This is a genomic window from Fibrobacterota bacterium (assembly GCA_019509785.1).
GTDB lineage: Bacteria > Fibrobacterota > Fibrobacteria > UBA11236 > UBA11236 > Chersky-265.
Genome location: JAEKLQ010000079.1, coordinates 1 through 41982, shown reverse-complemented (window position 1 = coordinate 41982; position 41982 = coordinate 1). Strand labels below are relative to the sequence as shown.

Below are 41982 nucleotides of genomic sequence, written 5' to 3'. Positions count from 1 at the left end.
CGGCCGGGCCCCGTCGATTTTGGGGACAAAAAAAAGGAACCGGGCTTACACCCGGTTCCTTATCGATAATCGATTTCCGCCGAAGCTTAGGCCATCGCCATTTCGCGCTTGGCCTTGGCTTTTACCGGCTTGGACGCGGCCTTCGGGGCGGACGCCTTCGCGGGCTTGGCGGCAACTTTCGCTTTTGGCGCGGGTTTAGCGGCCTTGGCTTTCGCTTTGGCGGGCGCTTTCGCAGCGGCCTTGGGAGCCGGCTTCGACGACTTGGCCTTCGGGGCGGCCGCCTTCGCGGGCTTGGCGCCGGCCTTCTTGTCGGCCACCGCGGCCTGCGCCGCCGCGAGGCGGGCGATCGGCACGCGGAACGGCGAACAGCTCACGTAGCTGAGGCCGATCTTATGGCAGAACTTCACCGAATCCGGGTCGCCGCCGTGCTCGCCGCAAATGCCGAGCTTGATGTCGGGACGGGTCTTGCGGCCCTTCTCGATGGCGATTTGCATGAGCTGTCCCACGCCGGTCTGATCGATGCTCGCGAAGGGGTTCTTCTTCACGATCTCGGATTCGATGTAGGGCTGGAGGAACGAGCCCGAATCGTCGCGGCTCATGCCCAAGGTGGTCTGGGTCAAGTCGTTGGTGCCGAAGCTGAAGAACTCGGCGGTCTCGGCGATCTCGTCGGCGGTGAGGGCGCCGCGCGGGATCTCGATCATGGTGCCGACGCTGTACTCGACCTTGATCTTCTTCTCGGCCTGCACGGCCTTGGCCACCGAGTGGACCACGGCGATCTGCAGATCGAATTCCTTCTTGAAGCCGACCAGCGGGATCATTATTTCGGGCTTGGCCTTGATGCCGGCGGCTTTGGCCTCGGCGGCGGCCTCGATGACGGCGCGGGCCTGCATCTCGGTGATCTCGGGATACTTGATGCCGAGGCGGCAGCCGCGGAAGCCGAGCATGGGGTTGAACTCGTGCAACTCGTGCACGCGGTTCATGATCTTTTCCACCGGGATGTTCAGCTTGCGGGCCAGATCCATCTGCTGTTCCTTGCTGTTGGGCAGGAACTCGTGCAGGGGCGGATCCAGGAAGCGGATGGTGGCCGGATAGCCGTTCAGGGCCTTGAAGATGCCCAGGAAGTCTTCGCGCTGGTAGGGGAGAAGCTTGGCCAGCGCCTCTTTGCGCGCGTCCACGTTGTCGGCCAGGATCATCTCGCGCATGGCGTCGATGCGGTCGCCTTCGAAGAACATGTGCTCGGTGCGGGTGAGGCCGATGCCTACGGCGCCGAACGCCACCGCGTTGCGGGTCTGCTCGGGATTGTCGGCGTTGGTGCGCACCTGGAGGCGGGCGGCCTGGCCGCACCACTTCATAAGGGTGGCGTAATTCTTATAGGTGCGGCTCTTGAGGGCCTCGGGATTGCCTTGCACCAGGGCCTGCACCACTTCCGAAGGAGCGGTCTTGACCTGGCCGGCGTACACGTTGCCCGAGGTGCCGTCGATGGAGAGGAAGTCGCCCTGGTTGTAGGTCTTGCCGCCCACCTTGAGGGTCTTCGAATCGTAGTCGATATGCAGGGCGGCCGCGCCGCAGACGCAGACCTTGCCCATCTGACGGGCCACGAGGGCCGCATGCGATGACACGCCGCCGCGGGCGGTGAGGATGCCTTCGGCCGCGATCATGCCGCGCAGATCCTCAGGGGAAGTCTCGACGCGGACGAGCAATACTTTCTCGCCCTTTTCGGCGGCTTCCACCGCGCGCTCGGCGTTGAAATAGATCTTGCCGGAAGCGGCGCCGGGGCCGGCCGGCAGGCCGGTGGCGATGACGGTGGTGGTCGAAAGCGCGGCGCGATCGAAGATGGGGGCCAGGACCTGATCGAGCTGATCGGCGGGAACGCGGGTGATCGCGGTTTCCCAATCGATGAATTTCTCTTCCACCATTTCGCAGGCGATGCGGACGGCGGCCACGCCGGTGCGCTTGCCGTTACGGGTCTGCAGCATGTACACCACCCCGTCCTCGATGGTGAACTCGAAGTCCTGCATGTCCTTGAAATGCTTCTCGAGCGCGGTGCGGATGCGATCCAGCTCCTTATACGCCGCGGGCATGCTCTGGATCATTTCGACGACGGGTTGCGGGGTGCGTACGCCGGCCACCACGTCTTCGCCTTGGGCGTTGATGAGGAACTCGCCGTAGAACACCTTTTCGCCGGTGGCGGGATCGCGCGTGAAGGCCACGCCGGAACCCGAGTTTTCGCCGGTGTTGCCGTAGACCATGGCCTGCACGTTGACCGCCGTGCCCCATTCATGGGGGATGTTGTACTTGCGGCGGTAGACCATGGCGCGGTCGTTCATCCAGGAGCCGAACACGGCGCCGATGGCGCCGGTGAGCTGTTCCCACGGATTGGTGGGGAAGGCCTTGCCGGTGCGTTCCTTGATGAGGATCTGGAAGCGGTGGACCAGTTCCTTGAGGTCGGCCACGGTGAGCTTGGTATCGTCCATGTCCTTGTCGCCATGGCGATCTTCCTTGATGCTCTCGATGACCATCTCGAAGGGCTCATGGTCCTCGCCGGGCATCTTCTGCACGCCGAGCACAACGTCGCCGTACATCTGCACGAAGCGGCGATAGCAATCCCAGGCGAAACGCTCGTTGTTGGTCTTGTTGGCCAGGGCCACTACGGTCTGGTCGTTGAGGCCGAGGTTGAGGATGGTGTCCATCATGCCGGGCATGGAGTCGCGGGCTCCGGAGCGGACCGAAACCAGCAGCGGGTTCTTCAGGTCGCCGAACTTGGCCTTGGTCTGGGCCTCGATGGTCTTGATGCCCTCTTCCATCTGCGCCCGGAGGACGGAGGGATAGGTGCGCTTGTTGTCGTAGTAGTAGGTGCAGACTTCGGTGGTGATGGTGAAGCCGGGAGGGACGGGGAGCCCGATGCGGCACATTTCGGCGAGGTTCGCGCCCTTGCCGCCCAACAATTCCTTCATGCCGGAATTGCCGTCGGTTTTGGTCTTGCCGAATAGATAGACGTACTTAGGCGCCTTCGCCATAATGAACTCCCTTCAGTGGATCTCTTGAGTCTCGGAAATCGTGTAAAAAGCCGTTTTTTTGGAGGACAGAATGTAGTTCCCGGGGGGCGGAAGCTCAAGACTGCGAATGCGGTTGGGCCCTTTGGAATCGGGCTTCAGGGACTGATCGGGGAGAGAAGGGCACAGGGTTAAGGGTACAGGGTAAAGGGTTGAAGAGGAGGGGTTTTCTCTACCCTGAACCCTTTACCCCGTACCCTAAAACGAAAGACCCGGGCCAGCGTTCACGGCCGGCCGGGGAAAACGAAGTCAGGGAACCGCGATAAGTGAAGTCGAGGATCCGGCCCTCGAATCGAAGCGGACCAGGAAAATCCCGTGGGCTTCCAAAGGCAGCCTCCGGCCCTCGGGCCCCTGCCCGTGCCAGGCGGCCACCCGGTTCCCGCGCGCATCGAGGACTTCCAAGGAATAGGCGCCGGGCCGCCGGATCTCCGCGGAAAGCGAAGCGCAGGACCCGAAAGCGCGGAACAAAGGCTCCGAGGCGATCCGGTCGCGCGCCGCCGCGGCCGCGCAAGTGCCATCATCGACCACGGCGCGGGGATCGTAGCGGGTATCGGCCCGGGCGGTGCAGCCGCGGCGGGCATGCAAGGGGATTCCCGTCGCGGAATCGAGTTCCATGATCTCGAAGTTGCGGTACCAGATCTGGTGCCCTTCCGATTGCAAAGCGATCGCTCCGCGTCCATACCGCACGCGGGGAGTCGGGTTGCTCGCATTGGCGCGGGCCTGGAAGTCCCACCCGGCGCAGCGCAGTTGCCCGTTCAGCCAGAAGGATCCGCTATCGCCGTGGATGGAGGCTTCGCCGTGGTTCCATTCGCCTTTGGGCTTGTCGGAGTTGGGCATGGCGCTGAAGATGGTGCGGGAGCCCCAAGGGTCGGCGGTAAAGGGGACGCCCCCCTGCGCGGCGGGCAGGTAAGCGGGGCTGGCCGATGTTTCCGTGCCCGATTTCACGGTGGTGGTGATATAAGGCCCAAGCTGCGCGGCGGCCCATAGGGTCCACTCCGAGTTGTCCCCCTTCTGGATGTCCACCTCGATGGAGCGCGGGCGGCTCACGTTCTTCAGGGTGGCGGCTTGCCCGAGATCGAAATGGATCAGCATTCCCGCATTCTCGGTGCCGTTTTCCGGGCTGAAGCGATAGTCCACGCGGACGCGGTAATAGCCATACTCCTTGGCCGTGACCACATGCCCTTTGGCTCCCGTGGGGGCATGGATCATGCCGCTATCGATGTCGAATTCGGTTCGCCCTGCGGGCGGGACCAGGCCCGTACCGTTGATGAACAGGTTGAAGCCATCCAGGTTCTTGCCATTGCAAAGGGGCGTCCAGCCGGAGTCCGCCGCCGTAGCCGCAGAGGGTTGGGCCTGCGCCGATCCCGCTGCGAGAATGCCCGCGAAGAGGGCGATGAAGGCCTTGCGAACGATTACGCGTCTTCCAGGCGCATGATCCCGGAATCCATCGGCCCCCGACGATGCATCACCACGGCCGGGTCGCCGTCGATGGACATGTTGTACAGGCTGCGCTCCAGTTCCCGGGCGGCTACGTAGAGGATTTTGGATTCGAGTTCGAAATGGGCGCTGAGTTTGGCGCTCAGGCGCGCGGCGGTTTCCGCAAGTTCACCGGCGGCGGGTGAGCCCGGATGGGCGGCGGAATGCGCTTCCAGGCGATGGGCGAAGGTCTCGCAAGTCTTGTAGAATTGCCGGCCCACTTGCGCTTCGCGGGTGGCCATGAAGGACTGGATGGAACCACGGTGGAATTCGGGATGGACGTTGCGATCACGCAGGCAAGCCTCGTAACGCAGAACCCGGGGGAAGAGGAAGCCCTCTTCCTGGTCGATATGGCCCTGGAAATCCCGCACCCAGGCCTGGAAGTCGCGGTGAAAGGGCCGCAGCTGCCTGGCCTCCGCATCGTCGGAGAGGGTATGCACGTCCAGTAGGTGGGAAATATCGGCGACTTCCTGGAGGAGAAGGCTGCGATGCTCGTGGGTCAGGTAATCAATGAGCATGTACAACGGCATGGCGCTCCAGTCCGTATCTGGCGCCGGAACGCGCGTATAGCTCACCTCGTCCAGAAAATCATCCATGCCCTCGCTTCGAGGGCCGCCCTCTCTTTGAGGGCCGCCTTCCGCAGGAAGGCCGTTGGCTGCGGACCGGAGCCCTTCCTTCCGGAACAAGTCCCCCAGCGGTTTGTCCAGAGCGTCCCAATAGCGCAGCTTGCGCTTATCCAAAAGCTCGATGGCCATGGGGCGAAGCTTAAGCAGGGAGCGCACCGGGGTCTGCTGGGAGAGCATGTTCTTCATGGCAGTCCTTTCTGGGCTGTCAGATGGGGTCACCGACCCCGTCCCCTAGGCATCGCCAGGGAACCGGATCCGCACCCCGGGATTTCGTTTTCCCGGTTTCGCCGCCCTTGCCGGCGGCTTGTCGCGAACGCGGCGTTCTGCTTCCCTCGCGAACCCCGGGTTCGCGGTGAAACAAAGGTTCGCCACAGTATGGCCTAAGGTACTGGATCCGGCGGCAAATCTCCACCGTTTTCCGAACTCAATCCGCTTCTGGAGGCCGTCCCGGCGCTATCGGCGTGAAGTTTGCCTTTTTTTATGCGGCTCCACGGCGGATCGGGGCATATCCGCCCGGAATCAGGGATGGTGGGCGGGCGGATCCCCGGAGCGTCGCGCGCCTGGGTTCAGCGGATGCGGAAACCCAGGGCTTGCAGCCGGGAACGCAACTCCCGCTTTTCCGCCGGTAACCCGATTACTTGGTATGATGCGAATTCGTGACGGATGGGATATTCGCGCCGCAAGCGATCGAATCCCTTGCCGGGATCGGCTTCGCGGAGGGCGGAACGCAAACGGGCATCGTCTTCCGCCACGTCGTAAACGGAGGCGATGCATCGCCTGAGGAAGGAGGCGTCGCTGCCCGGGACGTACGCCAGTTCGTCTTCGGAAGGATGGGGGTAGGCGGGCGCCCAGGCATCCGGGAATCCGAAGCAGGCACGGAAGGCGGCGGCCACCTGGGTGGTGCCGTTGAGCTTGCCGGGCAGGGAATACCCCGCGATATGCGGAGTCACGAGATCGGCGATCGCGCAGAGGGCCGGATCAGGCCTCGGTTCCCCCGCGAACACGTCGAGGACGAGATGGCGGATGCGCCCGGCGGCATGGGCCTGGCGCAGGGCGGTTTCGTCGATCACTTCGCCGCGGCAGGTATTGCATAGGACGATGGGGCGCTGGAGGCGCGCGAAGAAGTCCGGGCCCGCCAGTTCGAGGGTGGGGTGGGGGCCGGCCTTGATGAGAGGCACGTGCAGCGACAGGATATCGCACTCGTCCAGCAATCGCTCCAGCGATACGAAGGCGACTCCGGGCGCGCCGCCGGACTGCTCCAGGGGAGGATCGTTGCGCAATACCTTCAGTCCCAGGCCCGCGGCCTTGGCTTCCACGCGCTTCCCGACATGCCCCCATCCGATAATCCCCAGCGTCTTGCCTTCCAGCGCGAAACCCTTTTCGGCGGCCAGCCAGGTCAATGCGGAAGCCAGGTATTCGCCTACGGAGTTGGCGTTGCAACCGGGAGCCGATGCGAAGCCGATACCTTGCGATGCCAGCCAGGCCTGATCGATATGATCGGTGCCGATGGTGGCCGTGCCCACGAAGCGGACGGGCGTGCCTTCCAAAAGGCCGGCGTCCACGCGGGTGACGGAGCGGACCAGGAGAGCGTCGGCGGCGGACAAGTCGGCGCGCTTGAGGTTGCGGCCGGCGAAAAGGGTGACCTCGCCATGGGCGGCGAAGGCCTCGCGGCCCATGGGAATGTTTTCATCGACGAAAATGCGCATGCGGTTGTCCCCGGAACGTGAGCGCCAAAGCTAAGAATTTCCCGACCTTGGGGCTTTAAATCACGATGCCCGGGCACCGCGCCAGGAAGGCGGGATCGATATCCGCGGCGATCCCCGGCGCATCGGGAACTTCGAGAAAATACCCGCGATAGCGGGCCCCGCCCACCACGGGATCTTCCAACTGCCCCAGCAGGCAGGTGTCCAGGTCGTAGTACGCGAAATTCCTTTGGGCCATGGCGAGGTGCGCCATGGCGGTCAGGGCCAGGCGGCTTTCCAGCATGCCGCCCAGCATGCAGGGGATGCCGTAGCGGGCGGCGGTTTCCGCGATGCGCCGGGCTTCCAGGATGCCGCCCGATTTGGCGAGCTTAACGTTGATGGCATCCACCGCTTCCGCCTCGATGAGGCGGATGGCATCGTGGTGGTTGAAGACGCTTTCATCGGCCATGATGGGGATGGGGGATCGTTCGCGCAGCTCCGGCAGAAGGTAATCGTAATGGTGGTGGATGGGCTGTTCGCAGAACTGGACGTCGCAGGGCTCCAAGGCGCGGAGGCAGCGAAGGGCGGTATCGAAATCCCAACCTTGATTGGCGTCGATGCGCAGCCCGATGTCAGGGCCCACCGCCGCGCGGATGGAACGCACCCTCTCCACGTCTTCCTCGCCGTCCTTGCCCAGCTTGATCTTGATGATGCGCACGCCCTTGCGGACGAAATCGCGGGCCGTCTCCGCCATGCGGTCCGGCGCGTTGATGCCTATGGTGAGGTCGGTTTCGATTTCCTTACGCTCCCCGCCCAGGAAGCGGTACAGGGGCACGCCCGCGGCCTTGGCGGCGAGGTCGTGCAAGGCCATGTCGAAAGCGCTTTTGATGGTGGTATTGAAGGCGAGGGCGCGGTCCAGATCGGCCATGCGGCCCTCGATATCGAAGGGGTCCTTTCCCTTGAGGAGCCGGGCGAAGTCCTGGGCCACCGCGAAGCAGGTTTCCTGGGTCTCTCCCACCAGCATGGGGAAAGCGGAGCATTCCCCCATACCAACAAGCCCGTCCCCGTCGTGGATGCGGATGAAGGTGTTCTGCGCGACGGTGGAGAGTTCCGTCGCGATCCGGAACGGCTCCATGGGGAGCGCCAGCCGGAAGATCTCGATATGCGAAATCATGGGATTTCCCTCCCTGCCAATTGTACCGTAGATACCGCGGGCCCGCGCCAGGATACCGCTATCCCGCTCTATCCGGCGCCATGCCTTCGCCTTGGAGGTCGGTTACCCATGGGGTATATTTCGACTTGGATCGACATACTTCCGGCCAGGATCGAGTAACCCGTGAATAAGCCCTTGGATAAAGAAAGCCTAGCCGCCATCGCCGCCGATCTGGGGCGCGCGGTGGCGGGCGATCATCTGTGCAACATCAGCGCCGTGCATCGGCTGCCCGGCCGCGAGGCCGTCGCCCAATTGGTGGATCAGCTTCTATCCATCCTGTTCCCGGGCGTATTCGGCGATCAGGCTTTGCGCGAGGACGAGTTGGATGCGTTCCTGCGGGACAGCCTGGCTTCGGCGCGTTCGGCCTTGGCTTCGCATATCGTCAAGGCCTTGGACTACCGGGCCTCCCGCAACGGGCCCGAAACCGCGCCTGCGCCGGAAGGCGGGAATGGCCCGCGCGCCATGGAAATCACCGATCGCCTCCTATCGAACCTTCCCTCCATCCGGCGCGTATTGGGCGAGGATTTGTTGGCGGCCTACGAAGGCGATCCCGCCGCCGGTTCGGTGGTGGAAGTACTGATGAGCTATCCGTTCGTGCAAACCATCTCGACCCATCGCCTGGCCCACGAGTTGTACCGCGACGGCGTCCCATTGCTTCCGCGCATGCTGAGCGAAGTGGCCCATTCCCGGACCGGCTCGGACATCCATCCCGGCGCGACCATCGGCCCGGGCTTCTTCATCGATCATGGTACGGGCGTGGTGATCGGCGAGACCGCCGTGATCGGCCGCGGGGTGAAGCTGTACCAGGGCGTGACCTTGGGGGCCCTGAGCTTCAAGAAGGACGAGGACGGGAATCCCATCAAGGGAATCAAGCGCCATCCCAACCTCGAAGACGGGGTGACCATCTATGCGGGGGCGACCGTGCTGGGCGGGAAGACCACCATCGGGCGCAACAGCGTGATCGGCGGTAACTGCTGGATTACCTCTTCGGTGCCGCCGGATACCGTGGTGATGTCGGAACGGGCGCGTTCGCAGCACAAATAGTATCGCCTCGGCGGACCGGAATCGATAGGGCGGGCCCCCTTCCCGGCCCGACATACGCTATAATCCCCCCATGCCCCGTTCGCGCATCGGCCTCGTCGGCCCCGACGCATCCCAACCCTGCGGCATCGCCGATTACGTCGGAAGATTGGCCGCCGTCCTGGCGGCCGAATGCGATCTGGCCTTCGTACCCTTCCGGCACGCGCTGGCTTCGCCCCGATTGGAATCGTGCCAAGCCATCCTCGTGCATTACGAAAGGTCCTTGGTTCCCGATCCCGGTTTCCTGATCCGCTTGGGGGCGCGCTTTCCCGGCCGGATGTTCGTGGTTCCGCATGAAGTCTACGCGGAAGATCCCTTCGCCTTCCCTTACGCCGATCTGCGCGCGGGTTTCCCGCCCTTGCTCTGGTTGAAGCGCGCCATCTATCGATGGAAGCACCGGGAGTTCGCCCGTGAACGGCGGCTCCAAGCCGCGGGATATGCAGCCCATCGCGTGATTCCCCTATCGGGCCCCAACGCCGCCATCCTGGGCCCGCTGGCCCCCGGCAAGGTGCTTGAACCGGTCCCGCACGCCTTCTACGCGCCCTCCGTAGCCAGCCCGGTCGTGCGCAAGGAAGATTATTTCCCGCGTAGGCCTAAGTCCATCATAGGGATATTCGGATTCCTCAATCCGGCCTCGGATTATGCCCAGGTTTTCGATCTGCTGGCGACCCTCGATCCCGGGACGGCTTTATTGATCCTGGGCGGGGAACGATCCGCAAGCGGCATGCAGGAACGCCTCGAACACGAAGCGGCGGCGCGCGGCCTTTCCGATCGCGTTCGCGTCACGGGTTGGCTGCCTCCGGAACGGGTCGGGTCGCACTTAAGCTTATGCGATCTTTTCGTCAGCCCCATGCGCTTCAAGAGCAATAGCGGATCGTTGCTGCATCTGCTCCACTTGGGACGTCCCATCCTGGTTCCGGATTTGCCGCTTACGCGCTGGCTCCAAGCGGAAGGGGCTCCCGTGGATCTTTACCGCGATGGAACGGAACTCCGCGGACTAGCGCTGGGCTATCTGGAGGGAAAGGTTCAGCCGCCGGCCAATCGGTACCGTTGGGACTTCCCGACCGTGGCGCGGGCCTACCTCCGGGCCATGGGCGTTGGGTAGGGCCCTCAATAATTGAAGGACAATCGCAGGGACAGGTTGTGCGAGCTGGGGAAGCGGTTTTTGGTTATTGCGGTCTCTTCCTTGACCTGATACAGGTACCCAATCTCGATGTTCCGGGTGAGGAAGAAGCGGAAGTCGGCCGTGAGGTCCCGCAAGCGGATGCGCGCCGGGTCGGAATTGGGGGCGAAAAGCTCCAGGCGCAGATCCAAGGTCATGTCCGATCCCAGGCGGAGGGTTCCGTACAGGTTACCCTCGACGCCGATCTCGTAGGTCGATTTGGCGCGGAGATATTGACCCTCCCCATTGGTGACGTAGCTGTAGTCCACCAAGTTCTGGATGGCCGCTACCCCGAGCTGGGAATTGGCTTCCAGGTAGTACTTCGAGACCATCTCCACGTTGAATCCCGCCCCTTCCTGTAAGTTAAGGGGATCGAGGGATGGTTGGATGATGAAGTTCCCGCCTACGATCTTGGAGACCTGCGGCACCAGCGTTCCGGAAGAGTCCTTTTGGGTGACGATGGAGACGGAGTCCGTGACCGGCTTGTTGTCGAACAAATGGGTGGAGAGGATGGTGCGTACGTACGGGCCCAGCCAGGGCAGCAAGCGCCGAATCCAGGTGGTGCGTAGTTCGGCGATGTCGGAGGTGACGTTCAGGCGGCGGTTGCGCTCCTTGCTGAAATTATCTTGCAGGAACAGCTCGGTGGTTCCCAGGTAAAGGGCATCGTCGTATTGCAAGCGCATGCGTAGGTCGTCCGAAACCAAGGCGGCCTCCTTGCGCGTATCCGTATTGTCGGTCACACGGGATAGATCCACGTTGCCGCCGGCGCGGATGCCCAGGCTCCAATTGCTGCCCATCTTGACCCGGGTGTTCAATGCCTTCACGCCCCCGGCGATGAGGTCGCCGCTCGTCTTGTCGAAGATCAGTTCGATCTGGGTCAGCTCTCCGGGATTGAGTTGCACGGTGATGTAATTGCGTAAGGAGTTGAAGCCTTCCCCGGGCTTGCTGATCCGGTACATGCCGGCGGGAAGAAGCCAGGCCCGGATATCCTGGAGGCGCTCTTCCGGTAAGCCGCGGCCCTTGCCGTAGTTGGTTCCGCGGTCGACGCGGATGACCTCGTATTGGGATTCGAGGTAGTTGCCCTCCGGCGTCAGCGTCTCCACCAGCAGGCCGCTCCATTCGGGCGGAACCACCGAAGTATGCCCTTCTTCCACCCTTACGTCGACGGACATTTGCTGCGCGGCGGTGCCCGAGCCCAGCCGCACGGTGTACAGGCCGGAATCCACCAGGATGCGTTGCCCCGTGGTCCCGTTCTTCACCTGCATTCCGCCCAAGGTGGTAACGGTGACTTCGGGTTCGCGGCGGGGTTCGGTATAGCTCGGCACGAAAATGGCGCCCTTCCCCATGGGGATGAGGGTTCGTTCCCGCGCCAATTGCTCTTCGATGGAAGCGGCCAACCAATTATTGTTGTGCCGCACGGGCGTTTCCACGTGGGCCCGGGCTTCCGCCTTGCTGACCTCCCCGCTGGAAATGTCCTCGCCAGGCAGATCCCCGATCTGGACTGCCCGCGCCGGCAGGACGGAAAGCAGGATTCCCGGCAGGATGGTGATTAGACGGGCGATCGGGCCGGCGCTGCGCCGGTCGGCTCCCGTTCCGCAAAGGGCCCGCAGAAAGGAGGCTAGCACGCGGCGCATGCGGTCAGCGCTTGGCCTTCCCGGCCTCGCGGACGGGACCGGGAGCCGCTGGGCCGGCTTGCCGCTCGGGGCCCGCGGCGCCGTGGGCGGCCGTATCGGCCCGTACGCTGTCGGTCTTCTCCTGCTTCTTGTACTTGGCCTCGTCCAGCACCACGTCCAATTCCTGCACCAGGCGATCGTTAATGGTTTCCGCCAGCGCCGACAGCTCCCGGACCACGTAGATCGGTTCCGGTTGGACCACCGCCTTGCGCAGGTCGTAGAGCTTCTTCCAGGTGATCACGTTGGTCTTGGCGTTCTCGAGCTGGTATTCGATGGCGAGATGGGAATACACCTGCTCCTTGCTGTCGAACTCCTCGATGGCTTGCACGTTGCAGGAGAGGTAGAAGTCGGGAACGAAGTTCTCCACCGTGCGGGTGACATTGTCGAAGAGCTGGGCGGCCTTCAAATGCTTCAGCGCCAGGTCGGTCATCATCCGGTCGGGATCGACGGCCCACAGGTGCAGCCCGTAGAACTGCATCTGGTTGGCGGATTGACGGTAGACGATCTGGCTGCGCCGGTAGGCTTCGGCGATTTCGCAGTCCCGCAGGCGCAGGACGAACGGGTAGGGGCCCTTCTGGATGCGCTCGGGCGGGGGCGTAGGCACGTAGTCGAGCACGTAATACTTCGTCTCCTGGACCTTGCCCCAGTAGCATCCGGAAAGGAGCGACAAGATCAGGACGGCCGCGGCGCGGGCGGGATGGCGGAGGGGAAGGGCGCGGTTCATTTGTGGCGCTCCTGCTTCTCTTCGCTGCGCAACAGAACCGAGGGATTCTCCCGGATCTGGCGGCTGAAGGCGTTCATGTTCTTCATGGTCTCCTTCAGGTTATTCATCGATTGCGACAAGTCCTCTTGGACGCGGAGAATCGTGATGTCCATCTTCTGGGCGACGTCTCCCGCGCCTTCCGCCAGCTTGCGGTATTCATGGACGGTCTCATCGATTTCCGCTTTCTTGATTTTGTCCTTGAGCGTGGAGGTAGCCGCTTCCGCATCGGCCAAGATCGCGTCGATGCGCCGCCCCGGACGGATGCGGGCGATATCCGAGGTGAGGCTGTCCAGGCTGCCTGCCAGGTTCACCGAACTGTTCACCAGCTTCTCGAGTTGGGCCCGTCCCTGGGACTCGGTCAGGGCCAGCACGTTCCCGAGCAGTCGATCGATCTTGTAGGCGATGGAATCGGCCCGTTGCGTGAGTTTCCCCAAGGTCGATAGTTCAGAGCGTATCTCGCCGCCGGGCGGCACGTCCGGGGCGGAGTAGCTGCCCCCGGTGAGCTCCAGGTATTTCAGTCCGGTGATTCCATAGCTGCCCATGCTGGCCACCATGTCCTGCTTAACGGGGGTGCCCTTGTTTACCTCGAATCGCACGACCGACCGCGTGACATCCGTCGTGTCGGTCAGGATGGCGACGATGTTTCCCACGTCCACGCCGTTCTGTTTCACGGGAGTCCCGAGCTCCAGCCCGCTCACCGTTTCCGACAGGCGGGTGAAGTAGGGCACCTTCTTGGTGAAAATCTTTTTGCCAACCAAGGCGAAGATCACCACCACCAGCAAAACGGCCGTTCCGATCAGGAAGATACCCAAGCGGGCTTTTTCCGCGCGGCTCACGTCCATCAGCCCTCCTCCACATTGAATACGGCCACCCGTCCCTTGGCCTTATGCGGCTCGGGCTTGCGCGCCAGGAAATCCTTCACCTCTTGCGGCCCGGAACGCTCGGCCTCCTCGAGGGTGCTATCGCAAATAACCTTTCCTTGGGAGAGGAAGGTAAGGCGATCGCACAAGGTACGGATGGAATCCAGCTCATGGGTCACCACCACCATGGTGATCCCCAGGTTCTCGCGCAACTCGAGCAGCAGCTCGTCCAGGCTACGCGAAGTGACGGGGTCGAGTCCCGCCGAGGGCTCGTCGCAGAACAGGAGTTCGGGATCGTTCACGATGGCGCGCGCCAAGGCGGCCCGCTTGCGCATGCCCCCCGAAAGCTCATTGGGCGCCTTATCGTAGGCTTGTTCGAGTTTCACTTGCCCCAGCTTGATGCGGACCAGTTCTTCCACCACGGCCGGCGGGAGCCCGGGGTTATGGATACGCATGGGCAAGGCCACGTTTTCCCCGACGGTCAGGGAGGAGAGCAGGGCGCCGCCTTGGAAGAGCACGCCCATGCGGCGGAGCTGCTCGATCGGGGATTGGCCCTGGCTCCAATCCACCTTGGAACCCAGGATCTCGATCTCGCCCCCCAGCGGTTTCTCCAACCCGATGATGTTCCTGAGCAGGGTGGACTTGCCGCAACCGGAACCGCCCAGCACGATGCGGATCTCCCGGGGCTGGACGGTAAGGGATACGTCCTGCAAAACCGGATCGCCGCCGTAGCCGGCGCGCAACCGTTTCACCACTAATTTAGGCCCCTCGTCCATGCGACTCAATAGTAGAAGATGAAGGAAAACACGGCATCCGCGAAGATTATCGCGAATATGCAGGTCACTACGCACGAAGTGGTGGCCTTGCCCACCGCGTCGGCCCCTCCCCGCACGTTCAGCCCCTTGTTGATCGCCACCAACGCGATGATCCAAGCGAAGGTTACGGATTTCACCAACGCTTGTCCCATGAAGTTGAGGGTGACCGCTTCCTTGAGACCCGAGATATACGATGCCGGGGACAATTTGAAGAACCAGAATCCCACCGCGCCCCCCGCGAAAATGCCGGAAGCGGCCGACACCGCGGTCAGCATGGGTCCGGTCAGGGACATGGCCCAGAAGCGGGGCAGCACCAGGAAATGGATCGGGTTGATGGCCATGGCATGCAAGGCGCCGACTTCTTCCTGCACCACCATGGTGGAGATTTCCGCCGTAACCGAACTGCCTGAGCGCCCGGCCAGGATCACGGCGGTCAGGATCGGGCCGAACTCGGTCACCATGCTGATGCCCATGCCGCTCGCCAGGAAAACCGTGGCGCCGAATTTCTGCAATTGGATCCCCGATTGCAGCGCCAAGGTAAAGCCGATGATGACCGAGAGCAAGAGCACGATGGGCAGGGCGTTGCTCCCCAGACGCACCATCTGGATCACGGTATCCCCGCGCATCAGCGTCTTGGAACGGAACAGGGCGAAGGTGGACCAGTACAGGGATTCGCTGAGAAGCACAAGGGTATCGCGCATCTCCACGATGAAAGCGATGCCGGACTCGCCCACCCGCTCGGTTAACGGGAGGGGCGGTTTTTTTTCCGCGTCCCCGGTTTCCGGCAGCACCGCGTGGGCCAAGCGCTTCTTCATTTCGGGCGAAAGGCCCTTGAGCACCAGTTTGCCCCCGCGCTGGGATAGCGACTCCTGCAATTGGGCCAGCCAAGCGAGGGCCAGGGTATCGAGCCGGACGACCTTGCGGCAATCGAGTTCCAGCGGACCGTTTCCGGCCCCGTCCAGAAGGCGGCCATGCTCCCGCGAAACCCAATCGGGGGTGATCTCGGGGGGCAATGCGAAGGACCGAGCGTTCACGCGCGGTCTGGGATTCTGGGGGCGTTCGCGCGGTGGGTTGATGCGGGTATCATGCGGAGAATAAATGTACCTTTGTCCGGCATACGGATGAAGCTCATTATCCTGAATGTCATTGTAAATAAAATAGTTTCCCGATTCGATGCCTAAAATGGAACCCCACCGGGAAAGCAACCGTCTCGCGCGCATCTTAAGCGGCGCGTTCGTCTGCGCCGCCATCGCATCCGCCGGCACAGGCCCGTCCCCGTTGCAATCAACGGGCGCGCCCGCCGCGTCCCGGTCGGCGGCCCCGCATCCCGGATCCGACAGCGTGCCGGCATCTAAACCGGGGCCCGTTCATGCCCCGAACCGTACCGCGCCGGCCAAAGCCGGGACGGATAGCCCCGTTTCCGATAGCGCGTCCGCCGCGCCCCAACCCCCTGCGCCCGCTCCCTCCGCGCCGCCTGCCGATCGTCCGACGCCGCCCGCGCGCGCCTTCGATTACGCCACGGCCGAAAAGATGGCCATGGAGGTCTATCCCATCTTGAAGGAGAAGCGGCTGGAGATCGACAAGAGCGAACTGCAACTCGAGGATCTGAAGCGGTCCGCCATCCTCCCCAAATTCACCGTGGAAACCGGCATGGGCCCCGCGCCGGGCCTGCGTACCGTGCTCGATAGCACCTCGATTTCAACCAACAGGGAATTCCTGCCGGACAATACGCCCATCTTCCAGAAGCAGAAAGAGTACGACTTCCATCAGTGGGGGCCCTTCTTCGGGATCGAAGCCACGGTGGCGCAGCCTTTGAATTTCACCCGCTACATCGCGGGCAAGCGCGCGGCCGAGGCCAATATCCGCGTCTCCGAAGCCCAGTTCCAAAAGGAAAAAATGGATGTCTCCGAGGAGGCGCAGCAGCGGTATTTCCAGCGGATCTACGCGGGCCAAATGCTATCCATCCTCCGCAATGCGGCCAAGGACCTGGACAAGGCCCAGAAGACGATGGAGGAGAAACTCGACGAGGGCGACGGGAACGTAAAGCAGACGGATCTCCTCGAATTGAAGGCCGGTCGCTACACCTTCGAGAAAGCCCGCAACGAGGCGACCACGGGGGTCTCCCGCGCGGATCTGGCCTTGCACTTCCTGCTCCAGGTGCCGGACTCCGAGGCTCTCGCCCCGCGGGATACCAACCTCACGATGCGGTCCGAAGTATTCCCGTCGCTGGATTCCCTGAAGATGCTGACCCTGCTCAACCATCCCGATCTCAAGCGCCTTGCCAACGGTTTGGCGGCCCGTCGCGAACTGGTGCGCGTCGCGAAAGGGGAACTCGGCCCGGATATCTTCCTGTTCGGCGACTTCAAATACACCAAGGCCTGGTCCCCGGCGCGCTCTTCGGGCGGCGAGGATCCCTTCGCCCGCGATCCCCTCAATGAGCTGACCGCCGTGGGCGGGCTGGGCATGCGCCTGAACCTCAATTTCTGGTCGCGTTACGAGAAGGTCCGCAAGGAGAGGATCGAACTCAACCAGCTGGAGCGTACCGAGGCCTATGCCGCCCGCGGGCTACTGCTCAAGATGCAGGACGAATACCTGCAGATGCTGAATTGCAAGGCGGACGTGGCCGATGCCCAGAAATCCCTGCGCGCCGCGGAGGCTTGGCTGAAAGGCGCGGCCATGAAATACGATTTGGATCCGTCCAACGCCAAGGACCTGATATCCCCGTACAAAACCGCGCTGGGCGCCAGACGGGATTATTACGAAGCCGTGCTGAACTACAATCTCGCCGTGGCCAAGGTGATCAAGTCGATCGGATGGACTTTGGGCGATTTTATACATAATTTGGGACCTAAGAGCCCCTAGCCGATCGGGACGAAGCGGCGGCCGGATGGTCGTCGACCCGCGGGGGCAAGGAGTTTGGATGTTCGGATTGAAGCGGTCGATAGCGGTAGTTCTGATGGCGGGAGTCACGGCCTTCGCGGCCAACCCCGGCGATCCGGTGGCCATCATCAAGAAGAAGGACGCGGAACTTCAGAAGATGCTGCGGGACAAAGGCGCCTCCAAGGATCGGCTGAAGGTGCTCATCAACGGGATTTTCGATTTCGAAGAGCTCGGCAAACGGGCCCTGGGACCGGAAACCTGGAAGACCATGACGCCGGACCAGCAGAAGCGATTCGTGAAGGCTTTCCGGGAGATGGTGGAGAACGCCTCGGTCAGGAAACTGGAAGCCTACGAGTCCGATTCTTCCACCTACGAAGCCCCGGAGATCGCGAACGGGAAAGCCAGCGTTACGGCCCATGTTTGGAACAAAGGGACGGAGTCGGTGGTGACCTACAAGCTGCTGGCCGAGGACTCCACCTGGAAGGCTTGGGATCTGATCATCGACGATTTGAGCACGGCCCGCAATTACGGGGATCAGTTCAAGACGATCCTGAAGACCTCCAATATCGACGGGCTCATCGCCAAGCTGGAGAAGAAGGCCAACGAAGGCGGGGACACCAAGAGCGCCGACAACCTGAAGGCCAAGTCCGAGAAGGGCGCCACGGCCCATGCGAAGGCCTCGTCCGCCAAATCCTCCTCCGCCTCGGCGAAAGCGCCGGCCAAGGGCCCCGCGGCCGCCGCGCCGGTCACCCCGTGAGGTCCTGAGGGTGGTCTGGTCGATCCTGGCCGCCATCCTGTTTCTATTTCTGCTCGCGCTCTGGCTGATCCGTTTCCGCTATCATCTCGAATACGAAAGCCCGGCCGCCTTACGCGTGGTCGCGGGCGTCCATTTCCTTTGGTGGAAAAAGATCCTCTCGGCCGATCCGTTGCGCGCGCTAGGAAAGGATCCTGATGAGGACGGAGGAAATCCGGGTTCGGATCACCCTTCGGGGCACGGGGAGAAAAAACCTTCAAGTAAGCCTGCTTCCGGAAACCATGGTTCGCATGGAAACGGAAACAAGGGCATGGATGGGAGCGGACCGGGCGCTGCGGATGGGTTCGCGGGCCAACGCGGCGCGCTGCGCCTGCCGGAGAGCTGGGTGTCATTACTCGGGCGCATCGGGAATCGGTTCCGGCGGGCCGGATTGAAATGGGCGCTCGATCCGGGAGTCTGGCGGTTGATCGCCGCTTTCGGATGGCGCTCCAGCCGCCGGGTCCTATGGCTGGCGCGTCCGCGCATGCAGTCCCTGCATTTAGGCCTCGCGAACGCCTACGATCTGTCGCGGTTGGCTTCGGTCTGGTCGGTGGCCCAGGCCACCCTTCCCGCCTTGGCATGCCCGGTGAGCTATGGCTTCGGCGCCCGCGCGGCCGAAATCCGGATGCGGCTGGGCGGGCGTTTCACCGCCTTGGAGGTGGCCCTGCTGGGACTAGTGTCCTTAACCACCTTCCCGTTCGGCGGGCTGCTCCGCCGCTTCGCTCAGTGCTGGCGCGATCCGGAGTTGGCCGGGTGGCAAAAGCGGGTTTTACTACCTTGATTGCCCCGTACGGGCAGGCGCGTTCGGCCCCGGAAAGGTGATCATGAGCTTCCTGGAAAAAGAAGAAAGCGAAAAGCCCAGCACCTTCTGGGATTGGGTGGTGGGTATCGGCCTGATCGTCCTCATCGGCGGTTTCACGGTCTATTACCAATACCAGAAGCGGGTTTCGACCAGCCGCTTCCAGGAGGCGGACGCGGTCTTCAAGACCGGCAATATGAAGGAAGCCGGGCAGCTTTACGAGGCCCTGAAGTCGGCCCAGTACCTGAGCAATAAGGACGATAGCATCATCTACGCGCGTTTGGATGCCGTCGAGACCGCGCAGGAACAACAGAACGCGGCGGTCACCGAAGCCAAGAAACGCGTGGCCGCCCACGACACCGTCGGGCTCGCCAGCCAATTGGCCAAATTGCCGCATCGCGATTTGCTTTCGACCGAGGATCAAGCCTGGGTGGATTCGGTGCTCGGCCACGGCGCCGTCGCATCCAAACCCTAGTCGCTAGTCGCGCGCGACGCGGATTATCCGATCCGACGGGCCGTCCGCGGTGAGGTCGATCCGCCAGGTGAACGTCGTTCCGGCGGGAAGACGCTCCGCCCATTCCACCAGGCATACGCCGCCTTGCCGGAAATAATGATCGAGCCCGATCTCTTCCCAATCCGATCCCGGTGCCAGCCGGTACAGGTCCATATGGAAGAGGGGCAGGCTGCCCCCGGGATACTCGTGGACCAAGGCGTAAGAAGGCGAATGGACGTCGCCCGGAAATCCGAGCCCGCGGGCGATGCCCCGGCAAACGACGGTCTTTCCCGCGCCGAGGTCCCCGGATAGCGCGACCCCGTCCCCGGCCTTGAGGCGCGTTGCGAAGGCGCGGGCCCAGGCCTCCGAGGCTTCTTCGGAGTGGGTGCGGATCTCTTCCATGGGGGATCAAAATAGGAATCGCGGGGGTCCATGCGTCCTGTGCTGCAGAGGTCCGGCGGGGGGCGGCCCCGGGCGCTCCGGGGCTCGGATGGGCTTCGGTCCCGGCGCATCGACCGGGTTTGATCGATGGCCGGACCGGCCAACACGGGATCGATATCCCTCCGCAACGCGCATGCGGCATCGATGAATGACGTCGTTGCAGGCGCTGCCGGGGTGGCCGGTCCGGCCGCGCCGGGCCCTGCGCCCAACTCGCCGCGGAGCGCCCGGGTCCGACCCCCGCCTTCGCCCTGCCGCACCGGCGCCGGGACCGCGCGCTGGGATACGCGCGGGACGGGAGGGACGGGAGGGACAAGGACAATCCACGCAGACACCTTGATCGGTGCTTTAAGGAAAAGCGTTGGAAGAGGTAGCCATAAGGAACAGCGTTTTGAAAAAGCATCCGGGACCGCCGCTTGAGCCCGGCTCGCATTCTCGCCCTAGGTGGATTGGCCTTCGATGTGCGCGGTCGATGAGTGGCGTGGATAGGAAGCTCCCTAAGGTCTGTCGGGGCGGTCGTGTCGCGCGGATGAGCGGAGGGGGGCAGTTAAGGACCCAGTCCGAAGGGACCCCGCGAGGAGGAGCGGTACACAAATGGCCCAGCCATAAGACCAGCGCGGTAGCCGGCGAGCCGATCAACAGTTTGGTTCCGCGGGCGCCCACTTGCCCGGGACGTGGATGGACCGGGTGGAACCGATTAGCGAGCGTCTGAGGCGAACCGGCCCCCCGGCCCCGCCCAGACCCAGCCCAACAGCGCTCCACGCACCACCACTGCAGCCTCAAGTCTTCGGAGTCAAAGTCACCAAAGGAACCAGCAGCTCCTCGATGGACAACCCGCCCCCCACCATTTGCCCCTTAAACTGCGTCACGAAGTACTGGAACTTGTTGGGGTAGACGAAGTAGTAGTTGTCCTTCGCGATGGCGTAGGCGATCTCGCCGACTTCGCCGGGCAGGCCGAACTGGACGGGGGTTTCCACGAACAAAGCGTGACGCTCATCGCAGGAGATATTCTGGCCGATCTTCACGCGCGGGTTGGGCGTCTTTTCTTCCTGGCAGAAGACCTCGGCCGGCGCGTCCACCAGGACGGTGCCATGATCGCTGGTCAGGATCACGGTACGGTTCTTCTCCGCCATCGCCTTCAGCATTTCGAAAAGCTTGGACGATTTGAACCAGGTGCGCGCCAATTCGCGGAAGCCTTTTTCGTCCGGGGCGATTTCCTTGAGGACCGGGCTCGCCTGGCGGAGCTGGTTGAGCATATCGAAGAATTCGACGACGACGGTGAGCAGGGATTCTTCCTCGTACTTGGGAAGATCGGCGAGCAGCTTCTCGCCGTCCTCGGGTTGGCGCAAGTGGATGATCTTGGGATCCTCGAGATCGATGCCGTTGATGCGCAGATTCTGGCGCAGTAGCTCCCGCTCATAGGGAGCCTTGTCCTCTTCTTCCTGCATCTTCTTCCACAAGCTCGGCTGCTTGAGGCTGACTTCGCGGGGCGATTGGCCCGAGAAGAGCCCGGCGCGGCAGTTGGTCTTTTCGCTGGGGAGGAGCGCCCAGGAGATGGCGTTCTCGACCTTGAAGAAGGGTTCGAGCAGGGGTTGCAGGGCCAGCCATTGATCCACCCGGAAACCCGCCATTACGACCAAGCAGACCTTCTCCCCCTTTTTAAGGGGCGGGATGACCTTGCGCTTGAGCGCCTGGGTGGACATGTTGGGGTTGCCGCCCTTCTTGCCGAACCAGGAAACGTAGTTCTCCTCGACGTAGGAGATGAACCGCTTGGCGATTTCCTTCTTCTGCCCGATATGGGTGTCTATCATGCCCTGGTCCACGAGGGCTTGCAGATCGTTGTCCCATTTGCAGAGCTGGAAGAAGATCTTCTCCCATTTCTGGGGAAGCAGGTTGGTCATCAGGCTGGACTTGTTCTCGGAGAGCTCGCGCACGTAGGCCGATGTCACGTGGTTGCTGCGGATGGCCCGCGAATGCAGGATGCCCTTGCATACCGAAAGGATCTGCGAGGGATTCACCGGCTTGATGAGGTAGCCGTTGATGTTGCGGCCCAGGGCGGCTTCCATCAGGCGCTCTTCTTCGCTCTTGGTCACCATCACCACGGGGATGTTCTGATCGTAATCCTTGATCTCTTCCAGGGTGGAGAGGCCGTCCTTGCCGGCCATCTGCTCGTCGAGCAGGACCAGATCGTAGGGCGCGCTCTTGATCATGGCCACGGCATCGTCGCCATTGGTGGCTTTCTCGACCACGTAGCCGTGCTCTTCCATGAACATGATATGGGCCCGGAGGAATTCGATTTCGTCATCGACCCAAAGGAGGCGTTTGCCGGCAATGCTCATGGCTTCTTCCTGGAAGTCCTTTCCGGAGCTAGGGGCAGCACTATCTCGAACTGCGTCCCCACGTCCTTCTGGCTCTTCTCAACATAGATTTTTCCGTCGTGATATTCATTTACGATGCGGCGGCACAGGCTCAGTCCCAGCCCCCAACCGCGCTTCTTGGTGGTAAAGCCGGGGTTAAAAATATGCTTGAGGTGCTCGCGGGGGATGCCTTTTCCGTTATCGGCCATGGAAATATGCACCGTCCCCTCTTCCTCGGCGTAGCGGGTGGTAATGGAGATGACTCCGGCTTCCACTTCGATGGCGTCCACGGCGTTGCGGATCAGGTTCTCGATGACCCACCCGATCAGCTCCTTGTTGATGAGGATTTCCGGCAGCTCGCCGAGATGGAGCTCGATATTGATCCTTTTGCCCAAGTGCGGCAGCCGGGAGGAGAAGTAATGGGCCGTAAAACCCAGGATTTCGTTGAGGTCGGCCTGCTTTAATTCGGGGATGGATCCGATTTGCGAGAAGCGCGTGGCCACCTTGTTGAGGCGGGAGATGTCGCTTTCCATCTCGCCCAGGATGCGCAGGTTCTTTTCCGGCTCGGGAAGGTTTTCCAGTTTCATGCGCATGAAGTCGATCCACCCCAGTAGCGATGAGATGGGGGTCCCCAACTGATGCGCCGTCTCCTTGGCCAGCCCGACCCAGAGGGAACTCTGCTCGTTGGAGCGGATGATGTGGAACCCGAAGTATCCCACGAAGCAGAAAAGGAAGATGATGACCAGCTCCACCATCGGCATCCAGGAGAGGATGTGCAACAAGGTGAACTCCCCGTAGTGCAGGAAACCGAAGGTATGGCCTTCGGCCTCCAGCTCCAGGGGCTGGTTCTTCTTGTCCATGTCCTTCACCAGCTTGAGCAGGAACTCCTGCTCCGCTTTCGCCAGGTACGCGAAGGGCACTTGCGGAACCTTCGATCGGCCTTTGCTCCAGAACCGGTAGCTGATGTTGTTCCAGTTGATGGGAACGTTCTGGTTGTCGGTGATGACCATGGGGACCTGCGACTTGCGCACGATCTCGTTGAAGATGACGTTGATCTCTTCGTGGTTCAGCTGCTCCGAAATGGCCACCGCGTAGAGGCGCGCCTCCTTCTCGTTGATCTGGAGGGCCTGGGACTCGAGATTGCTGATGAATATCTGGTTGAGTATGGTGAAGCAGGCCAGCAGCGCGAGCGCGCTGGTGAACAGGATGTATTTGATATTGGCCAGCGACAGCGAGGTGACCCAACCGCGCAGCTTCCCCAAAGGCGGCAAAAGGCGGAGGAAGCGGGTGGGAAACTTTATCTCTGGTGCCAAACGATCCCCTGTAGTTGACTCTCGATTAGGGTACAGGGTTAAGGGTACAGGGTAAAGGGGAATGCGATCGCCGCATCATAACCCTGAACCCTTTACCCTGTACCCTTAACCCTTCTTCTTGGGCTTGATTTCGGTCAAACCGTCCATATAGGGAACGAGGCATTCCGGGATCCTGAAACCGCCCTCGGGCGTTTGGTTCCGTTCCAGCAAGGCCACCAGGACGCGCGGGGTCGCCAGGCCCGATCCGTTCAAGGTATGCACGAAATGCGGCTTTCCCTCGATCTTGGTCCGGATGTTGGCGCGGCGGGCCTGGAAGTCCTCGTAGTTGGAAACCGACGAGACTTCCAGCCAGCGTTCTTCGGCGGGGGCGAACACTTCCAGATCGTAGCACTTCGCGGCGCCGAAACCCATATCGCCCGTGCATAGCTCCAGCACGCGGTAATGCAGGCCCAGCTTCTTGAGCAAGGCCTCGGAATAACCGACGAGCTTTTCATGCGCTTCGTACGACTTGGCCGGATCGGAGAACATCACCATCTCCACCTTGTCGAACTGGTGCAGGCGTTGGAAGCCGCGCGTTTCCTTGCCCCACGAACCGGCCTCGCGCCGGAAGCAGGCCGTATAGGCCGCGTAGGAGATGGGCAATTGGGCCAGCTCCAGCATCTCGTTGGCGTGCATATTGGTCACCGGCACCTCGGCGGTCGGCACCAGGTACAGGCCGTCCTCGCCGATGGTGTACATGTCCTCGGCGAACTTGGGCAATTGGCCGGTGCCGATCATGGAAGCCTGGTTGACCACGAAGGGAGGCGAGATTTCCGTGAACCCGTTGTGCTTGGTGTGCTCGTCGAGGAAGAAATTCAGCATCGCCCGCTCCAGGCGCGCCCCCAGTCCTACGTAGATGGGGAAGCCGCTGCCGGTGATCTTGGCCCCGCGTTCGAAATCGAAAAGGCCCAGTTCCTTGCCGAAATCCAGATGATGCTTGGGCTTGGGTCCGGCGTACTTCGGGCCCCATTCGCGGCGGACCACGTTATCCGCCGACGATTTGCCGTCCGGAACGGAAGGGTGGGGAAGGTTGGGAACCAACAGGGCCAGGGCGCGGAAGCGGCTATCGAGATCGTCGAAACGTTCTTGCTCCGCCTTAAGGGCATCCCCGAGGGTGCGGGTCTTCTCGATGGCATCCTTGGCGTCCTGGCCGGCGCGCTTCATCTGCGCGATCTGCTCGGTCGCCGCGTTGCGCTCGGCCTTGAGCTGGTCGAGGCGTAGGTTCGACTTGCGCTTCTCGATGTCGATGTTTACCATCGCATCCAGATCGACCTTGGCTCCCCGGCGTTCCAGCCCTTTCCTGATCGTGTCCACATCTTCCCGGTACAACCGCGGATCCAACATGCTTAGGCCCCTTATACTGCTGTGGCAAACGTAGCAAAAACCGCAAAACTGCTGCCGGCGGGGCAACTATAGTAGTTTATACCCGTTTTTCGGGAGCCCGGCGTTGCCGCCTCCCGGACCATCGGGAGGGCGCAGCTTGCGTTATTGGTTCGATGCGCGGAAATGGCGGACGGTATGGGTACTGGGCCTGGCGCTGTGGGCGGCGCCCGCTTTCGCTCAGACCTACGATGTGGTTGGCCTGGTGGAGGACGCGGAGCATGGCGAGCCCGTCGGACAGGTCGAGATCTCCCTCAAAAGCGGGAAGGTGCTCGGTTTCACCAAGTCCAACGGGCGCTTCGAGATCACCGTCAACAGCCATAATGCGACCTTGGTTTTCAAGCGCCACCCTTACAAGGATCAGGAACTCGATCTATCCGACCTCACCCAGCTCATCGACATCGAGGTGACGATGGAGTCGGACGTGCTGGCGTTGACGGACAAGACGGCCGAGTCGAAGCGGGGGCCCGTGCGGGAAGCGGCCGGGGCCCACAGCATGGAAGAACTGGAATCGATGCAGGGGATGCGCATCGATCTGAACGATCACTTGCGGCAGTTGCCCGGGGTGTCGGGCATGGGGGAGTTCAGCAACGACATTTCCGTATGGGGCTCGCGCACCAACGACGTGACCCACTACCTGGGCCAAAGCCGCATCCCCAGCCTGCGGCATCTGGATATCGGCTTTCCCGGCAACGAGAGCGTGCTGAATCCGCGCCTGCTTAAATCGGTTACCGTCTCCGACAACCTGGCCAAGGGCCCGCTCAACCAAGGCAACGCCTCGGCCTTGGTCTACGATCTCAAGGAGGGCGATCCCAACAACATCACCGGCGACGTGGTTTTCGGCACGGTGAACCGCGAATTGAACATGACGGGCTATTGGGGCGGGCGAACCTTCATCATGAGCGGCCGCTATCTGGAACCCACCTTCTTGGCCAATCTGGGGAACCATTTCTTCACCGATCCCAAGGAAGCCCGGCTCCAGACCGGAGGCAAGCCTTGCGATACGAATTGCAATACCCTGGACAATCCCTTCAAATTCAAAACCATGGACGGATACCTGGGTTCCTATTACCGGGACTCCACGGGAGCCTATTCCCGGCATAGCATCCTGGGCCTCAATGATTACTACCGCGTGCAGCAGGACGTTTCCAAGGACTGGGCGCATAGCGCCCCGCAAACCCTGGTGGAAGGCAGCCAGGATGCGTTCATGTACGCGTACGAGGCCATGACCCCGCACGAATCCGGCGACCTCCAGTACTCATTAAGCTTTCTGCACCGCAAGCGCGAAGAGGCCTTCCGGGATACCCTGCCTCCGAGCACCGACGTATCCGATGCGCCGGCCTGGTACTTCGCCGAAGGCAACAACGAGATCACCAATTTAATCGGCGATGCGAACGTGGAAGATTACCAGGCGAACGGATCATTCCAATGGAATCCGAACGGGAAGCTGCTCGGGGCGGGCTACGGGTATGGCCTCGATCTGGAATACCTGCATCAGGACCGGGATTTCCTGGACATCAGCCCGGGCGTGGGCGTCGATCGGCACAATATCCCGATGGACTACGCGTTGGCGACCGGATTGCTTCGCCTGAGATGGACGACGGGCGAGAAGCGCAATTGGGACGCGGCCGTGGGGGCCACCGGCGTTTATCAAGCCCTGTCGGATGGATCCCATCCGGGATTCAATGCCCCCGCCCCCCTCGCCTCCGTGCGTTATACCCGGCCCATCATCGGATCCACCTTGGGCTACGCGGAGACGGCGATAAGGGCCAATACCGCCATCCAACCGACCGGCGTCAATCGCGTCGACGCGGTCACCACATCCAGCGCGGAAGGCAAGGTGGGCGTGGAGAGCGGATGGAAGGACGAATTGAAGCTGACGGCCAGCGTCTATTCGCGGCTTTACAAGGACCCGGTTCTGCCCGTGCCCGAGGTGTTCTGGAATTACGGGGAAACCCATCAGTCCGATTACGCTTACGCCAGCGGCGGCAACGTGACCGCCGCCTGGTTGCCCAGCCACCATCTCGGGATCAACGTGAACGCTTCGGTGGTACAGGGCGATTACCATCTGAAGGACAACGATCAATTCCTTCCCTGGGAAGCCAACCGCAGCTTGGATCTGGTTTCCAATCTGCGTTTCCTGCCGCGGCGGGATTCCTTGCTCAGCTTCATCCTCACCTATACCGCCAGCAACGGGGCCCCCTTGTACGAATATACCGGGCTTTTCGATGCCAAGACCGAACAGCCCACCCAGCACCGAACCATCGGCGTGGACCCGGATTTCGGCACCGTCTCCCGGCAGCGTACGGACCTGCGGATCAACCTGGATTTAAAGAGCCATTGGCGCCCGCTGGAGTCCATGCGTTTCTTTTTCGAGGCCGACAACCTCTTCGCCGACTACGACAATTCGAGCTTGGATTGGCTGGGCGGCGCCAACCGCCGCAAACGCGGATGGACCCGCGCCAACTATCCGAACGGGGATCTGCAGCCGGTGATCACCAAGGGGTTGGGGCTGTACATCATGTTCGGCTTCGAGGGTAAGCTGCTAATCTAGTGCTGCCTCTTTGCTTCGGGGCCCGTGCCGCGGGCGCGGGGCGCTCTGGGCTCGGAGGGAAGCGTTTCGAAGGGTTAGGTCCACGGGCCCGGTTTCCGTGCTGGCGCCCACAGGCGATACTTCCAGGGCTACCGAGCTACACGTGGGCTTTCGATAGACTCATCGGTTAGCACGGAAGCCGGGCCCTCCGCTTCCCACTCGCCCTGCGCGACCCGCGGCCGCGGCCCGGTCGACCGGGACCCACGGGCCGCCCTGGATTAGCGGCCTTTTTGCGTGGAAGATACGGGTGGGTCTAGTGGGCCTGCGCTTGGCGTTCGTTATCTAGCGTGGCTTTTCTTGCCGATGCATTATGTGGCCGATGGGTTCCCCTACAGGGGCCTTTCCCGACCGGTCTTCTCCGAGCACTGCTTTTCCTTACCCGCCGCAACCCTTCATGCCCATCCCCTTTCTTACCCCCCGCGAATAGGTCGGAGGAGTCGCCGATTCGCACCGTGTCCGGCGGGAGCCGGGGTGCGGGACATGGCGCATTCGGCGTAGGGGAACGAGGCGGAACAAGCGGCGGAGGCGCGCGCTCGCGGTCCGTCGGAGGCCCAGGTTCGGCGACCGGAAATCCCGCGAGCACGCGCATAGATTCGGTACAACCGTCCCGCCGCTTGTTCAAAGGACCGGGTCATAAAGCGCCGACTCCCCCGAAGCCGTCGCGCCAGGGCCCGCGCCCCGGATCCCGCCGGCCTCGAAAGACAATCAGGCTACTCCTCGGACTGCAACGCGATGAAGTCGGTCCGTCCCTTATAAAAGATCTTGAAGGCGATCTTCTCGCCCGCCTTAAGGGACTTCAGCACCGCGAGCAGTTTCTTCGGATCATCCACCTTCTGGAAGGCCGCGTCCGATTGCCGCTTGAAGTTCGCGATGACCATGCCCTCGACCATGCCGTTTTCCGCCGCGCTTGATCCGTCGGCGATGCCGGTCACGACCAGTCCGGTTTGATCGTTGGGAACGGCGTACTTCACCCGGGTTTCCTTGTCCAGGGGGCCGAAATGGATGCCCAGCTTCTTGGAGAAAAAGCTTCCGTCGGCTTCGTCCGGTTCGGGAGCGGCCTGGGAATCATCGGCGGAGCTGTCGCCATCCTCGGGCTTGGCGCCGATCTTGATGCCCATGGTATTGCGCTTGCCGTCGCGGAGGACCTCGAAATCGTACTTGTCGCCCGGCTTGAGATCGGCCACGCGATTACGCAGATCGGCCGCGTCCTGCACCGCCAGGCCCTGCACCTTAAGGATGATGTCGCCCTCCTTCAAACCGGATTTGGCGGCCGGGCCGTTCTTCATCACCTCCCGCACGAGGCAGCCGTCGGTGGTGGGCAAGCCCATGGCTTCGGCCAGGTTCTCGGACACGTTATCGATCCCGATGCCTAAGTAACCGCGCGTCACCTTGCCTTCGAAGATGAGGTCCTCCGCGACCTTCACGGCCATGTTGATGGGAATGGCGAAGCTGACGCCCATGTAGCCCCCGGTGCGGGTATAGATGCTGGAATTGATGCCGATGACTTCGCCTTTGAGATTCACCAAGGGGCCGCCCGAGTTGCCGGGGTTTACCGCCGCGTCGGTCTGGATGAAATCCTGGTAGGCGTCGCCCGCCTGCATCTGATCGCGGCGGCCCTTGGCCGATACGATCCCGCTGGTCACCGTGTTCTGCAGCCCGAAGGGATTGCCGATGGCCAACACCCATTCGCCGATGGCCAGCTTGCGCGTATCCCCGAAGGCGACGACCGGGAGGTCTTCCCCCGGCGCGGTGATCTTGAGTACCGCCACGTCCGCCTTCTTGTCCACGCCCACCACCTTGGCCACGTAGGTTTTCTTGTTGATCAGGCTTACCTTCACGATGTCCGCGCCTTCGACCACGTGGGCATTGGTGAAGACGTAACCCTGCTTGTTGACGATGAAGCCGGAGCCGCCGCCTAAGGGGATGTTGCGCTTGGGGGAATTGTCGGGCTGCTGCGGATCCTGTTGGTTGGGGATGCCGAAGAATTCGAAGAAGGGATGCTGCATCTGGTTATCCCGCTCCGACCATTTCTTCTCGGTGTTCACCGCCACCACGCAGGGCGAGACGGCTTCCACCACCTTGCCGAAGGCGCCGTTGAGCATTTCGATCTTGGCCGCGTCCACCGCGGCGGGCTTGCCTTTGCCCAATTCAAGGCTGCCGCGCTTAGGCCGCGGATCTTCCTTGGCCTCCTTGGCCATTACGCCGGAAGCCGCCAGGGATCCGGCTAGCGCCAAGGTCAAAACGGAGAAGGGGAGTCGGAAGGCCTGCATGGAATTCCCTTTCGGAGCTGTCGCCGCGGGCCGCGTGGACGGGCGAACCTCGAACACGGGAGCCGACGGACATCGGGTTTATGCGGGGAAATTACAAAACCGGTTTCCGGAAACCCGGCATCGCGAGTACCCGGCGTTGCGAAATGGGTTCGCGTCGGAATGGCAAAGCGCCGGAGGGTGGCGCGGCGGGAAACCCCCTTAGACCGCCGCCGCTTCCGATCGGTTTCACTGTTTCGGCCCGGTCTCGATATAGTTACCTTTCATTCCCGCCCCGGGGGCCATTGGCCACCCGGGTGGGATCAAGGGGCGTCCTTGGGACGGGGTGGAACCCCGCGGGGCGCTTCATCCCGTCTCTTCGCGCGGATCGATCCGCCGCGGAAAACGCATTCCGGAGTAATGAATATGGCGCAAGCGGATATCGGCCTCATCGGCCTGGCGGTCATGGGCGAAAACCTGGTCCTCAACATGGAAAGCCGCGGCTATACCGTGGCGGTGTTCAACCGCACCACGTCCAAGGTGGACGAACTTCTGCAAGGGCGCGGCAAGGGCAAGAAGCTCGTGGGCTCCCATAACCTCAAGGAGTTCGTCGGCTCGCTCAAATCCCCGCGCAAGATCATGATGATGGTGAAGGCCGGCCCGGCCGTGGACGACCTCATCAACCAACTGACTCCCCTATTGGATAAGGGCGACATCCTCATCGACGGCGGCAACTCCTTCTTCCCCGATTCCATTCGCCGTACCCGGGACCTGGCGGCCAAGGGCTTCCGCTTCCTGGGCGTAGGCGTTTCCGGCGGCGAGGAAGGCGCGCTCAAGGGCCCGTCCATCATGCCCGGCGGCGAGCCCTCGGCCTGGCCCGAGGTCAAGCCCATCTTCCAGGCTATCGCCGCCAAGGTCGGCCCCAAGAACGACATCCCCTGTTGCGAATGGGTGGGTTCGGACGGCGCCGGCCATTACGTGAAGATGATCCACAACGGCATCGAGTACGGCGACATGCAGCTTATTTGCGAAGCTTATTTCATGATGAAGGTGCTGCTGAAAATGTCGGCGCCGGAAATCGGGCAGGTCTTCGCGGAATGGAACAAGGGCCCGCTCAATTCCTACCTCATCGAAATCACCCGGGACATCCTGGCCAAGAAGGATCCGGAAACCGGCAAGCCCATGGTGGACGTGATCCTGGACAGGGCCGGCCAGAAGGGCACGGGCAAATGGACCTCGCAGAACGCCCTCGACCTCGGCATCCCGATCCCGACCATGATGGAAGCCGTGGTGGCCCGTTCCCTGAGCGCGATGAAAGACCAGCGCGTGGCGGCCTCCGCGAAGCTGCCCGCCCCGGAGATCAACTTCAATATCGACAAGGCCAAGTTCCTCCCCGCCATCCACGATGCGCTTTATGCCTCGAAGATCATGTCGTACGCGCAGGGCTTCCAGCTCTTGCGCGCGGCCGCTGCGGAGTACAAGTGGGACCTGAAGTACGGCGACATCGCGATGCTCTGGCGCGGCGGCTGCATCATCCGCGCCCAGTTCCTGGACGAGATCAAGAAAGCCTACGACACCGAGCCCAAGCTGGCCAACCTGATCCTGGCCCCTTACTTCACCGAGGTCATTCGCAAGGGCCAGGCCAACTGGCGTTTGGCGGTCGCCGAGGCCAGCAAGGCGGGCATCGCCATCCCCGCCTTCAGCTCCGCGCTGTCCTATTACGATCAGTACCGCAGCGCCTCGCTGCCGGCCAATCTGCTCCAGGCCCAGCGCGACTACTTCGGCGCGCATACCTACGAGCGCGTGGATAAGCCCGGCGTCTTCCACACCGAGTGGCTGGAGGCCTAACCTTGTCCCCTTCCTGTCCTCGTGACGGGGAGGGGCTGCAAGCCTCCCTTCAGAAACCGGGAGGTTGGCGTTGCGCGGTTTGCGAGGGATTGCTCCGCAAAGATTCGAAACTATTCGCGAGCTTCGCGCGCGGCGGAGTGGACGCAGCGGCTCTGGGGCGGATGGCCCCCGAGCCGCTACCCTGCCCCTTTTGCCAAAAGCCCATGCTCGCCCGAATGGTCGATGGCATCGAAATCAATTTTTGCGAGGCCTGCGAGGCTCTCTGGTTGGATGCCCTCGAGCTGAAAAAATTCGAGTCCTACCTCAAGGATCCTGATCGGATCCCCGCTTTCCGGCCCGTCGCAACCGGGAACCTAGGCGAGGATGTCTATAGCGACTACGGGGTTTTCGCCGGCCTTGGAGATTTTTTCCTGGGCTTCATGGATCTATTCTCAGGATGGTGATCTATTGCGCTAGCACCATCACCCGCAAGCGATGCCCATCGGGATCCAGCGCGGTGAAGGTGTAGCCGAAATCCTTTTCCGCCGGCTTCTGCGCGATGGCGTAACCGCGCTTTCCCCATTCCGCATGCAACGCATCCAACTCGGCCTTGCTTCCCAAGGTGAACGCTAGTTCGGCTCCTCCGCCCGCGGCTTTCGGTTTCGGGTCCACGTCATGCCCGGCCCATAGGCCCAACATCATCCCACCGTCCAAAGCGTACATGCCGAAGTTGGGGGACTCCTCCACCGGCGGGCGTTCCAAGAGGCCGGTATAGAAGGCGCAGCTTTTCGCGACGTTCTCGACGTACAGGATAAGGGTGCTGGGCTTGGGAGTCATGGGCGTTTCCTTTGGCATGCGCCGCGACTTGCGGGCGATGGGATAAGGATAAGCGCATGCCCTGCCAATTCCTGTCAGCAGTCAGTCGCCTGTCCTTCATTCCCCCGGCCGATCGATGCCTTCCAGTTTCCGCCACTCTTCCATCAACGCCTGGCGTCCGCGCGGGTAGCGCTCGGGCAAGGCCTCCAGCGACGCGATGCGATCGGCGCGGAAATGCCGGAAGCCCTGGCGCAACTCGCACCAGGACGTCACCACCCTCACCCGATCGAAATAGGCGAATGCGAAAGGCCATACCACGCGCTCGGTCACCTGTTCGCGCGCGTCCCGGTAGCCGATGCGGATCTTCTTTTCGTTGCGGATGGCCATGCGCAGGGCCAATCCGAAACGGGTCTCCGCGGGCTTCTCGGTCGGCACCACCATCAGGGTCGAAGCGTCCAGATCCCCGCGCAGGCGCGGCGGCAGTACCGCGGCGATCTTGGCCAGGGCGCTGAGTGCGGCATCGGCCAGGTCCGCATCGGTGCGCTCCGCCACCCATTGCGCCCCCAGGGACAAGGCCTCGATCTCATCGTCCGAGAACATGAGCGGCGGCAAGGTGAAACCGGGCTTCAGGATATAGCCCAGGCCGGGCGCCCCGTCGATGCTGGCCCCTTGGGATTGCAAGGTGGCGATGTCGCGGTACAAGGAACGCTGGCTGATGCCGAGCTCGGCGGCCAGGGCCGCGCCGGTGACCGGATAGCGGTGGCGGCGCAGGATTTCGAGAAGCTCCAATAGGCGGCGGGCGCGCGACATGGCGGAAAGCTAATTTGGATCCCGATGATTTCCATCAAGCCCGTCACCCGCGCGCGCTGGAAGGATCTGGAAGCCCTTTTCGAATCCCCCGGCGCCCCGAAGTATTGCTGGTGCATGGTTTGGCGGGCCACGAAGGAGGAAGCGAAACATACGGATGGCAAGAGCCGGAAAGGCTTCCTGAAGGCCCGCGTGGAGGCGGGCACGCCCGTCGGGCTTCTCGCTTATGCGGGCAAGGAACCCGTTGCCTGGTGTTCGGCGGCGCCCAAGAGCACGTATCGTAAACTTGACGACCTGCATCCGGACGAAGACGCCTCCCGCATCTGGTCCATCGCCTGTTTTTTCGTCAAGAAGGAGTGGCGGGGCCAAGGCTTGACGGAGCGCCTGGTGGATGCCGCCTCCGCCCTGGCGCGCAAGCAGAAGGCGATCGCCCTGGAGGCTTATCCTGTCGATGAAGATTCACCGAGCTACCGTTTCATGGGTTTCGTCCCCCTCTTCGCCGAGAGAGGTTTCGCCGGGATCGGACGCGCAGGCTCGCGGCGCCACGTGATGCGGCTGGAGCTCTAGGGCTTCTCCGGCCACCGCGGATATTGCCGGGGAGGCGTTTTGCTAGCTTTCCCGCGCCATGCCAACGGAGACGCGCTTTCACGGCTATTCGATTCCGGCCGGGGGCCTTCTCCTGGCCCTGGCCTTAGCCTGCGCCCTCTCGGCATCGGCCGATCCCGAACCCGATCTCGAATCCGTTTCCGATCCCGTCTGCCGGGAGGTCGAAGGCCGCCTCGTCACTTTCCAGGATTTCCAGGGACTCCGGACCACCAATGCCGACGTAGTAACGCGGGAGTTACGTAATCATCCGGGGGAGCGCTTTACCTGCGCCAAGTGGAAGCGGGAACAGGTCCGCCTGGAAGACCTGGACATCTTCTCGGAAGTCCGCCTCGAGACGGCCGCGCGCGATAGCCAGGTTGCGCTCACCTACCGCTTCCGCGAATTGCCGCCTTACATCCCGTTCGTCGCCCTGGCCAAAACCGATCAGGACGGCCTGAGCCTGGGCCCCGCGCTCGCCTCCCTCAATTTCCTGGGCCAGGGGATACGCGCCGAATTCATCACCCGCTTCGGCGGCACCACCGAGGCCCAGGCATCGTTGACTTCTACCCGCGTCGGGCCGCTGCCTTTGCAATACGACCTCGCGGTCCTGAGGGTGGACAGCTACAACGATTTCGAAGCCTTCCACGAGGACAGTTGGCGAAGCAAGCTGGATCTGGCGCTGGGGATGGAACAATGGGGATGGCCCGAACCCGCCTTCCTGATCGCGGCGGCGGAACTCTTTCATATGGGCGCCGCCCAAAGCGACAGCGCCGTAGTGCTACGTCAGGATGGCGATTGGGTCCCTCGCCTCGCAATAGGCGCGCGCTGGGATAGCCGGGATCGCCGTCATCTGCCCCGGCAAGGATGGTACCAGGAAGCGCGCGTGACCGAGAACGGCGGCTTCCTGGGCGGCCCCGCCGACTACCGCGAATGGCTTTCGGATTCCCGCCTCTACCTCCCCTGGCAAAGGCGCAATACCGCGGTGGCCGTGGCCCTCTATCAGTACCGGGACGGAACCTTGGGGGAGACCTTCGGGCGCTATGATCGCTTCCATGCGGGAGGATCCAATACCCTGAGGGGATTCGGCCACGATGCGCTGCGGGGGAAAAGCGAATGCATCCTCACCTTGGAGAACCGTACCGACCTGATGGGGAAGCGGAACATCCGCCTTTGGCATTGGGGGGCATTCATCGCCCTGCAGGGGATCGTGGGGCTCGAGACCGCCAGCCTTTGGGATCATAATGCCTTGCTGGAGCGAGACTTCCATCCGGCCGGCTACGTGGGATTGCACCTCCTGGCCTCCGGCATCGATCGCCTGCGCATCGAAGCGGGTTCAAAATTCGCAAAATTCGAGTTCGCATGGGATCTTGGGGTCTTGGACAAGGCGGACGTGCAGCGATTTAGGGCGCGCTGATCAGGCCCATCGGGTATATTTGGAATTGCCGTCCGAACATGGTAGTTTGGGCCCGGCCCCCGTTAGGGGTAACTCGGGCCAGCCATTTACCTGTTTCGGCCTTTTTTTTTGCGGAGGCTTTGCCTATGAAGGTCCTGTTCCTGAATCCTCCTTATTTCCCCATGTTTTCCCGGGAATCGAGGAGCCCTTGCGTCACGAAGTCGAGCACCCTGTATTGGCCCATGTTCATGGCCTATGCAGCCGGCTGCGTGGAGGAGGACGGGAACGAGATCATGGTGATCGACTCTCCCGCCATGGATCTGGATCTGCAAGGAACCCTCGACCGGGTCAAGGACTTCAAACCGCAACTGGCAGTGCTCAATACCAGCACCCCCTCCATTAATAACGACATGCGGGTCGGCAAGGCCCTCAAAGAAGCCCTCGGCTGCGAAATCGCCATGATGGGCACCCATGCCACCGCCGAGCCCGTGGAAATCCTCGAGCGCGAAGCCGCCGTCGATTACGTCATCTCGGGCGAGGCCGATTATACCGCCCGCGAACTGGTCCGCCATCTCCGCGGCGACGGCCCGGAAGAGAAGCGCAAGATCCTGGGCATTTCCTGGCGCAAAGGCGAAGGACAGGCCGAAGATCTGGTCCGCAATCCCGAGCGTCCCAAGATCGAGAACCTGGACACCCTGCCCTGGGTCAGCAAGGTCTACCGCAAGCACCTCTTCTCTTGCTACAAGCGCTATTTCTACGGCGCCAACATCAATCCGCTCATCGTGATCCTGTCGGGTCGCGGCTGCCCTTTCCGCTGCACCTATTGCGTAATCCCGCAAACCTTGACCGGCCATACCTACCGCAAGCGCAGCATCAAGGACGTGGTGGACGAAATGGCCTACATCAAGGCCGAGTTCCCCGATCTGGGCGAGATTTTCTTCGAGGACGATACCTTTACCGCCCATCCCTCCCGCACCGCCGAACTGTGCCAGGAAGTCATCAACCGCGGCCTCAAGGTCACCTGGTCGGCCAATGCCCGCGCCGACGTGAAATACGAAGTGCTGGACGTGATGAAGAAGGCCGGCTGCCGCGAACTCTGCGTCGGTTTCGAGTCGAGCTCGATGGAAGTCCTGAAGAACGTGAAGAAGGGCCTGGCCGGCGGCATGTCGGAGAAGTTCATGGACGCCGCCAACAAGGCCGGCATCCTCATCCACGGTTGCTTCATGGTGGGTAACCTGGGCGATACCAAGGAAACCCTGAACGGCACCCTCGAGATGGCGAAGAAGCTGAACCCGAATACGGCCCAGTTCTATCCCATCATGGCCTACCCCGGCACCACCGCCTACGATGAGGCGCGTTCCCGCGGCGAATTGGCCAGCGAGGATTACGATCAATGGCTGGACAAGGACGGGCAGCACAATACCACCGTCATCCGCAAGGGACTCACCTCCCAGGACCTGGTGGACTTCTGCGATCGCGCCCGCCGCGAATTCTACCTGCGCCCGGCCTACATCGCCAAGCAAGCCAAGATGGCCCTCACCAACAGCCGCGAACGCTATCGCGTCCTGCGCGGCGCGGGTACCCTGGTCAAACACTTGTTCAAGCGCCATGGGGCGCCGCAAGAGGCGAGCGGATACGCGGCCAAGGCGCGCCCGGCGTCTTCGCATAGCCACTCCCATCAGGAAACCGTGCGGGAAGCGGCTCCTCTGGCGGAAACGCCGGCTCCCAGGGCCGAAGCGGCAATCAAGGCCTGATCCGAATCCCCGGCCTCCGGAAGGCGCCGGCCATTCGGCCGGGGTCCTTCGCGAGACCGGCCTGAACGCCACTCTCCCGGATCGTGGTTCCCTTTACGGCCGACGCCGATAAAAGTACCCTCTAGCCCATGGCCGTCTACCGCATCGCCGTCTTCGCCTCCGGAGGCGGATCGAACCTACAGGCTTTGATCGACCGCATCCGCTCGGGCGAACTCCCCGTCGAAATCGCCTTCGTCCTATCCAATAACAGCAAGTCCGGGGCTTTGGAAAAGGCCCGCGCCTTCGGGGCCCCGGCCTACCACGTCTCGGCACAATCCGAAGGCGGGGAAGGGAAGGCCGTGGCCCGTATGCTCGCCCTCCTCGACGCCCACAAGGCGGACCTGCTGGTCCTGGCCGGATACATGAAGCCGGTCCCTTTGGAGGTGCTGGCCCGGATGCGCAACCGGGTGGTCAACATCCATCCCGCCCTTTTGCCCGCCTTCGGCGGCCAGGGCTATTACGGCCATAAGGTCCACGAAGGCGTGCTGGCCCGCGGTTGCCAATTTACCGGCCTGACCATCCATATGGTCAATGAACGATATGATGAAGGCCAAATTCTTTTGCAACGCATGGTCCCCGTGCCGCCGGGCAGCACCGCCGACGAAGTCGGGGCCTTGGTCCTGAAGTTGGAGCATGCGTGGTATTGGCAAGTGATCCGCGCTTTCGCGACCGGCGCCATCCGTCCCCTTCCCGGCGACGATCCTTCCCGCGCCGCCGACGTTTCGGCCTTCCTGGCCGCGCTGCCGCCAGGGCCTTGATCGCCTTCCCGAAGCCGGCCCAGGCGTACCGCCCTTCCCAATTAGCTATCATTCTCCCCATGGGCCGCAAGCGCGATGCATTGTGGGAGTTCGACACAGCCATGTTGCCGGAGTTCCCCGTCCTATGCGGCGTCGACGAAGTGGGCCGCGGCCCTTTGGCGGGCAACGTGGTGGCGGCCTGCGTCATCCTCGACTTCGGGGCCAAGCCCATCCGTGGCCTGAACGACTCCAAGAAGCTCTCCGAACCCGTGCGCGAGGAACTGTACGCGGAAATCCGCGCGCGGGCGTTCGCATTCGGGGTGGGGGAGTGCTCGCCGGAAGAAATCGATCGGTTCAACATCCTCCGCGCTTCCCTGCTGGCGATGCGCCGGGCCTTGGAAGCCATGGGGATCCCGCCCGGCCTATTGCTGGTCGACGGCAATCAACGCATTCCCGACATCCGCTGGGCCCAGCGCACCGTGGTCCAGGGAGACGGCCTTTCCGCCTCCATCGCGGCGGCCTCCATCCTGGCCAAGGTCACCCGCGACCGTCAGATGGTGGAGATGCATGCGGGTTATCCCGAATACGGATTCGATTCCCACAAGGGTTACGCCACCCAGATGCACCGGGACGCCATCCGCAAGCACGGGCTCACGCCCATCCACCGTCGCACATTCTGCGCGTCCCCCCTCGAACCCGAAGATCTTTTCGCCGGGGCCGAAGCGGGCATGACGTCGGTCGGCGAGGGCAATGCCTGATACTTCCCGAGCGCCCGCGGCCGCCCAGGCGCCCGCGAAGCCACCGCGCCGCCGATTCCGCATCCCGACCCCGGTACAGCATGTCCTGAAGTTCGTTCTGGGCGGGGCCGCCATCTGGGCCCTGATCCATTCCGGGGCGCTCCACCCCCGCTTGGTGGGCGAAGCCTTCGTTCGCCACCCTTTCCTATTGGCCGCGGCCTTGGGCGTCTATCTGACCATGGTGGTGACCGCAGCCTGGGGGCGGTGGTATATCCTGCTGCGGCTGGCGGGCCTCAAGGTGAGGCCGTGGCGCATCTTCAGCCTGCAGATGATCGGCATCTTCTTCAATAGCCTTATCCCGGGAGGAACCGGCGGCGATCTCATCAAGGGATATTATCTGTTCCAGGAGCATGAGGGCCGCGACAAGGCCCTGGCCCTCACCACCCTGGCCATGGACCGCTTCATCGGGCTGTACGCTCTGCTGTGCGTGGCGATGGCCATGACCGCCATCAACGTCAGCCTTTGGCGGGGCTCGGCCACCTTGCGGGCCAACAGCCTTTTCTACGCCGGCGTTTTCCTGATCTTCACCGCCGCGGTCGCCCTCTTCTTCTCGCCTTGGTCGGATTTTTTCCTGAAGCATCCGCGCGTGGGGCGTTTGCCCGGCGGCCGCTTCTTCCGCTCCCTGGCCGAATCCCTGATCGTCTACCGCGAGCGCCCCTGGCCGCTGTTGTTGCCGCTCCTGCTGGGCATCTCGGTGGATTGCGGCCTCATCCTCCTCTATTTCTTCAGCGCCCGCTCCCTGGGGATCGAACTCCCTTTAAGGGTCCACGGATTCGTTGTTCCCACCCTGACCATGATCAACGGGCTCCCCATCTCGCCTTCGGGCCTGGGGTTGGGGGAGGCCGCCGGCAAGATCATCTACCGTACCCTGGGAGTTACCTCGGGGGGCGGGGAAGTGCTGGTGCTGGTGCACCTGGTGATCTTGGTCGTCTCGCTGACGGGGGCGCCGTTCTATCTGCTGTATCGCGTGCGCAAGCAGGTCGATGCTAATGAAGAGGTCTCATAAATGGGCCCACTTCTAACGCGCGGCCACCGAAGGATTGAGCCCGAGCAGTTTTCCGAAAGCCAAGATCGGCGCATGGACCGCCCGGACCCGCGTCGGTCCCAGCCCCATACGATAGCCGCCCTGCGACTCCAGCCAGGCCAGCTCGCGATCGGAAAGGCCGCCTTCCGGCCCGCATAACAAGGCGATTTCGCTTCCGACGGGAGGCAGGCGATCTTCGCCGGGGTGCAGCGTTACGACCTTTAAATCCGGATGCTTCTGTCGCCAACTTTCTAAGCTCTGTGGTTCTTCGATGGTGGTGAGCCAGGGCTTCTTGGACTGCTTCAAACCTACGATGGCCTTGGCCCTGAGCCGTTCCACCAAACGGGAATGATCCTGCCCCTTGAATTCCTGGGAACGATCCGTGATCACGATGGAAATCCGCGCGATCTCGAGTTGGCAAAGGGCATCGACGGGTTCTTCCAAGTCGCGACCCTTGAGCAAGCTAAGGACCATTCTGACGCGTGGCTGCTCTTGCTGAGGGGCGAGCGCGGTGACGGCTTTCAGTTCCACCCCGCTTCCGGCCTCGCTGGTCGCGCACGTGAAGGCGAGCCCGCGTCCGTTGCCGGCGATGACGGGCGTACCCATGCGTAGGCGTAGCACTTTGCGCAGATGATGGGATTCATCTTCGGGAAGCCGGAACCGATCCCCCGGGGCGTTCAAATCGGGAGCGTAGAACCAGGATTCGGAAAAAGCCTCAGCCACCGCCCAGCCTGGCCTTCAAGATGCGGAGCACTCCCAAATCTCGTCCCGTGGAGAACAGGAAATATCCCTGCAGACCCGCGAACCCCAAGGTCAAAACCAGGTTCAGCAAGATCGATCCCCATTTCGTCTCCGAGCCGAATAGCAAGACCAAGCCGAGCAGCAAGGCGGTAACGCAGGCCGCCAGGGTGCCGGCGCAAGTCGCGAAGACGATGGCTTGATCATCCCACAGCAAGGGTGCGCGGAAATGGATCCACAGCGTGGCGGCCCCCAGGAACAAGTTGACGAGTTGGAGAAGCAACAGGGCCAGGGGCATCAGTCCTCGACCCCGTAGACGCGGGCGGGAATCCCGGCTTCGGCGCGGATGCGCTCCGAGAGGCCATGCAGGAAGGCGGCATCGACCGGCGCGCAGGAAGCCTGCGCTGGTTTTCGGGCCAAGGTATGCAATTGCACCTCCGGGATCTCCGCCCCCGAGGCGCGGATCCTTTTCAAGCGTTCCAGATAGGCATCGAGTTCGGTTCCCGAAGGCGTCTCGCCGTCCAATGCGCAGAACAGGGATTGGATTTTGAACGGGTGACGCTTGCCGAGGGCAACCAGGTTCGCCTCGACGCGATCCAGGCCCACCTTGGAAATGTTGATGCGCTGGTACCAGGCATCCGTGCCCGCATCCAGCTTGGCCCATATCTCGCCCCGGACCGAGAGCAGGCTACCGATCCCCTGCTGTACGCCTTTCCGATCGAGCAGCGTCGAATTGGTGATCAGGATCAATTTGAAATCCAGTTCCGGGCGCGAAGCTTGCAACCCGGCCAGCATGGCGCAGACCGCGGGGAACTCCGGGACCATGGTGGGTTCGCCATCGCCGCTCACCGCGATATCCCGCAGGCGCTTGGCCGCATCGGGAAGCCCGGCGAACTTCGGGAGGCGGCAGACGCCGTCGGCATCGCAAGCGTCGAGCATATGGGAAAGCTCTTCGCGGATGTCCGGCACCACGATAACTTGCCGCGGCTTCTCTCCCGTCCGATCCACCTGGCAATAAGGGCAATCGAAGTTGCAGGCCTTATCCAGATTCAGGTTCACCCCGAAGGACACTCCGCCGGAGCGGCGCGAGATGACGGGATAGGCGTAGGTGTTGCCGGCGAACTGGCGCGGGTGGTTGGTTTGTTCCCTTTTGAGGTCCGGATCCTTGGGGGGCATGGCTACCAAGCAATTTAGCATTTCATCCCCCGATCCCCCGGGACCGTGGATTGGCCGGATCGACCCGTGAGGCTGGTCACCGCTTCGATATGCGGGCGGTAGTATCTTTTCCGCCGGCCATGCCACCCGACTCCTTCTTCAAGCCCTTAGGCGAAATCGACAGGCGATTAGGTACGGGCCCCCGCCCCAAGTCCAGCGACGCCGTCTCCGCCTCGATCGGGGCTGACGCGTTCACGCCCGAAGGCGCTACCCCCGTGGCCCCCGCGCCGGAAAAGCCAAAACCGAAATCGGCCCGCCTGTTCAATCCCAAATGGGAGGCGCAGAAGGTCGGCTTCAACGAGGAGTCTCCGATTTCGGTCGAGCTGGAACTGCCTCCGGAGGTAGCGCATAAGCAAAGGGTCACCTTCGAACTCTTCGCCAAGACCCCGAAAGGGCCTGAGCGCATTTCCCAAGGCGAGGCCATGGCCGAGGACGGGAACAATTTGCGAAGGGTGTAGTATTACTTCACCGCGCGGCATTCGGAAGCGGAGCCGTTGGATGGATCGAAGGCGCCGA

General features: G+C 62.5%; 34 protein-coding genes and 1 pseudogene. 16 read left to right on the top strand and 19 right to left on the bottom strand.

Annotation, left to right across the window (positions count from 1 at the left end):
- Positions 1-86: 86 nt before the first annotated feature.
- The 4 genes and pseudogenes from JF616_21430 to JF616_21415 form a co-directional block, all read right to left on the bottom strand.
- Positions 87-3017 (bottom strand): pyruvate, phosphate dikinase, encoded by a 2931-nt coding sequence (locus JF616_21430; protein MBW8890324.1) that lies wholly within the window; start codon positions 3015-3017, stop codon positions 87-89.
- A 651-nt stretch (positions 3018-3668) separates the two neighbouring features.
- Positions 3669-4601: pseudogene (locus tag JF616_21425) on the bottom strand (DUF1080 domain-containing protein).
- Between the two features lie 1120 nt (positions 4602-5721).
- Positions 5722-6861, bottom strand: a complete 1140-nt coding sequence (locus tag JF616_21420) for a 4-phosphoerythronate dehydrogenase (GenBank protein MBW8890323.1) — start codon at positions 6859-6861, stop codon at positions 5722-5724.
- 55 nt (positions 6862-6916) lie between these two features.
- Complete coding sequence (locus tag JF616_21415) at positions 6917-8011, bottom strand: dipeptide epimerase (GenBank protein MBW8890322.1); 1095 nt, start codon at positions 8009-8011, stop codon at positions 6917-6919.
- Positions 8012-8173: 162 nt separating this feature from the next.
- Between JF616_21415 and JF616_21410 the strand changes: the two genes are divergently transcribed.
- Both JF616_21410 and JF616_21405 read left to right on the top strand, forming a co-directional pair.
- Entirely contained in the window at positions 8174-9094 is a 921-nt protein-coding gene (locus JF616_21410; protein ID MBW8890321.1) for a serine acetyltransferase, read from the top strand.
- A gap of 70 nt (positions 9095-9164) precedes the next feature.
- On the top strand, positions 9165-10235 hold the full coding sequence (locus tag JF616_21405; protein ID MBW8890320.1) for a glycosyltransferase: 1071 nt from the start codon (positions 9165-9167) through the stop codon (positions 10233-10235).
- A 5-nt stretch (positions 10236-10240) separates the two neighbouring features.
- Here the strand turns inward: JF616_21405 and JF616_21400 are convergent, their stop codons facing one another.
- Genes JF616_21400 through JF616_21380 form a run of 5 tightly spaced genes read right to left on the bottom strand, consistent with a single transcriptional unit; the run spans position 10241 to position 15437 of the window.
- Positions 10241-11926 (bottom strand): hypothetical protein, encoded by a 1686-nt coding sequence (locus tag JF616_21400; protein ID MBW8890319.1) that lies wholly within the window; start codon positions 11924-11926, stop codon positions 10241-10243.
- A gap of 4 nt (positions 11927-11930) precedes the next feature.
- Positions 11931-12689, bottom strand: a complete 759-nt coding sequence (locus JF616_21395; GenBank protein MBW8890318.1) for a membrane integrity-associated transporter subunit PqiC — start codon at positions 12687-12689, stop codon at positions 11931-11933.
- Positions 12686-13570: an MCE family protein gene (locus tag JF616_21390; protein ID MBW8890317.1), complete on the bottom strand. Its 885-nt coding sequence runs from the start codon at positions 13568-13570 to the stop codon at positions 12686-12688. The genes JF616_21395 and JF616_21390 overlap by 4 nt, the downstream gene beginning before the upstream one ends.
- On the bottom strand, positions 13570-14364 hold the full coding sequence (locus JF616_21385) for an ATP-binding cassette domain-containing protein (protein ID MBW8890316.1): 795 nt from the start codon (positions 14362-14364) through the stop codon (positions 13570-13572). Before JF616_21385 ends, JF616_21390 begins: the two co-directional genes overlap by 1 nt.
- Before the next feature lie 5 nt (positions 14365-14369).
- Positions 14370-15437, bottom strand: coding sequence for an ABC transporter permease (locus JF616_21380; protein MBW8890315.1), 1068 nt, complete (start codon positions 15435-15437; stop codon positions 14370-14372).
- Positions 15438-15585: 148 nt separating this feature from the next.
- Between JF616_21380 and JF616_21375 the strand changes: the two genes are divergently transcribed.
- Genes JF616_21375 through JF616_21360 form a run of 4 tightly spaced genes read left to right on the top strand, consistent with a single transcriptional unit; the run spans position 15586 to position 19350 of the window.
- Positions 15586-17265, top strand: coding sequence for a TolC family protein (locus JF616_21375; GenBank protein MBW8890314.1), 1680 nt, complete (start codon positions 15586-15588; stop codon positions 17263-17265).
- A gap of 58 nt (positions 17266-17323) precedes the next feature.
- The gene (locus JF616_21370) at positions 17324-18040 is read left to right on the top strand and encodes an ABC transporter substrate-binding protein (protein ID MBW8890313.1); all 717 of its coding nucleotides are present in this window, start codon (positions 17324-17326) and stop codon (positions 18038-18040) included.
- 10 nt (positions 18041-18050) lie between these two features.
- Positions 18051-18857 carry a hypothetical protein gene (locus JF616_21365; GenBank protein MBW8890312.1) on the top strand — a complete coding sequence of 269 codons (807 nt, stop codon included), beginning with the start codon at positions 18051-18053 and terminating at the stop codon, positions 18855-18857.
- Between the two features lie 43 nt (positions 18858-18900).
- Entirely contained in the window at positions 18901-19350 is a 450-nt protein-coding gene (locus JF616_21360) for a hypothetical protein (GenBank protein MBW8890311.1), read from the top strand.
- Positions 19351-19353: 3 nt separating this feature from the next.
- Here the strand turns inward: JF616_21360 and tsaE are convergent, their stop codons facing one another.
- The 4 genes from tsaE to serS all read right to left on the bottom strand — a co-directional run bounded on the left by tsaE (position 19354) and on the right by serS (position 24859).
- Positions 19354-19770, bottom strand: a complete 417-nt coding sequence (tsaE, locus tag JF616_21355; protein MBW8890310.1) for a tRNA (adenosine(37)-N6)-threonylcarbamoyltransferase complex ATPase subunit type 1 TsaE — start codon at positions 19768-19770, stop codon at positions 19354-19356.
- Between the two features lie 815 nt (positions 19771-20585).
- Entirely contained in the window at positions 20586-22145 is a 1560-nt protein-coding gene (locus tag JF616_21350) for a response regulator (GenBank protein ID MBW8890309.1), read from the bottom strand.
- The gene (locus JF616_21345; GenBank protein MBW8890308.1) at positions 22142-23476 is read right to left on the bottom strand and encodes a sensor histidine kinase; all 1335 of its coding nucleotides are present in this window, start codon (positions 23474-23476) and stop codon (positions 22142-22144) included. The genes JF616_21350 and JF616_21345 overlap by 4 nt, the downstream gene beginning before the upstream one ends.
- Positions 23477-23581: 105 nt before the next feature.
- Positions 23582-24859, bottom strand: a complete 1278-nt coding sequence (serS, locus tag JF616_21340) for a serine--tRNA ligase (protein ID MBW8890307.1) — start codon at positions 24857-24859, stop codon at positions 23582-23584.
- Between the two features lie 136 nt (positions 24860-24995).
- Here serS and JF616_21335 point away from each other — a divergent pair, with 136 nt between their 5' ends.
- A complete protein-coding gene (locus JF616_21335; GenBank protein MBW8890306.1) occupies positions 24996-27449 on the top strand; it encodes a hypothetical protein in 2454 nt (817 codons plus the stop codon).
- 749 nt (positions 27450-28198) lie between these two features.
- Here JF616_21335 and JF616_21330 read toward each other — a convergent pair.
- Positions 28199-29758 carry a Do family serine endopeptidase gene (locus tag JF616_21330; protein MBW8890305.1) on the bottom strand — a complete coding sequence of 520 codons (1560 nt, stop codon included), beginning with the start codon at positions 29756-29758 and terminating at the stop codon, positions 28199-28201.
- A 402-nt stretch (positions 29759-30160) separates the two neighbouring features.
- On the opposite strand from JF616_21330, the gene gnd reads away from it, so the two are divergent.
- A complete protein-coding gene (gene gnd, locus JF616_21325; GenBank protein MBW8890304.1) occupies positions 30161-31582 on the top strand; it encodes a decarboxylating NADP(+)-dependent phosphogluconate dehydrogenase in 1422 nt (473 codons plus the stop codon).
- 203 nt (positions 31583-31785) lie between these two features.
- Positions 31786-32025, top strand: coding sequence for a zf-TFIIB domain-containing protein (locus JF616_21320; GenBank protein ID MBW8890303.1), 240 nt, complete (start codon positions 31786-31788; stop codon positions 32023-32025).
- 1 nt (position 32026) lies between these two features.
- Here the strand turns inward: JF616_21320 and JF616_21315 are convergent, their stop codons facing one another.
- Both JF616_21315 and JF616_21310 read right to left on the bottom strand, forming a co-directional pair.
- Complete coding sequence (locus JF616_21315; GenBank protein ID MBW8890302.1) at positions 32027-32398, bottom strand: VOC family protein; 372 nt, start codon at positions 32396-32398, stop codon at positions 32027-32029.
- 96 nt (positions 32399-32494) lie between these two features.
- A complete protein-coding gene (locus tag JF616_21310; protein MBW8890301.1) occupies positions 32495-33187 on the bottom strand; it encodes a YafY family transcriptional regulator in 693 nt (230 codons plus the stop codon).
- A 24-nt stretch (positions 33188-33211) separates the two neighbouring features.
- Between JF616_21310 and JF616_21305 the strand changes: the two genes are divergently transcribed.
- The 6 genes from JF616_21305 to JF616_21280 all read left to right on the top strand — a co-directional run bounded on the left by JF616_21305 (position 33212) and on the right by JF616_21280 (position 39495).
- Positions 33212-33751: a GNAT family N-acetyltransferase gene (locus tag JF616_21305; protein ID MBW8890300.1), complete on the top strand. Its 540-nt coding sequence runs from the start codon at positions 33212-33214 to the stop codon at positions 33749-33751.
- A gap of 58 nt (positions 33752-33809) precedes the next feature.
- Positions 33810-35183 carry a BamA/TamA family outer membrane protein gene (locus JF616_21300; protein ID MBW8890299.1) on the top strand — a complete coding sequence of 458 codons (1374 nt, stop codon included), beginning with the start codon at positions 33810-33812 and terminating at the stop codon, positions 35181-35183.
- Between the two features lie 125 nt (positions 35184-35308).
- The gene (locus JF616_21295) at positions 35309-36916 is read left to right on the top strand and encodes a radical SAM protein (GenBank protein MBW8890298.1); all 1608 of its coding nucleotides are present in this window, start codon (positions 35309-35311) and stop codon (positions 36914-36916) included.
- Positions 36917-37044: 128 nt separating this feature from the next.
- Positions 37045-37713, top strand: a complete 669-nt coding sequence (locus JF616_21290) for a phosphoribosylglycinamide formyltransferase (protein MBW8890297.1) — start codon at positions 37045-37047, stop codon at positions 37711-37713.
- A 101-nt stretch (positions 37714-37814) separates the two neighbouring features.
- Positions 37815-38450, top strand: a complete 636-nt coding sequence (locus tag JF616_21285; protein ID MBW8890296.1) for a ribonuclease HII — start codon at positions 37815-37817, stop codon at positions 38448-38450.
- A complete protein-coding gene (locus tag JF616_21280) occupies positions 38443-39495 on the top strand; it encodes a flippase-like domain-containing protein (GenBank protein ID MBW8890295.1) in 1053 nt (350 codons plus the stop codon). Before JF616_21285 ends, JF616_21280 begins: the two co-directional genes overlap by 8 nt.
- Positions 39496-39507: 12 nt before the next feature.
- On the opposite strand, the gene JF616_21275 is transcribed toward JF616_21280, so the two are convergent.
- From JF616_21275 to JF616_21265, 3 genes are read right to left on the bottom strand one after another with little or no spacing between them, the layout of a single operon-like run.
- A complete protein-coding gene (locus JF616_21275) occupies positions 39508-40236 on the bottom strand; it encodes a 16S rRNA (uracil(1498)-N(3))-methyltransferase (protein MBW8890294.1) in 729 nt (242 codons plus the stop codon).
- Positions 40229-40549: a hypothetical protein gene (locus JF616_21270; protein ID MBW8890293.1), complete on the bottom strand. Its 321-nt coding sequence runs from the start codon at positions 40547-40549 to the stop codon at positions 40229-40231. Before JF616_21270 ends, JF616_21275 begins: the two co-directional genes overlap by 8 nt.
- Positions 40549-41448, bottom strand: coding sequence for a radical SAM protein (locus JF616_21265; GenBank protein ID MBW8890292.1), 900 nt, complete (start codon positions 41446-41448; stop codon positions 40549-40551). The genes JF616_21270 and JF616_21265 overlap by 1 nt, the downstream gene beginning before the upstream one ends.
- Before the next feature lie 98 nt (positions 41449-41546).
- On the opposite strand from JF616_21265, the gene JF616_21260 reads away from it, so the two are divergent.
- Positions 41547-41924 carry a hypothetical protein gene (locus JF616_21260; GenBank protein MBW8890291.1) on the top strand — a complete coding sequence of 126 codons (378 nt, stop codon included), beginning with the start codon at positions 41547-41549 and terminating at the stop codon, positions 41922-41924.
- Positions 41925-41982: the final 58 nt, after the last annotated feature.

Bases quoted from the DNA above. Each gene is read 5' to 3' on its own strand.
- serS (MBW8890307.1), bottom strand. From the start codon at position 24,859: ATGTTGGATCCGCGGTTGTACCGGGAAGATGTGGACACGATCAGGAAA.
- JF616_21370 (MBW8890313.1), top strand. From the start codon at position 17,324: ATGTTCGGATTGAAGCGGTCGATAGCGGTAGTTCTGATGGCGGGAGTC.
- JF616_21350 (MBW8890309.1), bottom strand. From the start codon at position 22,145: ATGAGCATTGCCGGCAAACGCCTCCTTTGGGTCGATGACGAAATCGAA.
- JF616_21315 (MBW8890302.1), bottom strand. From the start codon at position 32,398: ATGACTCCCAAGCCCAGCACCCTTATCCTGTACGTCGAGAACGTCGCG.
- JF616_21290 (MBW8890297.1), top strand. From the start codon at position 37,045: ATGGCCGTCTACCGCATCGCCGTCTTCGCCTCCGGAGGCGGATCGAAC.
- JF616_21260 (MBW8890291.1), top strand. From the start codon at position 41,547: ATGCCACCCGACTCCTTCTTCAAGCCCTTAGGCGAAATCGACAGGCGA.
- JF616_21395 (MBW8890318.1), bottom strand. From the start codon at position 12,689: ATGAACCGCGCCCTTCCCCTCCGCCATCCCGCCCGCGCCGCGGCCGTC.
- JF616_21400 (MBW8890319.1), bottom strand. From the start codon at position 11,926: ATGCGCCGCGTGCTAGCCTCCTTTCTGCGGGCCCTTTGCGGAACGGGA.
- JF616_21305 (MBW8890300.1), top strand. From the start codon at position 33,212: ATGATTTCCATCAAGCCCGTCACCCGCGCGCGCTGGAAGGATCTGGAA.
- tsaE (MBW8890310.1), bottom strand. From the start codon at position 19,770: ATGGAAGAGATCCGCACCCACTCCGAAGAAGCCTCGGAGGCCTGGGCC.
- JF616_21415 (MBW8890322.1), bottom strand. From the start codon at position 8,011: ATGATTTCGCATATCGAGATCTTCCGGCTGGCGCTCCCCATGGAGCCG.
- JF616_21405 (MBW8890320.1), top strand. From the start codon at position 9,165: ATGCCCCGTTCGCGCATCGGCCTCGTCGGCCCCGACGCATCCCAACCC.
- JF616_21375 (MBW8890314.1), top strand. From the start codon at position 15,586: ATGGAACCCCACCGGGAAAGCAACCGTCTCGCGCGCATCTTAAGCGGC.
- gnd (MBW8890304.1), top strand. From the start codon at position 30,161: ATGGCGCAAGCGGATATCGGCCTCATCGGCCTGGCGGTCATGGGCGAA.
- JF616_21320 (MBW8890303.1), top strand. From the start codon at position 31,786: ATGCTCGCCCGAATGGTCGATGGCATCGAAATCAATTTTTGCGAGGCC.
- JF616_21430 (MBW8890324.1), bottom strand. From the start codon at position 3,017: ATGGCGAAGGCGCCTAAGTACGTCTATCTATTCGGCAAGACCAAAACC.
- JF616_21310 (MBW8890301.1), bottom strand. From the start codon at position 33,187: ATGTCGCGCGCCCGCCGCCTATTGGAGCTTCTCGAAATCCTGCGCCGC.
- JF616_21285 (MBW8890296.1), top strand. From the start codon at position 37,815: ATGTTGCCGGAGTTCCCCGTCCTATGCGGCGTCGACGAAGTGGGCCGC.
- JF616_21270 (MBW8890293.1), bottom strand. From the start codon at position 40,549: ATGCCCCTGGCCCTGTTGCTTCTCCAACTCGTCAACTTGTTCCTGGGG.
- JF616_21385 (MBW8890316.1), bottom strand. From the start codon at position 14,364: ATGGACGAGGGGCCTAAATTAGTGGTGAAACGGTTGCGCGCCGGCTAC.
- JF616_21265 (MBW8890292.1), bottom strand. From the start codon at position 41,448: ATGCTAAATTGCTTGGTAGCCATGCCCCCCAAGGATCCGGACCTCAAA.
- JF616_21280 (MBW8890295.1), top strand. From the start codon at position 38,443: ATGCCTGATACTTCCCGAGCGCCCGCGGCCGCCCAGGCGCCCGCGAAG.
- JF616_21295 (MBW8890298.1), top strand. From the start codon at position 35,309: ATGAAGGTCCTGTTCCTGAATCCTCCTTATTTCCCCATGTTTTCCCGG.
- JF616_21360 (MBW8890311.1), top strand. From the start codon at position 18,901: ATGAGCTTCCTGGAAAAAGAAGAAAGCGAAAAGCCCAGCACCTTCTGG.
- JF616_21330 (MBW8890305.1), bottom strand. From the start codon at position 29,758: ATGCAGGCCTTCCGACTCCCCTTCTCCGTTTTGACCTTGGCGCTAGCC.
- JF616_21420 (MBW8890323.1), bottom strand. From the start codon at position 6,861: ATGCGCATTTTCGTCGATGAAAACATTCCCATGGGCCGCGAGGCCTTC.
- JF616_21390 (MBW8890317.1), bottom strand. From the start codon at position 13,570: ATGGACGTGAGCCGCGCGGAAAAAGCCCGCTTGGGTATCTTCCTGATC.
- JF616_21300 (MBW8890299.1), top strand. From the start codon at position 33,810: ATGCCAACGGAGACGCGCTTTCACGGCTATTCGATTCCGGCCGGGGGC.